The following is a 57483-nucleotide window of genomic DNA, read 5'->3' on the forward strand; positions in this document are numbered from 1 at the left end:
GCTGCCCTGGAACATCGAGCTCGTCGAACCGTAGACCTCTGCGCGCGCATCGATTCCGGCGCCGCGCGCAAGGGCGTGGTTTATTGAGCGCTTACTGGCTTGCTGCAGACAAAAGCAGAAAAAACGGGCTGTACTTCGCCAGCGATAGCCGCCTCACACTGTCTGCCCAGTCGTTTCGCGACGACTGCGTCAAGCTTTTCTGCCCATCACACTCCCCAGAGATATTTGGGATGCTTGGGCAAGTTGGCTTTCCCTGCGCAGCGCTGCCTGCAATCTGCGCGGAGATCGATCAAGGCCTGATCCCACCAGGTTTGGCGACGTCGATGTACGGAAGAATAGATTGGGTTTTGAACCGCCTGAAGGAAATGAAGGAAGCTCACTCCTTTAAAGGCGATTTCATGATTTTCCACGGATCTCGCAATTCACACGGCATGGGTTGCAGTTTCGCCCTTACTCGGCACCACTTTGTTGAGGAAAGCGGAATGTGGCTCCGCGCGGACTACGATCTGGAGCGCGGTCAATCTGAGGCCATCGCGTTTGATGGTTCAGGGCGTCAAGTTGTTTCTGAGGCGGTGGCGCCATTGACAAAATCGATTGCCGCAGTAAGTCGAGTCCACTTCGAAGGATTCTGCAATGCCTTGAACGCCCCTTGCCCTGATCTGTTCAGCGGTGGTCCGCCCCAACTACTTGGCCTCGGCAGCGCTGGAAATGGTCGTCATTATGGAATACAGACCACAGCCGGCTTGTTTTTCCAAAGTAAACCTGCATCGTTCGCCAGTGTTCCGAATGGAACGCAATGGAGGAACGAAAAATTTTTGCCAATTGGTCCCGACGGAATTCAAATCAAAAATCGTCGCCGAAAGCTGATTAAAGGGAAAAAGCGCCCGCCCAAGCAGGGATGATTTTCACGTTTTCTCGATGCCTGCCAACGCCCGCCCTCGTGAGAGCGCTGCGACTGCAAAGGGCCGAAAAGCGGAACTTGAGTCTTCCATAAAGCGGTCGTTCTCATGTTCAGAGCGCGGTGTTCTCGGGCAACTCGTCGGCGCCACGCCTAAACGAGCTTTACCCGCAGCCTTCGAGCTCGCTCTTGAAATGCACGGGTGCCCCCCTCCAGGATGGAGCAAACAGCTTCTCGAATCTCGCGGTTTTCAAGGCCGCCGCTCTGATACGTGATGGACGGCAGACCGTCCGGCCGATGCTGGCCGCAGCGCGCAACGACCACCTGATCCACGTCGGTGTTCACGACCAGGTTCGCGTTGTGCGTGACGACAATAATCTGCCGGCGCTTTTTTGCTTCGCAGAACGCCGGAACGAGCTCTTCAAAAACGGACTGCGGATCCAAGTTTTCCTCAGGCTGGTCGATGATCAACGGCCGTTCATCGTGAGCATCCAAAGCAAGGTAGAGAAGCAAAAGCACGATGCCACGGGTGCCAGGTGAAAGTCGCTCAATGTCGACCTCTTCGTATCGCAAACCATAACCAACCTGGATGTGGTCCGTGCTGTATAGCCATTGGCCGAAATCACGGGCCCACTGCAGAGGCGGCACGTCACTAAGCTGTTGCTGTCGGAAAGTCTGGCTGAAACTCGAGACGAACAGGCGCATTGCTTCGGCAGCGTCTTCAGCTGTGCCGTTACGCCAGACGCCACCGAGATGCTCCTCAGCTTCCTTGAGCAGGTCACCGGTTCGAAGGTTTCCTTTTCGAAGATCGAGAAGTCGCTCCCCTTGTTCTGCCCACGCCTTCAGATCAACTTGACGGCGCACCGAGAACGAGAGCTTCTTTACAGCACTCGGCCCCTGCGCGATTCGGTCGCCGAGAGGAGCATAGAGCTGCGTCAGTTCGGTCTCTTCGTCAATTACCGTTGTGAAAATGCCCTTGTAGGCCGCGATGCGGGCGGTACGAAGTTCCACCAGCATGTCCTCAGCTTTTTTCGCGCGTTCTATGTCGAGGTTCAATTTCGCGAGAGCGGTATCCGCGCGGGTGATCTTGTCCGTTAGAGCTCGATAACGTCTGCTGTTTTGAGCATCGATGCCTGCTAGCGTCTGGAGCCGATCTCGTTCGCGGATCAACAGGCTAAGGCTTTGAGACGACAGTAGGGCTCCGTCAGGGATAAGCGCCACGTCAGGCTGTGGGGCGGCACCTCCAACGCTCGGCGCGATCGACGGCCCCTGAAGCGTTGTTATCTCGGTCTGTACAGCTGCGAGACGCGTCTTCAAGAGCGAGTCGACATCGCCCGTAAAGTCCAGCCGAAACTTCTTCCATTCCTCGATGGACAGGCCCGCATCGTTTCTTCGTTCTTGGGCGTCGGCGATCCAGTCCGCAGCGTCCTGATCACGGAATGTTAAGACGTCGGATTGAAGTCCGGCCAGGGCTTGCGCGCGAGCCTGAACTCCAGCGATCGCCCGTTGCTTCGTTTCGACGGCGGCCGAGACGTCCTCGAGGCGTTTGGCTCTGGTTTCTTGGCCCTTCGGTACCAGCTGATTGCGATCGGCCCTGTCTTTGGCTAGCGCAGTCAAGACCTCGTTGCGATCTTTTTCAAGCTTTGGCAGCCCTGCTTTTCGGACGAGTTCGGCGTTGATGGCCTCAGTCGCACGCTTCAACGCGTGCCGGTGCCGATCACGAGCTCCCCGCGCCGCTTGCATGCGGGACGTCAGAAGCTCGCTGAAATCGGCGGTGTTGATACGAACGTCTTCCGGATGCGCCTCAAAAATCACCCGCTGGATCTCGTCAACCAGTGAGTCGTCCAGCCCTTCAGATGAACAGAGCTGCTCGACAAACTGCTGCGAAAGGTACTGGACATGAGGCGCATCCCAGCTGTCTTCATTCTCAACGCTCGCTACGTCGTTGCCTGTTGTCTCGCCGTTTTCCCACAGCAGCTCAGCACGAGTTGCCTTCAGGTACTTGCCCGCGCGACGCAGGAAAGAGTTTGGGCTGAGGCGATTCGAAATGCCGCAACCTCCAGTGGCCATGAAATCAGCTAGCGCGGTTTTGCCTGACCCACGAGCACCGATGATGGCGACCATTCCAGCGTTAACCGGGAGCGACGATGGCACCATCCATTGGGCGTTGGACACATGCACTTGTTTGATGGTGTTGCCCGGCAGAGCTCCCTTCGGCGGCTCCTCACCGATATGCACTCTGCCTTCAGGTTCGATGACCGCTTGGAAAAGCGTCTCAAACGTGACGTCTCCGTTGAGCCAGCAGCGCCGTGCCGCATCGGGCAACCCGACGCGATCAGCGGTATGGGCGTCAGATCCGTGAAGGCATGGCTTCTTGCCGGCCCATTTGGTTTCGAGATCTTTGATCGTTGCCGTGCCCTTGCCCAAATAGAAGGCAATCTGCTTGGGGTTGGCAGTGAACATGATGTCTGCGAAGCGCTCGATGTTCTTTCGTGTGGCTTCCCACTGCCCCCCATCGCCCTGGAGGCCGGAAGTGCCGTCCGAGCCACCTCCAGCAACAGCCACAAGGCAATTTTCCCGGAGCCAGCCGCGGGTAGAAAACTGGTCCTGCAAGGCTTCCAGCGACACCTTGAACCCAGTGACGCCGCGCCGGTACGCTGCCTTGTCATCGATGATCGAAGAGTCGATGGCTCGGCCTAGACGGGTCAGATCCGGCCTTACGCATCGAAAAGTTTCTCCCCCATGCCTGAACGTGAGGCCAGTTAGAAAGGCGTTGATGTGTTCGACATGATCTTCGTCATCAGGCGAGAACAACAAGTGCAGGTTGACGCCAGGCCCCTTCGTGGTCTCGATAGACAGCCGAAACTCGACGTTTGGGAAGATTAGACCCACCCCTTTGAAGCCGCCGCCCCTCTGCCGGGCTACTGCTTCAACGTAGCAATCGATCCCGCAGTAGTCGGTAATTCCAAGAGCTCTAATGGGAGGGTCGCTCTTTTCGACTTTCTCAATGAAGGCGGCCCAGGGGTCCGGCCCTCCGAAGCCGTCGTTCAACGCTGTCCCCGGTGCATGAATGTGAGGATCCCACCGCTGCCATATGGAGCCGCGAGGGTTGATTTTCTTGAAGGCTTGGTTCATACACGGAGCCGTTGTCGTTCAATATGCCCATGGCCAGAAAGCCGCCGGGAATCAAGCGATTTGTAACAGATGAGGTCAGTCATCCGACAGAACCCTGGTGTAGACGCAGCTGAGCGCCCACCTGGCTACCGCACGCACGCACCGCCACCCAATCGTTGTGCGCGCGCCGCGAGGTCCGCTAAAGCACAATTCTGGGGCGAAGCCGACGGACCGCTCTTGGGCCGTTAGCTCTTACGAAGCAACGCCCTGTCTGTCTCCGGCGTCGATGGTGTGAAGCACTGCGGCGTCCCGTCCCGCCCATCCAAATACAGCCTTCCGCAAGTTTCGCACTGCCACATCGACCGCAAGCCGTCCCCTCAGAAAATCTCTCGCGCCCTCATCGAAGCTTCATGCCTGGGTCGAACGCAATACCGCCCTTCTCGAGGACGAAATCCTCCAGCCGCTTGAGGTAGGGCCGTAGCTGGTCCATGGTCCGCGGCTTGTATCGCTCCGACATGCTTCCAGGCCGGTGGCCCATCACCTGGGCGATGGCGCCGGCCGGGCATCCAGCCTGCTCCCCCATCAGAGCGAAAGTGCGGCGCAGCCCGTGCAGAGTCACGTGGCCAATGCCGCCATGCGCCAGCACGCTCGCATGCGCCGCTCGAGGGTCGGCGATGCGGCCTGACTTGGCACCTGGAGAAGCGAACACGAACCCATTGCCCTCAATCCGCGGCAGGTCGCGCAGGATGGAGGACAGGTAGGGCGTGAGAGGCAGGGTCCGGGTGTCCCCAACCTTGTCGGCGATGGTGAGCTTCTTCCATCGGAAATCCACGTCGCTCCATTTGAGCGCGGCCAGTTCCTCACGACGCGCGCCAGTCATGAGAAGGCCCTGCAGGTAGACGGCCGCAGTGCGATTACGCAAAGTGCCGATGCCCTCAAACCACGCGAGAAGCTGCCCCTCTTCCAGGGCGTCTGTGCGCCGATTTCCGGAGGCTGACGGCAAATGATCTTGCACCCTCGGGTCACGAGCCGCCAGAGGATCGACAACGCCCTCGAAGGCATCCTCGGTGCTGCACCACCGCAGGAACCCGGAAACGATTTGCACGGCACGTGCGGCCTGGGCCGCACCGCGCATTGCCTCCTTGCCGTGCCAAGCCCGAAGGGTCCGGGGCGTGATGTCTTTCAGCCGCATGTCCAGCAGCGGCGCGATCGGGCCTGGCAGGGTTAGCCCCTTACCCCGCTTCTTGGCCTCGCCTCCGCGGGAAGCCATCTTCTGCATGTCGGCCAGATACCGGGGCTTCCAAGCAGCCTTCTTCTTTGGCTTGCCCCGGGCGATGTACTCGGTCCAGGCCTCGCCGAACGTCACCACCTCAGCCTTGGCCGTGGCCTCGCGGGCAGTGCGCTCATGCTCTTCCTGGCGTTCCAGTGCCCTCGGATCTTGCCCGGCATCGACCAGCACTCGTAAGCGGTTGGCCTCCACCCTGGCCCGCTCGATGGTCCAGGCCCGCACGTCGCCAATAGTGCGACGGATGGTCTGGCGTCGCAGTTTCGCCTCGAACACGAACGACTTGGCGCCGGCGGTGGCCCGCACCCGCAGGCCCGGGGCCTTTGCGTCACGAAGGAAGACCTGCTGCTTATCCACCGGACACACCAGCCGCTCAATAGCGCCGGCCGTCAAGTCCATGGCCTTGCCCAGTTCTACAGGTGCATCCCGCCTTGCTCGCGCCATCCTGGCCCCAATCCATGTAGCCACCATGTAGCCACTTTTTTCGAATTTTGTGGAATTCCAATCAACGAAGATCTGCGTCGAACCCCGGATTTCCCTCTGATGGATGGAGAGTTTACCAATGAAGATCAACACAAGCGAATGGTTTCACTCGCTCATTCGTAATGAGAAGGTCGGGTGTTCGATTCATCTCTCCGGCACCAATTAAAAGCCCCGTTGCTATCAAGCCGATAGCAACGGGGCTTTTTCGTTTGCGTTGTTTTCGGGCACTAGGGGAAATATCTCGACTGGGGAAACCCGAGCCTCTTTGAGCTCACCCAGGTGTTAGGTGGCTAACCATCAAACGTCGTGACTCGCGAACTGGCTGCGGACTCGGGCTGAAGATCTCAGCGCAAGCATCTAAAAAAAGCCCGCGGTGGTTCACGCTCTCCGACGGCACGGCAGCGCAGCTGGTCGAAACGTGTTGCCGACTTGACGTGTGCGGACAGCCTCCAATGAGTTGCTTGCAGCAAACTGCTCGAACCACCTAACCCTCCGGAGCCCGCATGGCCCCCTCCTCCTCCGCGCCCCATCCCCACTACGACCGCCTGATCGCCGCAGCCCGCGCCCTCCCACCGCTCCGCGTCGCGGTCGTCCACCCGGCCAGCGCCGTGTCGCTCGAAGCCGCCTTGGCTTCAGCCGCGCTGGGCCTCATTGCGCCGGTGCTGATCGGCCCGCGCGCAAAAATCGAAGCTGCAGCACGCGAGGCCAACGCAGACCTCTCGGCCATCCCCATCGTCGACGTCCCTCACAGCCACGCCGCAGCCGACGCCGCCGTCGCCATGGCCTTGCGCGGCGAAGTCGATGCGTTGATGAAGGGCAGCCTGCACACCGACGAGCTGATGGCCGCGGTAGTGCGGCGCGAAGGCGGGCTGCGCACGTCGCGCCGCATCAGTCACTGCTTCGTGATGGACATTCCGGGCCACGCGCAGCCGCTGATCATTTCGGACGCCGCGATCAACATCGCGCCCACGCTCGAAGAGAAGGTCGACATCGTGCAGAACGCGATCGACCTGGCGCATGCGCTGCAGATGCCGGCGGTGCGGGTGGCGATTCTCTCGGCCACGGAAACGGTCAACCCCAAGGTGCCTTCCACGCTGGACGCCGCCGCGCTGTGCAAGATGGCCGACCGCGGCCAGATCACGGGCGCGCAGCTCGACGGGCCGCTGGCCATGGACAACGCCATCGACGCCGAGGCGGCGCGCATCAAGGGCATCGCCTCGCCGGTGGCAGGCCGCGCCAACGTGCTGATCGTGCCCAGCCTGGACGCGGGGAACATGCTGGCGAAGAGCCTCAGCTTCCTGGGCGGAGCCTATGCGGCGGGCATCGTGCTGGGCACCAAGGTGCCGGTGATCCTGACGAGCCGGGCCGACTCGGAGCCGGCCCGCCTGGCCTCGTGCGCGGTGGCGTCGATGCTGGCCAAGGCGGGGCGCGAACGGCTCATCAAGGCGGTGGGCTGAGAAAGGCCACGCCTTGTTGCCATTAAAACAATCCAACTACACCTTGTATGCCAAGGCAGCGCTGATTCGCCATAGGTAGTTCTCCGGCGCCGAAGAACGCCGCGCACACGCGCCAAGCGGCCGCGGAAAGCGCATCATCGCGATGCACGAACCCGTGGTTCAGACTGTGTGCGAGGCAGCATGACAAGGTTCAAGAAGGTCTTGTGGATCGGTGGCGGATTCGCCGTGCTGGGTGCGCTTGCCGCCTACGCGGTGGTCGACGAGCTGAAGACTTCCCGATGGCAATCGGCCTTCTGGCGCGACTTTGCCGGCGGTGCCGGCTTCAGCGTCGGCGCCGGTGCCAGCGATGCCATTCGCTTCCCCCACACGGGGCCCTACGACGAGCGGCTGGGCTACCACGATCTTCCCGACTTCATCCAGCGCCTGGAGCCCCACGGCTACGCCATCACCCGCCAGGCCCGCCTGTCGCCGCGGATGATCGAACTGCAGGAGCGCGGGCTGTTCATGCCCTACCGCGAGAAGAACCAGGCCGGCCTGACCGTGCGCGACTGCCGCAATGCGGCGCTGCTGCACACTCGCGTGCCCCAGCGTGCGTACGAGCGCTTCGAGGACGTGCCACCACTGCTGGTGAGCGCCCTGCTGTTCGTCGAAGACCGCCACCTGCTCGACGCGGAGCCGGCGCAGCGCAACCCCGCGCTCGATCCGGAGCGCTTTGCCAAGGCCGCGGTCGAGCAGGGGTTGCGGGTGTTCAACCCGGGGGGGACGGCGACGGGCGGCAGCACGCTGGCCACCCAGATCGAAAAGTACCGCCATTCGCCGCAGGGCCGCACCGCGTCGGTGCGCGAAAAGCTGCGCCAGATGATGTCCGCCTCCGTGCGCGCCTACCAGGACGGCGAGGACACGCTGGCGCGGCGCCGCCAGATCGTCGTCGACTATCTCGACACCGTGCCCCTGGCCGCGCGCCCGGGCATGGGCGAGGTGCACGGCCTGGGCGATGGCCTGTGGGCCTGGTACGGGCGCGACTTCCGCGAGGTCAACCGCCTGCTCGCCGACAACGCGGAAGGGGCGGCGGCGCCCACGCCCGAGGCGCTGCGGCGCCAGGCCGAGGCCTTCAAGCAGGCGCTGTCGCTGATGATCGCGCAGCGCCGCCCGTCGCAGCACCTGCTCGGCGACGGCGCGGGCCTGGCCCGGCTGACCGACAGCTACCTGCGGCTGATGGCCGAGGCGGGCCTGATCGCGCCCTCGCTGCGCGATGCGGCACTGCCGCTGCCGCTGCACCTGCGGCCCGAACTGCCGGCCGCGCCGCGGACCGACTTCGTCCAGCGCAAGGCCACCATCGCGCTGCGCACCCACATCTCCACGCTGCTCGACGTGCCGCGCGCCTATGACCTGGAGCGGCTCGACCTCGAAGCTGAAACCAGCCTGGACGGCGAAGCGCAGGCGCTCGCGGCGCAGGTGCTGACCGGCCTGCGCACCCCCGCTGCAGCCAAGGCCGCAGGCCTGTTCGGGCCCCATCTGCTCGACCCGGGTGCGGACCCGACTCCGCTGATCTACAGCTTCACGCTGTTCGAGCGCGGCGCGCAGGCCAACCTGCTGCGCGTGCAGGCCGACAACATCAACCAGCCCTTCGACGTGAACCAGGGCGCGCGGCTGGACTTGGGCTCGACCGCCAAGCTGCGCACGCTGGTGAGCTACCTGGAGCTCGTGGCCGAACTGCACGCCCGCTGGGCCGGGCTGGGCCCCGCCCAGCTGGCGGCGCTGCCGAACAACCCGCGCGACCCGCTGGGCGCGTGGGCGCGGCAGTACCTGCTGCGCGCCAAGGACCGCCGCCTCACGCCGATGCTCGAGGCGGCCATGGAGCGCAAGTATTCGGCGAACCCGGGCGAATCGTTCTTCACGGGCGGCGGCCTGCACCAGTTCGAAAACTTCGAGCGCTCACGCAACAGCGAATCGATGACGGTGCGCGAAGGCTTCAAGCATTCGGTCAACCTGGTCTTCATCCGCCTGATGCGCGACGTGGTGCGCCACCGCATGTTCGGCGGCACGTCGGACGCCGAGCGCCTGCTGAATGACCCGGCCGACCCGGGCCGGCGCGAGATGCTCGCGCGCTTTGCCGACCGCGAGGGCTCGGCCTTCCTGATCCGCTTCTATCGCAAGTACCAGCACCAGTCGGCCGCGGGCGCCGAAGCGCTGCTGATGCGCAGCCTGAAGCCATCGGCGCCGCGGCTGGCGAGCGCGCTGTTCACGATCGAGCCCGAGGCCAGCGACGCACGGCTCGACGAGCTGCTCGCCCAGCGGCTGGGCAAGGGCGCCGGCTCGCCGCGCGCACTGCGGGCGCTGCGCACCACCTATGCCGGCCTGTCGCTCGGCGATCGCGGCTATGTCGCGCGGGTGCATCCGCTGGAGCTCTGGCTGGTGGGGTTCCTGCGGCGCCACCCTGGCGCAACCCTGGCCGAGGTGCTGGAGGCGAGCGCGAACGAACGCCAGGAGGTCTACGCCTGGCTTTTCAAGACGCGCCACAAGAGCGCGCAGGACAAGCGCCTGCGCGAGCTGGTCGAGCTCGATGCCTTCGCGCAGATTCACCGCTCGTGGCAGCGCCTGGGCTATCCGTTCGAATCGCTCACGCCCTCCTATGCGAGCGCGATCGGCGCCTCGGGCGACCGGCCGGCCGCGCTGGCGGAACTGATGGGCATCATCGCCAACGACGGCGTGCGGCGGCCGGTGCAACGGGTCGGCGCACTGCACTTCGCGCGCGACACGCCCTACGAGACGCGGCTCGAACCGCGCGACGCCGGCGCCGAACAGGTGCTGCCCCCCGAGGTGGCCGCCACGGTGCGCCGCGCACTGGTCCAGGTGGTGCAGGACGGCACGGCGCGGCGCCTGAAGGATGCGCTCGTGGACGCGAACGGCCGCGTGATCGAGATCGGCGGCAAGACCGGCACCGGCGACCATCGCTACGGGCACAACGGCCGCGGCGGACGGGCGGGCGCCGAGCGCAAGATCAGCCGCTCGGCCACCTTCGTGTTCACGATCGGCGACCGCTACTTCGGCACCATCATGGTCTATGCGAACGAACCGTACGCCGCGCGTTATCGGTTCACGAGCGCGCTGCCGACGCAGTTGCTGAAGTCGCTGGGGCCGCAGCTGCTGCCTGTACTGGAGCGCAGCGGGTGCGGGGGGGATTGAAAGGCATCACGCGCCGTAGATTGCCAGCATGACGACGAAAGTCGCCCACATTGCGGCCCATCCCAGGAGGAACATGACGCCCAGGAAGGCAGCAAGGTAGCCGACTCTGCGCCACATGCTTGGCGTGCTCGGGATGCAGCGCCAATAGATCACGCCGGCCCACAGTGAAAGCACGACTGCGGTCATCGGAGCAATGTGATCGGAGATAGAGAGAATCCTGTGGCTCTCGAGTGCCGCCGCAAAAACGAAAAGCACTGGCATGGCGAAGAACCAAGCGAACACGTTCAGCACAAGGCGCAAGGCGGCCTTCATCGAATCGCTTCGCATGCGGACGCGGCACTTGAATTCATTGACACATCTCCCCCCTGAATTCGCCCTTCCATGAGGCGATTCCGCCGAATCATATCGATTGAGGCGCATGGCCGAGCCCGAGTCCAACAGTGATTCGCGCCGGCGGGTGTCCGCATCCGCCGGCGTCCGCACCCCACGCGCATATCTCATGCGTAGACACCCGCCCGCGGCCTGACTACGATCCCTCGCCATGAACATCGAGAGACTCAAGGGCAAGCTCGCGTTCCTGCGCGAAGCGGAAAAACTCAAGGACGTGCTGCGCAGCGGCCACACCTCCTCCGGCCGCGCGGAGAGCACGGCCGAGCACAGCTGGCGGCTGTGCCTGATGGCGATGGCGTTCGAGGAAGAGCTGGCCGGGCTCGACCTGTCGAAGGTGCTCAAGCTGTGCGTGGTGCACGACCTGGGCGAGGCCATTCATGGCGACATTCCGGCGGTGAGCCAGCATGTGCATCCGGACAAGAGCGAGCGCGAACGCAACGACCTGCTCACGCTCATGGCGCCGCTCGACGACAAGCTGCGCACCGAACTGCTGTCGCTCTGGGACGAGTACGAAAACGCTACCTCCCCCGAGGCGAAAGCCGTGAAGGCACTCGACAAGCTCGAGACGATCCTGCAGCACAACCAGGGCGCGAACCCCGCGGACTTCGACTACGCCTTCAATCTCGGCTACGGCAGGAAGCACACGGACACCACGCCGCTGTTCAGCGCGTTGCGCGAACTGGTCGACGACGACACGCGGCGCAGGATGGCCTGAGCACCCCGCAGGTATAAAAAAAACCGATGCCTGCAACAAGTTATCGATGGCTAAGCTGAGGAATCGACGCCTCGAAAAAAAGCGCAAGGGCCACTGCCCGCGCGACGAGGTCCCTTCATCGATCGATCCCCAGTTGCCACACGATGACATCCCTCCTTCCCGATGAACGGCAGGCCGATGATTTGCCTGACGACGCCAACAGCCCTCTTCTCCCTGCACCCGCCGGCCAGTTGACCCGCCGCGCCTTCCTCGCGGAAAGCGGAACGACCGGCATCGCCGGCATCCTGGCGTCCGCGCCAATGGCCGCGTCGGTGGCATCGGCCGCGCAGGCGAATGCCGACGCAGCGCCACCCTCTTCTTCCATGGCCCTTGCCCTGCGCGTCAACGGCAAGCCGCATGCGCTGCAGGTCGATCCGCGCACGACGCTGCTCGACCTGCTGCGCGAGCAGATGGCGCTGCCAGGTACGAAGAAAGGCTGCGACCACGGCCAATGCGGCGCGTGCACGGTGCTCGTCAACGGCCGCCGCATCAACTCGTGCCTGGCACTCGCGCTCTCGCACGACGGGGCGGAGATCACCACCATCGAAGGCCTGGCGCGCGGCAGCGAGCTGCATCCGATGCAGGCGGCCTTCATCAAGCACGACGGGTTCCAGTGCGGCTATTGCACCTCTGGGCAGATCTGCTCGGCCGTGGGCATGCTGCGCGAGGCCGAGCAAGGCGCGCCGAGCCATGTCACGGCCGATGTGCGCCGCACCGGGCCGGTGGCGCAGCTGAGCGACGCCGAGATCCGCGAGCGCATGTCGGGCAACATCTGCCGCTGCGGCGCCTACCCCGGCATCGTGGCCGCGGTGCGCGAAGTGAGCCTGGCGATGCCGCGTGCGGCCAGCAGCCGAAGGAGCCGCGCATGAAGCCCTTCGCATTCACCCGCGCCACCGACGCGGACACGGCCGTTCAAGCAGCCACGCAGCCGGGGGCAAGATTCCTGGCCGGCGGCACCAACATCGTCGACCTGATGAAGGAAGGCGTGGAAGCGCCCGACCGGCTGGTGGACATCAACCGCCTGCCGCTGGCGGCCATCGAGGCGCAGCCCGCGGGCGGCCTTCGGCTGGGCGCGCTGGCGCGCAACAGCGACACGGCCAACCACCCAATGCTGCGCACGCGCTACCCGCTGGTGGCGCAGGCCATTCTTGCGGGCGCCTCGGGCCAGTTGCGCAACGCCGCCACCAACGGCGGCAACTTGCGCCAGCGCACGCGCTGCCCCTACTTCTACGACGTGACCCAGCCCTGCAACAAGCGCGCGCCGGGCACGGGCTGCAGCGCGCTGCAGGGCTTCAACCGCAACCACGCGGTGCTGGGCACCAGCGCGAAGTGCATCGCGAGCTACCCGGGCGACATGGCGCAGGCGCTGCACGCGCTCGATGCTGTGGTGCAGCTGCAGGGGCCCTCAGGCCGCAGGACGATTCCGATCGCGCAGTTCCACCGCCTGCCGGGCGAGACGCCCGAGCTCGATGCCAACCTGGCGCCGGGCGAACTGATCACCGCCATCAACCTGCCGGCCGAGAGCGCCCGCTTCGCGCAGCGCTCGCACTACCTGAAGGTGCGCGACCGTGCCAGCTATGCCTTTGCGCTGGTGTCGGTGGCGGCCGCACTCGACATGGAGGGCAGCCGCATCCGGCAGGCGCGCATCTGCCTGGGCGGCGTGGCCCACATGCCCTGGCGCGCGCGCGAGGCCGAGGCGCTGCTGCAGGGCGCCGAGCCCGGCCTGCCGCTGTTCCGACAGGCGGCGGATGCTGCGCTGGCGGGCGCCACGGGCTTCGAGCACAACCGCTTCAAGATCGAACTGGCCAAACGGAGCATCGTGCGCGCGCTGGAAACCACGAGCAGGAGCACGGCATGAACAGACAAGCTTCTCCCCTCATCGGGCAGCCGGTCGACCGCGTGGACGGCCGCCTCAAGGTGACCGGCCAGGCACGCTATGCGGCCGAGTTTTCCTACCCGGGGCTGGTGTACGGTGTTGCGCTGGGCAGCACCGTGGCGGCCGGGCGCGTGCGCGACATCGACACCGCGGCGGCGGAGCAATCGCCCGGCGTGCTGCTGGTGCTCACGCACAAGAACGTGCCCAGGATGGCGCCACCCGCGCCCGAGACGCCGCAGAACCGCTTCACGCGCGCCACGCCACTGCTGCAGGACACGGCCATTCACCACCATGGGCAGCTCATCGGCTTCGTGGTGGCCGAGACGCTCGAGCAGGCGCGCCATGCGGCCACGCTGGTGAAGGTGAGCTACGACGCGGCAAAGCCGCGCATCGGCTTCGATGCCAACGTCAAGGACGCCTACGCGCCGGCCGCCATCAACGCCGGCTACAAGACCGACACGCGGCGCGGCGACCTCGACCAGGGCCTGCGCACCGCGGCAGGCACCGTCGACGCGGTCTACAACACGCCCATCGAGCACCACCACCCGATGGAGATGCACGCCACTGTGGCCGCCTGGGAGGGCGACGACAAGGTCACGGTGCATCACTCGCTGCAGATGGTGAGCGATGCCGCGCCCGCCATTGCCGCCACCTTCGGCATTCCGCGCGAGAACGTGCGCGTGGTGTGCCCGTTCGTGGGCGGCGGCTTCGGCAGCAAGATCCTCACGCGCGACAACGCGATGCTGGCGGTGCTGGCCGCGCGCCTCGTGAAGCGGCCGGTCAAGCACGTGCTCACGCGGCAGCAGATGTTCATGGTGGTCGGACTGCGCCAGCACAACCGCCAGCACATGCGGCTCGGCGCCGACGCCAGCGGCCGGCTCACGGGGCTGGGCCACGACACCGTCACCCACACCTCGGTGCACGAGGAGTTCGTCGAGCAGACCGGCGTCATCTCGCGGATGATGTACGAGGTGCCCAACTCGCAGGTCACCCACCGCGCCTTCAGGCTCAACGTGCAGACGCCGAAGTGGACCCGCGCACCGGGCGAGGCGCCCGGCAGCTTTGCGCTCGAATCGGCGATGGACGAGCTTGCCGAGCAATTGAAGATCGACCCGGTGGAACTGCGCGTGAGAAACGACGCCAGGACCGACCTGGACACGGGCAAGCCCTTCGGCAGCCGATCGCTCATCGAATGCATGCGCATCGGCGCCGAGAAATTCGGCTGGAGCAACCGCAGCGCCATGCCGCGCAGCCGCAGGCAGGGCCACTGGCTGGTGGGCTACGGCATGAGCGCGGCATCGCGCGGCGCACCGCATCGCGGCGCCTCGGCCAACCTTGTGCTCACGCGCAGCGGCCGCGATGTGCGCGCGGTGGTGGAGATGTGCGCGACCGATCTCGGCACCGGCAGCTACACCGTCATTGCGCAGACCGCCGCCGAGACGCTGGGCCTGCCGCTCGACAAGGTCGAGGTGCGGCTCGGCGATTCGGCGCTTCCGCCCACGCCCGGTTCGGGCGGCTCCTGGGGCGCCAACACCTTCTGCACCGCGGCGCTCGCGGTCTGCGAAGCGGCCAAGCAGCAGCTGCGCGAGAAGGTGAGCTTGCGCTTCGTGCGCGAACCCAGCGTGGCGGAGCTGCTGCAGGCGGCCCAGCTGAACGAATGGCGCGCCAGCAACACGGCCACGCCGGGCGCGGACATCGCCGCCTGGTCGCACTACGCCTTCGGTGCCAACTTTGCCGAAGTGTGGGTCGACGAAGACCTGGGGCTGGTGCGCGTGCCGCGCTACCTGGCGGTGATTGCGGCGGGGCGCATCCTCAACCCCAAGACCGCGGCATCACAGATCATCGGCGGCATTGTCTGGGGCATCGGCAACGCGCTGATGGAAGAGTCGGTGCTCGACGAGCGCAGCGGCCACTTCGTCACGCGCACGCTGGCCGACTACCACGTGCCCGTGAATGCGGACATCGGCGACGTGCAGGTGCTTTTTGCGCCCGAAACCGACATCCGCGTCAACCGCATGGGCGTGAAGGGCGTGGGCGAAATCGGCATCACCAGCGTGGCCGCCGCCATTGCCAACGCGGTCTACAACGCCACCGGACGGCGCGTGCGCGACCTGCCCATCACGCCCGACAAACTGCTGATGCCGGTCCAGGCATGACGAAATAACCAGGAAGAAGCAAACTCGGAGCCCCTGCAAAGAAGAAAAGGGGCTCCCGATGCACATCCGCGAACTCGCCACCGGCCTGCAGTTTCCCGAAGGGCCTGTTGCCATGGACGACGGCTCCGTGCTGCTGGTCGAAATTGCGCGCGGCACGCTCACGCGCGTGCGGCACGACGGGCTGGTGCAGGTGGTGGCCGACCTTGGCGGCGGGCCGAACGGCGCGGCCATGGGGCCGGACGGTGCGGTATACGTGTGCAACAACGGCGGCTTTCGCTGGCACACCGAGGCCGACGGCTGCCACCGCCCGGTGGGCCAGGCCGAGGACTATTTGGGCGGACGCATCGAGCGCGTGAACCTGGCCACAGGCCGCGCCGAGAGGCTCTACGACACGGCCGACGGCGGCGCGCTCTGCGGGCCGAACGACATCGTGTTCGACGCGCAGGGCGGCTTCTACTTCACCGACCTGGGCAAGACGCGCGAACGCGACATGGACCGCGGCGGCCTGTTCTACGGCCACGGCGACGGCAGCGGCGCGCATGCGGTGGCGCGGCCGGTGATGACGCCCAACGGCATCGCGCTGTCGCCCGACGGCCGCACGCTCTACTACGCCGAAACCGAAGGCGCGCGGCTCTGGGCCTTCGACATCACGGCGCCGGGGCGTGTGCGCAAGGACGGCTGGCCGTCGCCGCACGGAGGGCGCATGCTGTGCGCATCGCCGGGCGGGCACTACCAGCGGTTCGACTCGATGGCCGCCGATGCGCTGGGCAACCTGTGCGTGGCCACGCTGCTGCATGGCGGCATCACCATCGTCGCGCCGGACGGCAGCAGCTGCGAACACATGCCGCTGCCCGACCGCTACACCACCAACATCTGCTTCGGCGGACGCGACATGCGCACGGCCTACGTCACGCTGTCGGGCAGCGGGCGGCTGATTGCCATCGACGACTGGCCGACGCCGGGGCTGAAGCTGAACTTCCAGGTCTGAACGAAGCCCTTGGTCCGGTCCTCAGGACACCACCTGGTAGTACAGGTTCTGCGGGTGCTTCGCCTGCGCGAAGAAGAACCAGCGCTCCGCGAGCAGCCCTGGCGCCTGCACCAGCACCGCCAGCAGCCACGGCCATACGGCCGCGCTGGCAACGCCCCACAGCAGCAACAGCGAAGGCAGCACGAAGGCCAGCAGCAGGAAACCGAGCTTCATGTTCCTGAGCGCGGCCAGCGTGGCGCCATGAAAGAACTCGCGCGTGTTGAACGAGCCGGCCGACATGCCCATCGACTTTTGCACGAGCTTCTCGGCGCGGATGCCGGTGGCCGATTGCAGCGTCGACTTGTGGCGGATCGCCGCGTTGCGCCTGAGCGCCCCGCCGCGTGCGGCCCATGCCGCGAGCGTGGCGGCGAGCGCCCAGGGGCCGAACAGCTGCACGAAACCTGTTTCACCCGACAGCGCAGCCATCGCACAGGCCAGCACCAGCCCCGACGACAGGCCGATGAGCGTGAAGTTGACGACGGTGAGCGGATGCGCCCATTCCTCGATGAAGCGCAGGCAGGCGTAGATCATGGCGGTGCAGTACCAGAGCGCGGCCGCGCCACACAGCACCAGCACCGGCAGCAGCCACGACCATGGCGCGCCGGCGCCGAATCGCAGCGACAGCCACCACAGCGCCACCAGCGCGATGAAGGCCGGCAGCACGATGACTTCACGCGACATCCACGAGGTGCGCCACATCAGCACGGCGCGCCATGCGCGGCTCTTGCGGCCCAGGTGCATGAATGACGCGGCCAAGCCAGCCACGAGCAGCACTTCGGCCACGCCGAGCGCCAGCGTGAGAAAGCCGGGCGCGAGGCCCAGGCCGAACAGCACTGCGAGCGCAAGCGCGACGACCAGGCCCTGCGCGGCGCCGGCCAGCGTGGTGAAGAAAAGAATGGAGAACGCGGGATGCATGCGGCTACTCCTGCGTTTCGATCGAGGGGGTGGTCTGCTGCGTGACGTGGCGCGGCAGGTACTGGTTGGCTGGGCTGGTCTCCCACTCAGGCATCAGCTGGTAGCCGCCGCGTTCGCGGATGGCCCTGGACACTTCGGAGTCCGGATCCTTCACGTCGCCGAACAGGCGCGCGCCGGTGGGGCAGGCCTTGACGCAGGCGGGCTTGCGGTCTTCCTTGGGCAGGTGCTCGTCGTAGATGCGGTCGACGCACAGCGTGCACTTGGTCATGACCTGGCGCTCCTCGTCGAGCTCGCGCGCGCCGTAGGGACAGGCCCACGCGCAGTACTTGCAGCCGATGCACTTGTCGTAGTCGACCAGCACGATGCCGTCTTCCTTGCGCTTGTAGCTGGCACCCGTGGGGCACACGGGCACGCAGGGCGGATCTTCGCAGTGCAGGCAGCTCTTGGGGAAGTGAACGGTCTGCGTGGCCGGAAAGGTGCCGGCCTCGTAGGTCTGCACGCGGTTGAAGAAAGTGCCGGTGGGATTGGCGCCATAGGGCTGCGCATCCGCGAGCGGGCCGGCGCTGCCGGAGGTGTTCCACTGCTTGCACGACGTGACGCAGGCATGGCAGCCGACGCAGACGTTGAGGTCGATGACGAGGGCGAGTTGCTTGGCGAGAGTTTCGCCCGGTTCGGCGCGTACGCAGGCATTTCTCCCTCCCCTTCCGGGGGAGGGCTGGGGTGGGGGCACAGCGGCCTTCATCACCGCATGGCTGCCAGTTCCAGCGCCGCTGCCCCCACCCCTGCCCTCCCCCGGAAGGGGAGGGAGCAGATCCGGGGCCATCAAATCCTTGAGCCACTGCATCATTTCTTCCCCCTCCCCGCAAAGTACGTCAACACGCTCGCCGCCTTCCCCAGCACCCCGGGTGCGCTCGGCATGCTCGCCATCTGCGGAAAGCTTTCTTCCGGCTCGCCCGGTTCCGCGGGCCGTATGCGCACGCGCACGTCGTACCAGCCCGCCTGGCCCGTGACCGGATCCGAATTGCTGATGCGCCCACTGGCGGTGCCCGCGCAGGGCAGCTCCTCGCTGATCAGGTGGTTGAGCAGAAAGCCCTTGCGCGCCTCGTCCGCGCCGGGCGCCAGCTGCCAGGCGCCATCGGCCTTGCCGATGGCGTTCCAGGTCCACACGGTGCCGGGCTCCACCGCCTCGCTGTAGCGCAGCATGCAGCGCACCTGGCCCCATTGGCTCTCGACCCAGCACCAGCCGCCGTCGGCAATGCCCGCGGCCTGCGCGGTGAGCGGGTTCACGTGAAGATAGTTGTGGCTGTGGATCTGCCGAAGCCACGCGTTCTGCGAATCCCACGAGTGGTACATCGCCATCGGCCGCTGGGTGATGGCGTTGAGCGGATAGGCATCGAGATCGGTCGAGGCCTCCTCGAGCGGCGGGTACCAGAAAGGCAGCGGATCGAAGTAGGTGTCGATGCGCCCCCGCAGCGCATCGGGCGGCTGCCGGCCCGCGCTCTTGCCCTGCGCGGCCAGGCGGAAGCTCTGCAGCGTGTCGGAATACAGCGCCAGCTGCACCGGGTCGTTGCGCTGGCGCCAGCCCTTGTCCTTTGCGAAGTCGAGGTACTCGCGGTTCCAGTTGCGCATGTAGTGCATGGTCTCGGGCATGTGGTACTGGAACACGCAGTTGTTCTGCGCATAGGCCTCCCACTGCTTGGGGTTGGGCTCGCCGCGCAGGTGCTCGGTGCCGTCCTTGCCGCGCCAGCCCATCAGAAAGCCGATGCCCGGCTGCGGCTGGAAGTTGACGACAAAGTCCGGATAGCCCGCGAACCTGCGCCCGCCTTCGGGCGTGGTGAAGGCCGGAAACTTCAGGCGCGAGGCCAGCTCGATCAGCACTTCCTGGAAAGGCTTGCACTGGCCGGTCGGCGGCACCACCGGAATGCGCACCGAATCGACCGGCCCGTCGAACTCCGAGATCGGCCGGTCGAGCATGCTCATCACGTCGTGCCGCTCGAGGTACGTGGTGTCGGGCAGCACCAGGTCGGCAAAGGCCACGGTCTCGCTCTGGAAGGCGTCGCACACCACCAGGAAGGGAATCATGTGCTCGCCCTTCTCGTCCTTTCGGTTGAGCATCTCGCGCACGGCCATGGTGTTCATGCTGGAGTTCCAGGCCATGTTGGCCATGAAGATCAGCAGCGTGTCGATGCGGTAGGGGTCGCCCTTGACCGCATTGGTGATCACGTTGTGCATGAGCCCATGGGCCGACAGCGGATGCTCCCACGAGAACGCATGGTCGATGCGGATCGGCGAGCCGTCGGGGTTGATGGCCAGCTCTTCCGGGTTGGCCGGAAAGCCCAGCGGCGCGGCATTGAGCGGCGTGTTGGGCTGGATCATGCCGGGGTCGTTGAAGGCGCGGTAGTTGGGCACGATGTGGCGCGGGTACGGCGCCTTGTGGCGGAAGCCGCCGGGCGCGTCGATGGTGCCGAGCACGCTCATCAGCACCGCCAGCGCGCGCACCGTCTGGAAGCCGTTCGAATGCGCCGCGAGCCCGCGCATGGCGTGGAAGGCCACGGGCCGCGCCTGTGTGGTCGCATGCTTCTTGCCCCAGGCATCGGTCCATGCAATGGGCAGTTCGAAGGCTTGCCTGAGCGCGGTCTCGCCCATCTCGCGCGCGAGCTTGCGGATGCGCTGCGCATCGATGCCGGTGATGGCCTCGGCCCACTCGGGCGTGCAGCTGGCCACGCGATCGCGCAGCAGCTGGAACGAGGGTGCGACGCGCGTGCCGTCGGCCAGCGTGTAGTGACCCTCGAGTGCCGGGTCGCAGCCGTCGGCAATGCCTTCGGGGTAGGCGTTCTTCACGCTGCCGCTGCTCTTGTCCCACACCAGCTTGTTGTGCGGATGGCGGCCGTCGCCGGGCGGCCCGCGCGTCGGGTCCGGGTCGAACGCGAACAGGCCCTGGCGCTCGCAGTCGTCCAGCACCACGAGCTGCGGCGCATTGGTGAAGCGCTTGAGAAAGGCGTGGTCGATCAGGTCGCTCGCGATCAGCTCGTGCAGCAGCGCCATGAACAAGGCGCCGTCGGTGCCGGGCTTGATCGGAATCCATTCGTCGGCAATGGCCGAGTAGCCCGTGCGCACCGGGTTGATCGAAATGAAGCGGCCGCCCGCGCGCTTGAACTTGCTGATGGCAATCTTCATCGGGTTGCTGTGATGGTCCTCGGCCGTGCCGATCATCACGAACAGCCTGGCGCGGTCGAGGTCGGGCCCGCCGAATTCCCAGAAGCTGCCGCCGACGGTGTAGATCATTCCCGCGGCCATGTTGACCGAGCAGAAGCCGCCGTGCGCCGCATAGTTGGGCGTGCCGAACTGGCGCGCGAACAGGCCGGTGAGCGCCTGCATCTGGTCGCGGCCTGTGAAGAGCGCGAACTTCTTCGGGTCGGTCGCACGGATCTTGCCGAGCCGCTCGGTGAGCATGTCGAAGGCGCGCTCCCAGCTGATGGGCTCGAACTCCCCGGCCCCGCGCTCACTGCCGGCCTTGCGCAGCAGCGGCTGCGTGAGGCGCGCGGGCGACACCTGCTTCATGATGCCCGACGAGCCCTTGGCGCAGATCACGCCCTGGTTCAGCGGATGCGCGGGGTTGCCGTCGATGTAGCGCACCTCAGGGCCGTGCTCGCCTTCGCGCAGGTGCACGCGGATGCCGCAGCGGCAGGCGCACATGTAGCAGGTGGTGGTCTTGACCTGGGTGTGGGCCGTGGGCGTGGGGGCGTCGAGCGGATCGTGGACGGGCTCTCGGGACAGGAAGCTGAACACTGGCGGTCCTTCTTTTTTTGCGGGGCTGCGCCGATGTTAGAGAGCCTCGATCAAACGAAAAAGCGGAGAATATCGCTCACGATGACCGGAAAAACAGATCAGCAGCACACCGCCCAGCGGCTTCGCCTCAACCTGCGCCAGCTCGAGGTGTTCGTGGCCACGGCCCGGGGCGGCAGCACGCGCGCCGCGGCCGACCGCGTCGCGCGCTCGCAGTCGGCCGCGAGCAGCGCACTGGCCGACCTGGAGTCTTCCGTCGGCGCCCTGCTGTTCGACCGGCTCGGCCGCCGCCTGGTGCTCAACGAGAACGGCCGCGCGCTGCTGCCCAGGGCCCAGGCCCTGCTCGACCAGGCCGGCGAAGTGGAGGCGCTGTTCAGCGGCGAGCATGCGGCGCCGCTGCGCGTGGCAGCCAGCTTCACCATCGGCGAATACCTGCTGCCCGAGCGCGTATCGCAATGGACGGCGCTGCATCCCCAGAGCCAGGTGCACCTGCACATTGCCAACACGCGCGACGTGATCGAGGCGGTGGCGGGCTTCGACGTGGATGTCGGCTTCATCGAGGGGCCGCAGACCCACCCCGACCTGGTGGTGCGCGCATGGCGCGAGGACGAGCTGGTGATCGTGGCCGCGCCGGGGCATCCGCTCGCCAGGCGCATCGCCACGCACTACCAGCTCTCGCAGGCCACCTGGGTGCTGCGCGAACACGGTTCGGGCACGCGCCAGGTCACCGATGCGTGGCTGATCCAGAACCTGGAGCAGGTGCGCGTGGGCTTCGAGCTCGGCAGCACCGAGGCCATCAAGCGCGTGGTGGCCTCGGGCACCGGGCTGGCCTGCCTCTCGCGCTACACGGTGGCGCAGGCACTGGAAGACGGCCACCTGATCGAACTGCGCACGCGGCTGCCGGCGGGCATGCGGCGGCTGGCCACGGTGATGCACCGCGACAAGCTGCTCGGCCGCGCCACCGCCGATTTCCTGCGGCACTGCGGGGCGACGGTGCCGCGCATGCCGGCCGCGCGCTAAGCCGCGCAGCGCCGCTCAGGCCGGCCGCGACAGCAGGTGCACGTACTCGTACTGCGCCGTGTTGATGGTCGAGACGCGGTACTCCACCGGCTTGTCGCCGAAGCTGAGCGCGGTGCGCCGCACCTCCATCACCGGCGCGCCCGGCGCCACGCCAAGGATGCGCACCACGCTGCGGTCGGCCGCGATCGCGCGTGCACGCTCGCGCGCCAGCGTCACCGTGATGCCGAACTCGGTCTGGTAGAGGTGGTAGATGGTGCTCGGCCGTTCGCGAAAGCGCTTCTCGGTCAGGCCCTTGAACAGCAGCGCCGGCAGCGTGAGCCGGTCGTGGATCACCGCCCGGCCCTGCAGCAGCAGCCGGTTGTCGATCTGGATGGCGGGCTCGCCGGTTCGCAGGCCCAGCGCCTGCGCGGGCTCCTCGTCCATGCGCACGCGCTCGAAGGCGACGAACTCCACCTGCGGCGCCTGCCGGAGACCGTCGCTGCGCTCCACATGGAAGAACTGGAACATGAAGCGATCGTCGTTGTGCACCGCAACGAAGGTGCCGCGCCCCTGCCGCCGCACGAGGATGTGCTCGGCCACCAGGTCGTCTGTTGCGTGGCGCAGCGTGCCGATCGACACGCCGAGCGCCGCAGCCAGCTCGCTCTCGCTCGGCAGCACGCTGCCGGCCGCGCAGCGTCCCGATTCGATGGCGCGCAGCAGCGAGCGCTTGACGAGGCGGTAGAGCGGCGCGCCCGCAGACTCGGCGGAAATCGGTTCGAACGCGGAGATGTCTGTCGAGCGGGGCATGGCGCATTGTGGCGGCCGCATCGCGATTCATCCAAGTCATCCATATGACCTGTTTGACACGCGGAGACGCGCACTCGGACACTGGCCCGGCTGCAAATTCTCAGCGAGTCAAACAGGAGACAACGATGATTCATTTCGTTCTGCACGACGCGAAGGACACGGTCGCGGTCGTGGTGGTGGAAGGCGTCAAGGCCGGCATGTCGCTCAGCGGCTGGATCATGGACGAGGACCGCATGACCAGCGTCGATGCGCGCCAGGACATCCCGATCGGCCACAAGGTCGCCCTCAAGGACATGGCGCCCGGCGACACGGTGTGGAAGTACGGCATCGACATGGGCAAGGTGGTGGCGCCGATCAAGGCCGGCGAGCACGCGCACGTCCAGAACATCAAGACCAAGCGCTGGTAAGACATCGCCTCCGCTTCGCCCACTTCCATTCCCCACGAATCAGAAAGCACAGCATGTCCATCATTTCCAAAGACACCACCTTCCTCGGCTACCGCCGCGAAAACGGCCGCGTCGGCGTGCGCAACCACGTCATCATCCTGCCGCTGGACGATCTCTCCAACGCGGCCGCCGAAGCGGTGGCCCACAACATCAAGGGCGCGCTCGCCATTCCGCATCCCTACGGCCGCCTGCAGTTCGGCGCCGACCTGGAACTGCACTTCCGCACGCTGATCGGCGCGGGCTGCAACCCGAACGTGGCGGCGGTCGTCGTCATCGGCATCGAGGACAGCTGGACGCAGAAGGTGGTCGACGGCATCGCCGCCACGGGCAAGCCGGTGGCCGGCTTCGGCATCGAGGGCCATGGCGACCACGACACCATCCTGCGCGCGAGCAAGGTGGCGCGCGAGTTCGTGCAGAACGCGAGCGAGAAGCGGCGCGAGCCCTGCGGCATCCACGAACTCTGGGTCTCGACCAAGTGCGGCGAGAGCGACACCACCTCGGGCTGCGGCTCCAACCCCACCGTGGGCAACGCCTTCGACAAGCTCTACGAGACCGGCAACACGCTGGTGTTCGGCGAAACCTCCGAGATCACCGGCGGCGAGCGCATCGTCGCGGAGCGCTGCCGCACGCCCGACGTGAAGGAGCGCTTCATGTTCATGTTCAACCGCTACCAGGACATGATCAACCGCCACAAGACCAGCGACCTGTCGGACTCGCAGCCCACCAAGGGCAACATCGCGGGCGGCCTGACGACCATCGAGGAAAAAGCGCTCGGCAACATCCAGAAGATCGGCAAGAAGTGCATGGTGGACGGCGTGCTCGACAAGGCCGAGATGCCCACCGGCCCGGGCCTGTGGTTCATGGACTCGTCCAGCGCGGCGGCCGAGATGGTGACGCTGTGCGCCGCCTCGGGCTACGCGGTGCACTTCTTCCCCACGGGCCAGGGCAACGTGATCGGCAACCCGATCCTGCCGGTCATCAAGATCTGCGCCAATCCGCGCACCGTGCGGCTCATGAGTGAACACGTCGACGTCGACACCTCGGGCCTGCTACAGCGCGAGATGACGCTCGACCAGGCCGGCGACCAGCTGCTCGAATGCATGCTGCGCACCGCCAACGGCCGGCTCACCGCGGCCGAAGCGCTGGGCCACCGCGAGTTCGTGCTGACGCGGCTGTACGAGTCGGCCTGACGGCGCCCGCGCAACGGAAAGCATCATGAAGCGAATAGTGATTGCGGAGTTCATGGACGCCGCCGCGGTTGCGCAACTGCGCGAGCGGCACGACGTGCTCCACGACGTGGCGCTGGTGGACGACGGCGCCCGGCTCTACCAGGAAGCGAAGTGGGCCCATGCGCTCATCGTGCGCAACCGCACGCAGGTGCGCGGCGAACTGCTGGATGCGCTCACGCAGTGCACGGTGGTGGGCCGCCTGGGCGTGGGCCTCGACAACATCGACGTGGCGGGCTGCGAAGCGCGCGGCATCCGGGTGATTCCGGCCACGGGCGCCAACGCGCTGAGCGTGGCCGAGTATGTGATTGCGAGCGCGATGATGCTGCTGCGCGGCGCCTACGGCTCCACCGCCGCGGTGGCCGCGGGGCGCTGGCCACGCAACGCGCTGTCGAACGGGCGCGAGCTGGCGGGCAAGACGCTCGGGCTGGTCGGCTTCGGCGCCATCGGCCAGCTGACGGCGCGGCTCGCGCGGGCGCTCGGCATGCGCACGGTGGCCTTCGACGCCATGATGGACGGCAGCCACCCGGCCTTCGCCGCAACGGGCACGCAGCCGCTGGGCCTCGACGCATTGGTGGCGCAAGCCGACGTGGTGAGCCTGCACCTGCCACTGGTGGACGGCACGCGCAACCTCTTCCACGCGCCGCGCATCGCGGCCATGAAGGGCGGCGCGGTGCTCGTCAACACCTCGCGCGGCGGCATCGTCGACGAAGCCGCCGTGGCGCTTGCGCTGCGCGAAGGCCGGCTCGGCGGTGCGGCGCTCGATGTGTTCGACGCCGAGCCGCTCGCGGCCAGCCCGCATTTCGAGGACTGCCCCAACCTGCTGCTGACACCGCACATCGCGGGCGTGACCGCCGAGTCGAACGAGCGCGTGAGCAGCCTGATTGCACAGAAGGTGCTGGAGGCACTGGAACCATGACGATGCTGAGTCTTCAGCAGGCGCGCGACGCCGTGGCCGCGGCACTGCGCGCGGCCGGCGCGAACGAGGCGATGGCGGCGGCCGCCGCGCGTGCACTGGTGCTGGCCGAGGCGCAGGGCCTGGGCTCGCACGGGCTCTCCCGCGTGGCCCAGTACGCCACGCACCTGCGCAACGGCCGGGTGAATGGCAGCGCGGTGCCGGCGCTGCGCCGCCAGAAAGGCGCGGCGGCGCTGATCGATGCGCACGAGGGCCTGGCCTTCGCGGCCTGCGAGATGGCCGTAGCCGAGGCCATCGGTCGTGCGCGCGACTTCGGCATTGCCATTGCGGGCGTCACGGGCAGCCACCACTGCGGCGTGGTGGTCGACCACCTGCGGCCGGTGGCGGAGGCCGGCATGGTCGGGCTCGGCTTTGCCAACTCGCCGGCCGCGATGCCGGCGGCCGGCGGGCGCCATCCCATCTTCGGGACCAACCCGGTGGCGGCGATCTTTCCGCGCCGCGGTGCGCTCCCCCTCGCCATCGACCTGAGCCTGTCGGAAGCGGCGCGCGGCAAGGTCATGGTGGCCGCGAAGCAGGGCAAGGCCATACCGGCCGGCTGGGCCGTCGACCGCAACGGCCTGCCGACCACCGACGCGCAGGCGGCGCTCGAAGGCTCGATGCTGCCCATCGGTGCGGCCACCAGCCCCAAGGGCGCGATGCTGGCGCTGGTGGTCGAGCTGCTCGTCACGGCGCTGATCGGTGCGCAGTTCGGTTTCGAGGCATCGAGCTTCTTCGAGGACGCCGGCAACCGTCCGCGCATCGGCCAGGCCTTCATCGTCATCGACCCCGGCGCGCTCGCGGGCTCTGCGGGCTACCTCGACCGCGTCGAGGTACTGGTGGCCGAGATGCTGCGCGACGACGGCGTGCGCCTGCCCGGCGCGCGGCGCGAGGAACTGCGGCTGCGCGCCGAGGCAGGGGGCATCGAGGTACCCGAGGCGTTGCTCGCGCAGTGGCGAAGGTAGACGCCGGCCAGCGTCAAGACCCCACACAACAACAGGAGACAACACGATGAAACGACGCGAATGGATGCAGGGGACCGCCGCCCTGGCGGCGACGGGATCGCTGGGCTCGCTCATGCCGATGCTTGCCAGGGCGCAAGGCGGCGACTACCCCCGACCGGACGCCACGCTGCGCTACGTGGTGCCCTTTCCGCCGGGCGGCCTGACGGACGTGATGGCGCGGCAGATCGGCCAGCAGCTGGGCGAGCGCTGGAAGGTCAACGTGCTGGTGGACAACCGGCCCGGCGGCAACGGTCAGATCGGCGCCGACCTCGTAGCCAAGGCGCCGCCCGACGGCAACACGCTGCTCGCGGTCACGCTGACGCACGCGGCCAACGTCACGCTGTTCCCGAAGTCGCCGTTCAGCTTCCAGAAGGACCTGCGGCCGGTGGCGCTGCTGGCCGGCAGCCCGATGCTGGTCGTGGTGCCCGTGGCCAGCCCCATCCAGGACCTGCAGGGCCTGGTCGCGGCCGCGAAGGAGCGCAAGCTCAACGCCGGCTCCAGCGGCAACGGCACGCCGCCCCACCTGACGCTCGCGCTCTTCAACGACCTCAACAAGTCGAGCATCCAGCACGTGCCCTACAAGGGCGGTGCGCCCTGCATCACCGATCTCATCGGCAGCCAGCTCGACGTGGTGTTCTCGAACCTCCCGGAGTCGATCGCGCACGTGAAGGGCGGCAAGCTGCGCGCGCTCGCCATCGCGAGCAAGACCCGCTATCCGCTGCTGCCCGAGGTGCCGACCACCGCCGAAGCCGGCATGCCCGCGCTGCAGGTCGAGAACTGGACCGGCATGATGGTGCCGGCCGGCATGCCCGATGCCGCGGTGCAGAAGCTGGGCGCGGAGGTGGTGAAGATCCTCGCGCAGCCCGGCCTCGACGAGCGCATGCGCCAGCAGGGCTTCGTGATCGATGCGCGCGGGCCGGACCGCTTCGCTGCGTTCCTGGCCGACGAGATCGCGCGCTGGGCGCACGTCATCAAGGCGGCGTCTATCCAGCCTGGCTGAGCTGCAGCAGCCGCGCCGTGTGGCGCGCGATCACGGCCTCTTCGTCGGTGCGCAGCACCCAGGCGCTGACGGGGCTTTCGGGCGTGGTGAGCCGCGCATGCCCTGCGCGGTTCGCCTCCGCGTCGACACGCAGGCCGAGCCAGCCGCATTCCTCGAGGATGCGCTCGCGCAGCGCGGCGGCGTTCTCGCCGATGCCGCCGGTGAACACGATGGCGTCCACGCCGCGCAGCGCCGCGGCCAGGCTGCCCATGTGCTGCACCACCTGCTCGGTGAAATGCGCGATGGCTTCGGCCGCGGCGGGCGCGGCCGAAGCCTCCAGCTCGCGCATGTCGCTGGAAATTCCCGACAGCCCCAGCAGGCCCGACTCGCGGAACAGCAGCTTCTCGACATCGTCCGCCGACATGCCCTGCGAGCGCATCAGGTACAGCACCACGGCCGCATCGAGGTGCCCGCAGCGCGTGCCCATGGTGAGGCCGTCGAGCGGCGAGAAGCTCATCGTCGTTGCCACCGACCGGCCCTCGGCCATGGCGCACATCGACGCGCCATTGCCCAGGTGCGCGACGATCACGCGCTGGCGTGCGAGCTGCGGCGCCAGCTGCGCGAACTGCGTCACGATCGACTCGTAGGACAGGCCGTGGAAGCCGTAGCGCCGCACGCCCGCCTCGTGCAGCGCGCGCGGCAGCGCGAAGCGGCGGTTCACATCGGGCTGGTTCGCATGGAAGGCGGTGTCGAAGCACGCCACCTGCGGCACGCCATCGAAAGCCTTCATGGCGGCACGCACGCCGGCAAGATTGTGCGGCTGGTGCAGCGGCGCGAGCGGTTCGAGTGCGGCCAGTTCGGCAAGCACCGCCTCGTCGATGCGCACCGGCTCTATGAAGTTGGCGCCGCCATGCACGATGCGATGGCCGACCGCTGCGATGCGGCCGCCCTCGCCCTGCTGCGCATGCCATGCGAGCAGCGCGGCCAAGGCGCCCTGGTGCGAGCGGCTGCCGCCTTCCAGCGCCGCATCGTGCAGCGTGCGGCCCTCTGCATCGCGCACGCGCAGCCGAGCCTTCAGCCCCGCGCCCAGGCCGTCTGCCTGGCCCGACCAGCGGGCGGCCGGCAGCGCACCGCCCTCGCCCGGCGCCTCGAACAGCGCCACCTTGATCGACGACGACCCGGCGTTCAGCGTGAACAGCGATTCGCTCAAACGTAGTCCTTGTACTTGTCGAGGAAGCGCACCGGCTTGGACAGCGCATCGCGGCGGAACGGATCGCCGAGCTCGCGGGTGCACATGATCTCGATCACGCAGGTCTTGCCCTGGTTCATCTGCATGTCGATGGCCTTCTTGAGGGCCGGGCCCACGTCTTCGAGCCTGTCGACCACAATGCCCTCGGCGCCCATGGCCTTGGCGATGCCCGCGAAGCTCTCGCTCTCGAGCTCGCCCGCGACGAAGCGGCGGTTGTAGAAGTCGACCTGGTTCTTCTTCTCGGCGCCCCACTGGCGGTTGTGAAAGACCACGGCCGTCACCGGAATGTCGTGCCGCACGGCGGTCATGATCTCGACCATGCTCATGCCCCAGGCGCCGTCGCCGGCGTAGGCCACGGCCGGGCGGTCGGGCGCCGCGCACTTGGCGCCGATCATGGTCGGCAGCGAGTAGCCGCAGTTGCCGAAGCTCATCGGCGCGAAGAAGCTCCTCGGCTCCTCGAAGCGCAGGTAGCTGTTGGCAATGGCGTTGATGTTGCCGATGTCGGTGGAGACCATCACGCGCGGCGGCATGGCCTTCTCGAGTTCGCGCAGCACCTGGCGCGGGTGCAGGTAAGTGCCGCCGGTGGGCGTCTTCTCGCCCTTGGCTTCCTCGATGGCGTCGAGGCTGAAGGGGTCGCGCTCGTGGGTCCACTCGTCGAGCTCTTTTTCCCACGCGGCCTTTTCGGCCTTGATCTTTTCAGCGCGCTGGGCCTTGGTGGCATCGCAGGCGAGCGTCTTGTCCTGCAGGCGCCTGAGCAGTTCCTTGGCCGTGGCCTTGGCGTCGCCGTGAATGCCGACGGTGATCTTCTTCACGAGGCCGAGGTTGGTGTGGTCGGCCTCCACCTGGATGATCTTCGCGTCCTTCGGCCAGTAGTCCATGCCGTGCTGCGGCAAGGTGCCGAAGGGGCCCATGCGCGAGCCGAGCGCAAGCACCACGTCGGCCTGCGCGATCAGCTTCATCGCGGCCTTGGACCCCTGGTAGCCCAGCGGGCCGGCCCACAGCGGATGGCTCGCGGGGAACGAGTCGTTGCGCAGATAGCCGTTGGCCACGGGTGCGCCCAGGCGCTCGGCCAGGGCCTTGCACTCTTCGACCGCATCGCCCATCACCACGCCGCCGCCCGAGAGAATGACCGGAAACTTGGCCGAGGCCAGCAGCTCGACGGCCGCGTTCAGGCTCATCTCGCCGCCTGCGCCGCGCTCCACGCGCATGGGCTTCGGGATCTCGGTGGTGATCTCGCCATAGAAATAGTCGCGCGGAATGTTGAGCTGCGTCGGGCCCATCTCGGAGATGGCGCGGTCGAAGCAGCGCGCCGTGTACTCGGCCATGCGCTTGGGGTTGTTCACATGGCCCTGGTACCTGGTGAACTCCTGGAACATCGGCAGCTGGTTGGCTTCCTGGAAGCCGCCCAGGCCCATGCCCATGGTGCCGGTCTCGGGCGTGATCATCACCACCGGGCTGTGCGCCCAGTAGGCGGCCGCGATGGCCGTCACGCAGTTGCTGATGCCGGGGCCGTTCTGGCCGATCACCACGCCGTGGCGGCCCGACACGCGCGCATAGCCGTCGGCCATGTGGGCGCCGCCCTGCTCGTGCACCACCGGGACCAGGCGGATGCCGGCGGGCGCGAAGATGTCCATCGCGTCCATGAAGGCCGAGCCCATGATGCCGAAGATGTCGGTCACGCCGTTGGCGACCATGGTCTCGACGAAGGCCTCGGAGGGCGTCATCTTCTGCACGCCGGCGACGGCTTCGCGGGTGGGTGCGGCGGGTTGCTTCTGGCTCATGGAAGGCGTCTCCTGAAGGGGATGGGGCGGTCTGCGGGTTTCAAAAGCCGGAACGGGTTGTTCCGAATTTCTTTCCGGCGGAATATAGGTCGGCAAGGCCTTGGCGTCAAACAATTTACAAAAATCGGTACGTCTTGTCTTGTTTTTTGTAAAAAGACTATGATCCAGCCCATGAAGATCGTCAAAGGGCTTGCGCCCGAAATCCCTGAGCCGGCGCCGGGTGACACGCCCACCATGCGCCTGTTCGGGCTGCTCGAAGTCATGGCCGCCAAGGACCAGCGCTACTCGCTGCAGGGCCTGGTGGAAGAGACCGGCATGCCCAAGCCCACCCTGCACCGCATGCTCCAGCAGCTCGAAGCCGCGGGCCTGCTGCAGCGCGAGGGCGACGGCCGCCACTACGGCATCGGCACGCGGCTGCGGCGGCTGGCCGAGAACCTGCTGCTCAACGACAGCCTCCACGGTGCGCGCCATACGGTGCTGCGTCAACTGGTGGAGGAAATCGGCGAGAGCTGCAACCTCACCGCGCTCTCGGGCAGCGAGGTGGTGTACCTCGACCGCGTGGAAACCGCCGCGCCGCTGCGCTTCTACCTGCACTCGGGCTCGCGCGTGCCGGTGCACTGTTCGGCCAGCGGCAAGATCTTTCTCGCGCAGATGAGCGCGGCGCAGCGCCGCCGCCTGCTCTCCAACGCGCCGCTGGAGCCCTACACGCCCCGCACGCTGACCAACCCCGACGCGCTCGAAAAGGAAGTGCAGCGCGTGCGCAAGGACGGCTTTGCCATCGACAACGAGGAGTTCCTGCCCGGCCTGCTGTGCATTGCCGCGCTGGTGCCTTCGGGCGACGACGGCCCCTCGAACCTGTGCATCGCGGTGCAGGCGCCGGTCATGCGGCTCGATGCCGCGAAGGCGAAGGCACTGCTGCCGGCGTTGCAGCGCGCCGCCCAGGCGCTGAGCCGCATCGATGCCGACGCGGGCACCACCAGCCGCGCGCAGGCCTGACCACTCCATCTCCTTCGAAAGCCCACCGTGACCGACATCGCAGACCTTCGGCCCGACCGCATGCTGAGCGTGCGCGAGGTGTTCGGCATCGACACCGAGCTGCAGGTGCCCGCCTTCAGCGAGCGCGACGACCACGTGCCCGAGGTGGATGCGGTCTACCGCTTCAACCCCGACGTGACGCTCGCCATCCTCGCGGGCTTCATGCGCGACCGGCGTGTGATGGTGCAGGGGCTGCACGGCACCGGCAAGTCGAGCCACATCGAGCAGGTGGCGGCGCGGCTGAACTGGCCCTGCGTGCGCCTGAACCTCGACGGCCACATCAGCCGGCTCGACCTTGTCGGCAAGGACGCGGTGGTGCTGCGCGAAGGAAAACAGGTCACCGAGTTCCAGGAAGGCATCGTGCCGTGGTCGCTGCAGCGGCCGGTGGCGCTGGTGTTCGACGAGTACGACGCAGGCCGGCCCGACGTGATGTTCGTCATCCAGCGCATCCTGGAGCGCGACGGCAAGTTCACGCTGATGGACCAGAACAAGGTGCTGCGCCCGCACCCCTTCTTTCGCCTCTTCGCCACCGCCAACACGGTGGGCCTGGGCAACCTCAACGGCCTGTACCACGGCGCGCAGCGGCTCAACCATGCGCAGATCGACCGCTGGAACATCGTCGCCTCGCTCAACTACCTGCCGGCCGATGAAGAGATCGCGATCGTGCAGGCGCGCGTGCCGTCGCTGGCGGGCGATGCGGGCCTCACGCTGGTCGCATCGATGGTGGCCGTGGCCGATCTCACGCGCAAGGGCTTCGCGGCCGGCGACCTCTCGACGCTGATGTCGCCGCGCACCGTGATCACCTGGGCCGAGAACGTCGAGATCTTCAGGGACCCGGCGCTCGCGTTCCGCCTGTCCTTCGTCAACAAATGCGACGACGCCGAGCGGCCGCTCGTGGCCGAGTATTTTCAGCGCTGCTTCGACCAGGAGCTGGAGGAGTCGCACCAGCTGTCGCCGGGACCGCGCGAATGACCGAGGCACCTGCCCCCGCTACCGCATCGGCCAGCGCCATGCAGCGCCGCGTGCGGCAGGAGGAGCAGGTCGCCGAACTCTGCGCGGGCGTGGTGCGCGCCTTCAGCGGCGAGCGCGAGCTGCACTTTCGCGGACGGCGACTGCATCGCGGCCGCGTGGCGCTGCCGTGGTTCGCGCCGCACCTGCATCCCTCGCCCGAGACCGACGACTTCGCCTCCTTCCGCGGCGTGGCCGACGGATTGGCGCTGCGGCTCACGGTGTCCGATGCCGCGCTGCACGAAAGCCTGCGGCCCGAAGAGCCGGTCGAGCGCATGCTGTTCGAGATGCTCGAGCAGTTCCGCGCCGAAGCGCTCGTACCCGAGGTCATGGCGGGCATGCGGCGCAACCTGCGGCACCGCCATGAACAGTGGTCGCTGGCCTTCCACCATTCGGGGCTGACCGATACCGCGCGCGGCCTGCTGCTCTACGCCGTGGCGCAGATCTGCCGCGCCCGCGTGAGCGGCCAGCAGGTGGTGGAAGAAACCGAGGACATGCTCGAGGCCACGCGCTTCGCGCTCGCGCCGCTGATCGGCCACCAGCTGGCAGGTTTGCGCCGCGACCGTGCCGACCAGGCTGCCTATGCCGTGCACGCACTCGCCATCGCGCGCACCGTCGCCGCGATGCTGCACGAAGCCGGCGAGGACAGCAGCGACGCACGCGACCCGCATGTGGACGACAAGCGCAGCGTGTTCATGCTCGTCGCCGACATGGACCGCGAGATCATCGAGCGCTTCACCACCGCCGAATCGGGCCGCAGCGCCGTGCTCGACAACGCGGGCGGCGCCTACCGCGTCTTCACCGCCGCCTACGACCGCGAGCACGACGCCGCCGCGCTGGCGCGCAAGGAAGTGCTCGCCGGCCACCGCGAGAAGCTCGACCGCCGGATCGCCGCGCAGGGCGTGAACATCGCCCGCCTTGCGCGCGAGCTGCGCGCGCTGCTGGCCGACCCGACACGCGACGGTTGGGACGGCGGCCAGGAAGAAGGCCTGGTCGACGGCCGCCGGCTCGCGCAGCTCGTGGCCTCGCCGACCGAGCGCCGCCTGTTCCGCACCGAGCGCATCGAGCCGGTCGCCGACTGCATCGTGACCTTCCTGATCGACTGCTCGGGTTCGATGAAGGAGCATGCCGAATCGGTCGCGATGATGGCCGACGTGTTCGCGCGCGCGCTCGAGCAGGCCGGCGCGGCCAGCGAGGTGCTGGGCTTTACCACCGGCGCCTGGAACGGCGGCCGTGCGCAGCGCGAGTGGGTGCGCGCCGGCAGGCCGCCTCACCCCGGCCGCCTCAACGAGCGCTGCCACATCGTCTTCAAGGCGGCCGCCACGCCCTGGCGCCGCGCGCGCCCCGCGATGGCCGCACTGCTGAAGGCCGACCTGTTCCGCGAAGGCATCGACGGCGAGGCGGTCGACTGGGGCTGCGCGCGCCTGCGCCAGCGACCCGAGGCGCGCAAGCTGCTGCTGGTGATTTCCGACGGCTCGCCGATGGACAGCGCCACGCACCTGGCCAACGACGCGCACTACCTCGACCACCACCTGCGCGACGTGGTGGCGCGGCAGGAACAGCGCGGCGACGTCGAGATCGCGGGGATCGGTGTCGGGCTCGACTTGAGCCCGTACTACAGCCACAGCCATGTGCTCGACCTTGCGACGTCTACCGGCAACACGATCTTTCGCGAGGTGACCGGTCTCATGGCGGGGCGGTATCGGCGCTGAAGCCTGCCTGGGGTCTATCGGGGGCGCTGCTGTTCAGGGCGCGCTCCCGCCGACGGGGTACACGGCGAAGCGAATGTCCCCCGCCCTTCGGGCTCCTCCTTTATTTCGCTGCGCAAGGCACCCCATCGACGTGAGTGTTATGCGCAGCGGTCGTTGATCAGCGGTTCACCAGCAGCGTGCCCTGTGCACAGGGCATCGGGTGCTCCCCGCAGCGAAATCAAGGAGGAGGCCGCAGGCCGGGGGACATTCGCGGAGGGGAGTACCCGGTGGCCTGTGCACACGCCCTGAAAGAAGCAAAACCTGAAACGTTTAGAACTACATCCAAGTCCCCGATTGACAAAGCGGACGATCAGTTCAAACATTGCGTCTCATATCCAGGAACAACGTTCCAATATTTGGAACATCCGGAGCCCCATGGATTCCACCCTCGCCAAAGGCCTTGCCGCCATCGAATGGATGACGCGGCAACAGCGCGACTGCCGCGTCACCGACCTGGCCCAGGCCTTCGGCATGGCGCGCAGCAATGCGCACCGCACGCTGCAAACGCTGGTCGATTGCGGCTGGGCCGTGCAGGACCCGGGCACCAGCGCCTACCGCCCGAGCCTGCGCCTGTTCGAGCTGGGCGCGCTGGTGTCCGAGGCCACCGACATGGGTTCGCTGCTGCGGCCGCACCTCGCGGCGCTGGCACAGCAGACCGGCGAGACCATCCACCTTGCAGTGCTCGACGGCGCCGAGATCGTCTACCTCGACAAGTTCGACAGCCCCCTGCCCGTGGCCGCCTACTCGCGCATCGGCGGCCGGGCGGCGGCGTATTGCGTGGCCTCGGGCAAGGCCCTGCTTGCCGCGGCCGCGCCGGACCTTTCCGCGCTGCACGAGCGCCTCGGCACGCTCGCGGCGCACACGAAGCACAGCATCACCAGCTTCGATGCACTTCTTTCGGAACTCGAACGCACGCGCGTTCGCGGCTATGCGGAAAACCGCGAGGAATGGCGCCTGGGCGTCTGCGGTCTCGGCGTGCCGGTGTTCAACGCGCGCGGCGAGGCGGTCGCGGCCGTCGGCATGAGCGTGCCCTCGATCCGCTTCGCGCGGACGCAGGCGCGCGGACTGGCCGACCGCCTCATGGCCTGCGCGCGCGACGCGAGCGTCACGCTCGGCTACCGGGCAAGCCCGGTGCCGGCCTCGGCGCCGCTGCCGGCATCCACCACAAGGAGAAGGAGACTCGAATGAAGCTGTTGTTCCCCGCCCCCTGGCTGCGCGCCGCGCTGCTGGCGGCCGCCACGCTGGCTGTGCCTTTTGCCGCGCAGGCGCAAAACGGCACCGACTATCCGAACAAGCCGATCCGGCTCGTCGTGCCCTACCCGCCCGGCGGCGGCACCGACGTGATCGCGCGCATCGTGCAGGAGCGCTTCTCGTCGCTGCTCGGCCAGCAGGTGCTGATCGACAACCGCGGCGGCGCGGCCGGCTCCATCGGCACCGAGATCGTGGCCAAGGCCGCGCCCGACGGCTACACGGTGCTGTTCACGCTGTCTTCGCACACCATCAACCCGGCGATCTACACCAAGCTCTCCTTCGACACCGCGAAAGACTTCGCGCCCGTGGGCCTGGTCGCCTCGCTGCCGCAGATCCTGGTGGCCAACACGCAGTTCGCACCCAATACCGTGGCCGAACTGGTGGCGCTCGCCAAGGCCAAGCCGGGATCGCTGTCCTTCGCCTCGGTGGGCAACGGCTCGCCCGGACACCTGGCGGGCGAGTTGCTGAAGCTGCGCACCGGCACCCAGATGACGCACATCCCCTACCGCGGCGGCGGCCCGGCCGTGACCGACGTGATGGGCGGGCAGGTGCCGCTGCTGTGGGTGTCGATTCCCGCGGCCGCGCAGTTCGTGAAGGCCGGCAAGCTCAAGGCGCTGGCGGTGTCGACCACCAGGCGCAGCGCGGCCTTTCCCGACGTGCCCACGATGCAGGAAGCGGGCATTGCCGATTTCGACGTCGATTCCTGGTACGCGGTGTTCGTGCCTGCGAAGACGCCGCAGCCCACCATCGACAAGCTCAACCGCGTCATCAACACGGTGGTCAAGGAACCGGAGATCCGCGACAAGCTGCTGGCGCAAGGCAGCGAAGGCGTCGGCGGCACGCCGGAGCAATTGGGCAAGGTGGTGGCGACGGAGCTCGTGCGCTGGCAGAAGCTCGCCAAGGAAGCCAGCATCAAGGTGGATTGACCCGCAACAGGCAGACCCATGGAAAACTCATCCGCACCCTCTTCCCCCATCGCCGAGCTCGTGGCGCGCGCCCGCGCTGCGCAACGCATCTACGAAACCTGGTCGCAAGAACAGGTCGACACCGCGGTGGTGGCCGCGGGCTGGGCCATCATCGAGCCCGCGCGCAACCGCGAGCTGGCCGAGCTGGCCGTGGCCGATACCGGCGTGGGCAATGTCGAGGACAAGGTGCGCAAGAACCACCGCAAGACCTTCGGCCTGCTGCGCGACCTGCGCGGCGCGCGCTCGGTGGGCGTGATCTCCGAAGATCCGGCGCGCGGCATCGTCGAGATCGCGCGGCCCGTGGGCGTGGTGTGCGCGGTCACACCGTCCACCAATCCCGGGGCAACGCCGGCCAACAAGATCATCAATGCGCTCAAGGGGCGCAACGCGGTGATCGTCGCGCCATCGCCCAAGGGCTGGTCGACGGCGGCGCGGCTGATCGAGTTCATCCATGCGCAGTTCGACCGCATCGGCGCGCCGCGCGACCTGGTGCAGCTGCTGCCCTCGCCGGTCAACAAGCAGTCGACCGCCGAGCTGATGCGCCTGTGCGACCTGGTGGTGGCCACCGGCTCGCAGGCCAACGTGCGTGCGGCCTACGCCAGCGGCACGCCGGCCTTCGGCGTGGGCGCGGGCAACGTGGCGGGCCTCGTCGACGAAACGGCCGACGTGAACGCGGCAGCCGATCGCATCCTGCTTTCCAAGACCTTCGACAACGCGACCAGCTGCTCGTCTGAGAACAGTCTGGTGATCGTGGACGCGGTGCGCGCGCAGATGCTCTCGGCGCTGAAGGACCGCGGCGCGTTCATGCTCGCGGCCGCGCAGAAGGCCACGCTGCAGGCGCTGATGTGGCCCGAAGGCAAGCTCTCGCCCGCGGTCATCGGCCAGTCGGCGCGCGTGATCGCCGAGCGCGCGGCCGCCCTCGACGGCGCCAACCGCGAAGGCTGGCTGGCCATTGCGGAAAGAGACCCGCGCATCCTCATGGTGGCCGAGGACGGCGTGGGCCACGCGCATCCGTTCTCGGGCGAGAAGCTGAGCCCGGTGCTGGCGATCTATTCCGCGCGCGATTTCGACGAAGCTGCCGCCACGGTCGCACGCATCTACGCCTACGAGGGCGCGGGCCATTCGGTCGGCCTGCACAGCACGGTGCCCGAGCGCGCGTTGACGCTGGGCCTCACGCTGCCGGTGTCGCGCGTGATCGTGGACCAGGCGCACTGCATCGCCACCGGCGGCAGCTTCGACAACGGCCTGCCGTTCTCGCTTTCGATGGGCTGCGGCACCTGGGGCAAGAACAACTTCTCGGACAACATGAATTACCGGCACTACCTGAACATCACGCGCGTTTCGCGGCCGATTCCGGAGCGGGTGCCCAGCGAGGACGAGATCTTCGGCGCGTTCTTCGCCGAATACGGTGCGGCATGAGCCGCTGGGCCGCTCCCAAGGCGAATACCGCAGTGCGTAGCACGGAGGTTGCCTTATGACCGTGACAGCCTCCACCGTTCATGAGCTGATCGAGCTGCAGGCGGCGGCGCAGCCGCAGGCGGTGTATGCGCTTGCCACCGAGGGTGCGTGCAGCATCGGCTTCGGCGAGCTCGCGCGCGGCTGCCGCACGGTGGCGGCGGTGCTGCACGCGCATGGCGCGCGGCCGGGCGACACGGTGTCGGTGGTCATGCCCAATGGGCTGCAGACGCTGCGCGTGCTGCTCGGCGCGATGCACGGCGGCCTGTGCGTGAATCCGGTCAACCTGCTGTCGCAGCCCGAGCAGATGCGCTACGTGCTCGCGCATTCGGATTGCCGCGTGGTGTGCGTCGCGCCCGAATGGGAAGCACCCGTGCGCGCGATGCTCGAAGGCATCGGCCGGCCGGTCGAGGTGCTGGTGGCCGGCCCCGATGCCGATGCCCTGCCGGGCGAGGCGCAGGCGGCGCCCTTGCATGAGGTTGCGCCCCCCGCCGCCGGCGACGTGGCCCTCCTGATGTACACCTCCGGTACCACCGGCATGCCCAAGGGCGTGATGCTCACGCAAGCCAACCTCGCGGCCAACGCGCATGCGATCAGCGCCGAGCACGCGCTGCAGCCCACCGACCGCGTGCTGGCCGTGCTGCCGCTCTATCACATCAACGCCTTCGCCGTGACCATGCTCGCGCCGCTCGCCCATGGCGGCAGCCTCGCGATGCCGCCGAAGTTCTCGGCCGGGCGCTTCTGGGCGCAGGCCTCGGGCACGGGGTGCAGCTGGATCAACGTGGTTCCCACCATGATCTCGTACCTGCTCGAAGGCGATGAGCCGCCGCGCGCGCAGACGACATCGATCCGCTTCTGCCGCTCGGCGTCGGCCGCGCTGCCGCCGGAGCACCACCGTGCCTTCGAACAGAAGTTCGGGATCGGCATCATCGAGACCATGGGGCTCACCGAGACCGCGGCGCCCGCTTTTTCCAACCCGCTCGACCCCGCGCTGCGCAAGCTGGGCTCGGTGGGCCGCGCTTCGGGCTGCGAGGCGCGCGTCATCGATGCCGCGCTGGCCGAGGTGCCCGACGGCAGCACCGGCGAGCTGGCCATCCGCGGCCCCAACGTGATGCGCGGCTACTACAAGAACGACGAAGCCACGCGCGCGGCCTTCACGCCCGACGGCTGGCTGCGCACCGGCGACCTCGGCCACCGCGATGCCGACGGCTTCTTCTTCGTGACCGGCCGCATCAAGGAGCTGATCATCAAGGGCGGCGAGAACATCGCGCCGCGCGAGATCGACGAGGCGCTGCTGCGGCATCCCGCGGTGCTCGAGGCCGCGGCGGTGGGCGTGCCCGACCGCCACTACGGCCAGGAGATCGGCGTGTGCATCGTGCTGCGCGACGGCTGCGCCTGCACCGAAGACGAGCTGCGCGCCTTCTGCGCCGAGGTGCTCGGCCGCTACAAGGCGCCGGGCCACTACCGCTTCGTGGCGGACCTGCCGCGCGGGCCTTCCGGAAAGGTGCAGCGCCTGAAGCTGCTGCCGCTGTTCGAAGCATGAGCCGCCGCCCGGCCGTTCCGAAGACGGCTCGCACCGCAGCGCGCAGCGCGGAGGTCATTCGGTGACGCCGGCGGAACTGCTGGTGCCGCCGCTGGCGCCGGCGCTGCTCGCCTACAGCCTGTGCGTGGTGTTCGCGGCCGGTGTGGTGCGCGGCTTCGCGGGCTTCGGCTTCTCGGCTGTCACGGTGGCGGGGCTCTCGCTGGTGGTGTCGCCCGCGCTCGTGGTGCCGGCCATCTTCATGCTCGAGATCCTTGCAAGCCTGAGCCAGCTGCGCGGCATTGCGCGCGACGTCGACCTGCCCTGGCTGGGCTGGCTGATGCTGGGCAACCTGCTGTTCATTCCGCTCGGCGTCGCGTTGCTGGCCTGGCTGCCCGAAACGCCGCTGCGCCTGCTGATCGGCGCGCTGCTGATGGCCGCCGCGCTGCTGCTGCGTGCGGGCACGCGGGCCACGCTCGTGCCCACGCGCGCGGTGCGCTTCGCGGCCGGGCTGGTCTCGGGCTTCATCAACGGCGTGGCGGCCATCGGCGGCATTGCCATTGCGGTGCTGCTGAGCACCACCGCCATGGCGCCGGCCGCCCTGCGCGCGACCATGATTGCGCTGCTGCTCTTCAGCGACGTGGTGTCGCTCGCCAGCGCCGCGCTCATGCCCGCGGCCGCGCAGGCCTCGGGCCATCTGCTCGGGGCCGGCACGCTGAAGTGGGCGCTGTGGCTCGCGCCCGCGATGCTGGCCGGCATCTGGTGGGGCCAGCGCTCGTTCAAGGGCGTGTCGCCCGCGCAGTTCCGCCGGCATGTGCTGAACCTGCTGGTGGCACTGGCGGCGGTGAGCGTGGCGCGCTCGGTGGTCTCGCTGGCAATGGCCTGACCGGCAAGGGCGCCCCGCCCTGGCTATGCTGCGCGCGACATGCCCACTTCTTCTTCGCGGGCAGCCGTGGCCGCCGCTGCTGCAGTGGCGCTGACGCGGCGCGCTGGCGGCCAACGGCCCGGGCTCAGAGCAGCGTGCCCATGCGCTGCGCGGCGGCCTTGAGCGCATCGATGCGCTTCACCGCCTCTTCCATCGACATGCGCGCCGTCGGCGCATGCACCGCGAGCGCCGCGCGCACCTGCCCGGCCGCGTCGCGCACCGGCACCGCCACGGCCACCAACCCCGCGATGAATTCCTCGCAGTCGCGCGAATAGCCGCGCCTGGCGATCGCATCGCACTCGGCGCGCAGCGCATCGGCCTTGACGAGCGTGTTGGCCGTCATGCGCGCGAGCGGCAGCCGGTCGATGAGCGCATCGCGCTCCTTCTTCGGCATCTGCGCCAGGAACAGCTTGCCGCTCGCGGTGCAGTGCAGCGGCACGTGCGAGCCCACGTCGAGCGTGAGCCGCAGCGGCCACTGCGCCTCCACGCGGTCGAGGTACAGCACCTGGGCGCCGTCGAGCGTGGTGAGGTTGCAGGTCTCGCCGACCTGCCGCACGAGTTCGGACAGCACCTCATGACGCAGGCCACGCACCGTGCCGTGGTTCAGGGTGTCGAAGGCCAGCTTGCGCAGCGCGGGGCCGACGCTGAACGAACGCTCGTCCACGTCGCGCGCCAGGAAGCCGGTGGCCAGCAGCTGGGTACAGATGCGGTGCGCCGTGCCCTTGGGCAGCCCCAGCTGCGCGGCCAGCTCGGCCAGCGTGAGCGCGCGGCCTTCGCTGGCCAGCAAGGCCAGCAGGCGAAGGCTGCGCTCGGCCGACGAGCCGGAGGCGGACTCCTCCGCGGCGGGCACGGAAAGCGAGGGCGAAGACACGGCGGCTGCGGGGCGCGCGGGACGTGGCATGCGGGTAAACCTTAAAAATGGAACATTGCGTTCCGAAAATCAATGACCTAGGATGCAAGCAAGCGAAGCGATTGTTCCACTCCCCGGGTGCCATGCATGCGTGATGAAGAGTTCGACTACATCGTCGTCGGCGCCGGTTCGGCCGGCTGCGTGCTGGCCGGCCGGCTGAGCGAAGACCCGGCCACGCGCGTGCTGCTGCTCGAGGCGGGGCCGGTGGACAGGTCGCTCTGGATCCACCTGCCCATCGGCTACGGCAAGACGATGTGGAGCTCCACCTACAACTGGCGCTTCGAGACCGACCCCGACCCGAACATGAACGGCCGGCGCATCTACTGGCCCCGGGGCAAGACGCTGGGCGGCTCGAGCTCGATCAACGGGCTGATCTACATCCGCGGCCAGCGCGAGGACTACGACCACTGGGCCGCGCTCGGCAATGCGGGCTGGAGCTACGACGAGGTGCTGCCCTACTTCATCCGCTCCGAGGGCAACCAGCGCGGTGCGAACGCCTTCCATGGCGGCAACGGGCCGCTGAAGGTGTCGGACATCGCGGCGAAGCACGAACTCATCGAGGCCTTCATCGACGGCGCGCAGCAGATCGGCGTGCCGCGCACCGACGACTTCAATGGCGCCGCGCAGGAAGGCGCGGGCTACTACCAGCTCACCACGCACAAGGGCTGGCGCTGCAGCACGGCCAAGGCCTACCTGGTGCCGGCGCGCCACCGGCCCAACCTGCGCATCGAGACGGACGCGCTGGCCAGTCGGCTGGTGTTCGACGGCCGGCGCGCCGTGGGCGTGAGCTACCGCCAGGGCGGCGAGATGAAGACCGCGCGCTGCCGCGCCGAGGTGCTGCTTTCGGCCGGCTCGATCCAGTCGCCGCAGCTGCTGCAGCTCTCGGGCATCGGCCCGCGCGCGCTGCTCGAACGCATGGGCATCCCGGCGGTTCACGAACTGCCCGGCGTGGGCGAAAACCTGCAGGACCACCTGCAGATCCGGCTCGGCTACGAGTGCAGCAAGCCCATCACCACCAACGACCAGCTCAACTCCTGGTTCGGCCAGGCGAGCATGGGCCTGGAATGGCTGATGCGCCGCACCGGCCCGCTCGCGGTGGGCATCAACCAGGGCGGCTGCTTCATGCGCGCGCTGAAGGACGACAGCGGCCGGCCGGTGGCCGCCACGCCCGACATCCAGTTCCACGTGGCCACGCTCTCGGCCGACATGGCGGGCGGCAAGGTGCATCCGTATTCGGGCTTCACGATGTCGGTGTGCCAGCTGCGGCCCGAGTCGCGCGGGCATGTGCGCATCCGTTCGCTCGACGCGGCCGAGCCACCCGAGATGCAGCCCAACTACCTGGCCACCGAGCTCGACCGCGCCACCACCGTGGCCGGCGTGAAGGCGGCGCGCGCCATTGCCGAGGCGCCCGCGATGCGGCCCTATGTGAAGCGCGAGGTCAAGCCCGGCCCCGAGGCCGCGAGCGACGCCGACCTGCTGGAGTTCTGCCGCAACAACGGCGCCACCATCTTCCACCCCACGGGCACCTGTCGCATGGGCAGCGACCCGCTCGCGGTGGTCGATGCGCGCCTGCGCGTGCATGGGGTGGCCGGGCTGCGCGTGATCGACTGCTCGGCCATGCCCACGCTGGTGTCGGGCAACACCAACGCACCGGCCGTGATGATGGCCGAGAAGGCCGTCGACATGATCAGGGAGGACGTGAGGGCGGCAGCCGCCGCGACAACCACATCGGAGACAACGACATGAGCAGCACAAGCGACGAGAAAGCGATTCGCAGGGTGGTGGCTTCGGCCCTGGTGGGCGCCACCATCGAGTGGTACGACTTCTTCCTGTACGGCGTGGTGGCCGGCATCGTGTTCAACAAGCTCTACTTCCCGGGCAGCGACCCGGTGGTGTCGACCTTGCTGGCCTACACCACCTTCGCGGTGGGCTTTGTCACGCGGCCGCTGGGCGGCGTGATCTTCGGCCACTTCGGCGACAAGATCGGCCGCAAGAGCATGCTGATCATCACGCTGATGATCATGGGCGTGGCCACCTTCCTGATCGGCCTGGTGCCCACCTATGCGCAGATCGGCATCGCGGCGCCCTTGCTGCTGCTTCTGCTTCGCGTGGCGCAGGGCATTGGCCTGGGTGGCGAATGGGGCGGCGCGGTGCTGATGGCCTACGAATACGCGCCGAAGGGCAAGCGCGGCTTCTATGCATCGCTGCCGCAGATCGGGCTGGCGATCGGCCTGTGCATGGCCTCGGGCGTGGTGGCGCTCCTGTCGTGGCTGCTGACCGACGAGCAGTTTCTCTCCTGGGGCTGGCGCATCGCATTCCTGATTTCCGGCGTGATGGTGGGCGTGGGCATGTACATCCGGCTCCACGTGCAGGAAACGCCGGAGTTCGCGGCCGTGAAGGCGCGCAACGCCGAGCTGCGCATTCCGTTCATGGACATGCTGCGGCGCTACCCCGGCAACGTGCTCAAGGGCATGGGCGCGCGCTACATCGACGGGGTGTTCTTCAACATCTTCGGCGTGTTCTCCATCAACTACCTGACCGGCACCCTCAAGATCAGCCGCACCGATGCGCTGCTGGGCGTGATGGCCGCGGCCGTGGTGATGATCTTCTTCATTCCCTTCTTCGGCCGCCTGTCCGACCGGATGGGGCGCGGCAAGGTCTACATGTGGGGTTCGCTGATCACCGCGGTGTCGGCGTTCCCGGGCTTCTGGCTCATGACGCACAGCGGCGGCAGCGTGCTGCTGGTGTGGCTCGCGATCATCATCCCGTTCGGCATCCTGTATGCCTCGGTGTACGGGCCGGAGGCGGCGCTGTTCTGCGACCTGTTCGACGCCAAGGTGCGCTACACCGGTATCTCCTTCGTCTACCAGTTCTCGGGCATCTTCGCCTCGGGCATCACGCCGATCATCGCGACCGCGCTGCTCAAGTCGGGCGGCGGCCAGCCGTGGCAGATCTGCATGTATGTGCTGTTCGCGGGCGTGGTGTCCGCCGCGTGCGCCTGGATGATCGGGCGGTCCGCGTCGCCGGCCGATGCACCGGTGGCGGTGGCCTCGCGCTGAGCTTGTCTTGATTCCTCAGGAGCTTCTGCCCATGGCGAGCGCGCGCACCACGGCCGCGGTGCGCGTCTCGACGCCCAGCTTCACGTAGACATGCTCCAGGTGCTTGTGGACGGTGCGCGGGCTGATCTCCAGCAGGGCGGCGATCTCGGCGTCGGTCTTGCCGCGCGAGAGCCAGTGCATGACATCGCCCTCGCGGGGCGTGAGGCCGGCCAGCGGCGGCTCGGGCAGCGGCGGCGCGGCGCCGCAGGCCAGCCGGTACAGGAAGGCCACCGCCACCGCATGCTCCAGCCCCATGCGCCGGTAGTAGTCGGCCTGCAGCGCGGCGCGGCGGAGCTCGCGCCGGCCCGGCGCTTTCGTTGCGATGCGGCGGGTTGCGCGCGGGCCATGGCTGCCGGCGCCGTGGTAACGCATGGGCGAGCACCCGGACTCCAATTGCTCCAGCAGGCGAAGCGCGCCTGCACGGTCGCTGTGTGTCAGATACGCCATGGCATGCCCCTTTCACGGTGCATACGCATTGCTGCGTATGGCGCCCGCACGCATCGAGACGCAGGATGCTTGCAGGCCCTTGGCCGCGACCCAGTATAGGCACGCAAGGGCGCGCAGATCGCCTGCCGGCGAAGGGGATACACATGGCCATCGATGAAACACCCCCTGACGCGTCCAGGGGTAGCCTCGAGCCAGCCCCCTTCCACCGGCCCGGTCTTCGAAACACGTCCGTAAGGACATTCCAGGAGCCACCATGTCACGCCAATACATCGACTGCCGCGAGTTTCCAAGCACGATGAACTGCAGTGTCGCGCTCTCTGCCGACACCGAGGGCGAGCTGCTCGAAGCCGCCGTCCAGCATGCCGTGGCCGTCCACGGCCATACCGACACGCCGGAGTTTCGCAAGCAACTGGCGGGCATGTTCAAGACCGGCACGCCGCCGCTGGAAGCTCCGGCCGCGCAGAAGGTGCCTGCCTGACGCCCCTGCGGGGTCTCGGCCGCCGTTTCCGCGCGGCGATGAATACCTTCGGGTGCTTTCGATGAGCACCCGTCGATGAAGTCCGGGCCACCCGGTCGAGCGTTGCGCTGCCTGCCAAGCGCGCTTTCCGAAGTCGCGCTATGGTTCGCTGCCACCCACGGCGAACCAGAAGAAAGGCGGGGCCCATGATCGATCTCAACATCAACGGCCAGTCCGTTGCCCTCGACGCGCCGGAAGACATGCCCCTGCTCTGGGCATTGCGCGACATCGTCGGCCTCACCGGCACCAAGTTCGGTTGCGGCATTGCGCAGTGCGGCGCCTGCACCGTGCACCTCGACGGCCAGCCCGTGCGTTCATGCGTGCTGCCGGTCGGCTCGATCGGCAAGAAGGCCGTCACCACCATCGAGGCCGTCTCGCAGACCCCCGCGGGCAAGAGCATCCAGAAGGCCTGGCTCGACGTCGATGTCGTGCAATGCGGCTACTGCCAATCGGGACAGATCATGTCGGCGGCCGCGCTGATCCAGCGCACGCCCCACCCGAGCGACGCCGACATCGACCTGGCCATGGCGGGCAACGTCTGCCGGTGCTGTACCTACTCGCGGATCCGCGCGGCCATCAAGCAGGCCGCCACCGGCAAGGCCGAAGTGCTGCAGTCGGTAGTCGCGATGCCGGCAAGGAGCGCATCGTGAAGCCCGCCGCAGGCATCAGCCGGCGCAGCGCCCTGCAGGCCGGTGGCCTGGCGCTGGCCTTCACCTGGGTCGGCGGCAGCAAGGTCTTCGCGGCGATCAGCCCCCGGCAGCAAGCTGCCGATGCGGCCGCCGCGCTCGCGGACGGCAACCCCGCGTTCGCGCCGAATGCCTTCATCCGCATCGATGCCGACGGCGCCGTGCGCCTCGTGATGCCGATGGCCGAGATGGGCCAGGCGATCTACACCGGCTCGGCAATGCTGCTGGCCGAGGAACTCGGCGTCGAGCTCGACCAGGTGCGCGTGGAGCATTCGCCGCCGAACGAGGCGCTCTACGGCATGCCGCTGCTCGGCGGCCAGATCACCGGCGGCTCGACCAGCACGCGCGGCACCTACGGCGTGCTGCGCGAGGCGGGCGCCGTGGCGCGCACGCTGCTGGTGAGCGCCGCTGCAGAGCAGTGGAAGGTCGACCCTGCGAGCTGTGCGGTCGCGCGCGGCGTGGTGAGCCATGCGACATCCAACCGGCAGCTCGGCTTCGGCGCGCTGGCCGGCGCCGCCGCCAAATTGCCGATGCCGGCGAAGGTGACGCTGAAGGAGCCGAAGGATTTCAAGCTGATCGGCCAGCCGCTGCGGCGGGTCGATTCGGCCGGCAAGGTCGACGGCACGACGCAGTTCGGCATCGACGTGCGCCTGCCGGGCATGAAGGTGGCGACGGTCAGGGCCTGCCCCACGCTCGGAGGCGTGCTGGCCTCGGTGGACGACAAGGCAGCGCGGGCGATTCCCGGCGTGATCGACGTGCTGCGCATCAAGGACGCGGTGGCCGTGGTGGGCGAGCATTTCTGGGCCGCGAAGCGCGGCCTCGATGCATTGAACATCCAGTGGACGCCGGGCCAGAACGCCGCGCTCACCACGCAGCAGCTGCGCGCGGCGCTGGCCAATGCGCTGGCGAAGGACAAGGCCATCGTCGGCAAGGAAACCGGCAAGCGGCCCGAGGGCACGCTGGTGCAGGCCACCTACGACCTGCCGATGCTGGCCCACGCGACCATGGAGCCGCTCAACACCACGGTGCACGTGCGGCCCGACCAGTGCGAGATCTGGGTCGGCACGCAGGTGCCGACGCGCTGCGTGAGCGCCGCGGCCAAGATCGCCGGCATTGCCGAAGACAAGGTCGTGCTGCACAACCAGTACCTGGGCGGCGGCTTCGGCCGCCGGCTCGAGACCGATTCGGTCGAGCAGGCCGTGGCCTTCGCGAAACAGGTGCCCTACCCGCTCAAGGTGGTGTGGACGCGCGAGGAAGACATCCGCCACGACATCGTGCGCCCGATGTACCACGACGACATCTCGGCCGTGGTCGATGGCGACGGCCAGATTCTCTGGTTCGGCGACCGCATCGCGGGCGGCACGGTGCTGGGCCGCTGGGCCCCCGCCTTCATGGGCAAGGACGGCATGGACAGCGATTTGATCGAATGCGTCGCCGAACCCTGCTACGACCTGCCGAACCTCAAGGTGGAGTGGGTGCGGCACGACATGCCGGCCGGACTCAACGTCGGCTGGTGGCGCGGCGTGGGTCCGACGCACAACCTCTTCGTGATGGAGAGCTTCATCGACGAGCTGGCGCAACGCGCGAAGAAGGACCCCGTGGCCTACCGGCGCGCCATGCTGAAGAAGAACCCGCGCACGCTCGCGGTGCTCGACCTGGCAGCCAGCAAGATCGGCTGGGGGGCGGGTACGCTGCCGGCGCGCGTCGGGCGTGGGGTGGCCGTGGGCGATGCCTTCGGCAGCCGCGTGTGCGCGATTGTTGAGGCCGAGGTCACGCCGCAGGGCGAGGTTCGCATGCGGCGCGCGGTGGTCGCGGTCGATTGCGGCATTGCAGTGAATGCGGGTTCCATCGAGGCGCAGATCCAGGGCGGGCTGCTGTTCGGGCTGAGCGCGGCGCTCTTCAGCGAGATCACGCTGCGCGAGGGGGCCATCGAGCAGAGCAACTTCCACGACTACCGGATGCTGCGCATCAACGAAGCGCCGCCGGTCGAGGTCCACACCGTCAAGAGCGGCGAAGCGCCCGGCGGGATCGGCGAAGTCGGCACCGCCATCGCCGCGCCGGCGCTGGCCAACGCGATCTTCGCGGCGACGGGCGTGCGACTGCGCGCGCTGCCGGTGAACCGCGCACTGCTGGCGCAGGACAAGGAGGCGCTGAAGAAGAAAATTGCCGGTGCCAAGCCCGCCGGGCCCGGCGCAAGGAGCGCAGCATGAAGCGGCTACTCAACGTGCTGGTGGCGGTGTTCGTCGTGGGCGTGGCGCTGTATTTCTTCCTGAACCGCACCGACAAGTCCGAAGGCGAAGCGCCGGTGCTGGCCGGTGCGCCCGGCAATGCGGCGCTGCTCGTGCGCGGCGAATACCTCACCAAGGCGGCCGACTGCGTCGCGTGCCACACGGTGCCCGGCAAGGGACAGCCCTTCGCCGGCGGCCTGCCCTTCGTGCTGCCTTTCGGCACGATCTACTCGTCGAACATCACCGCGGACCCCGAAACGGGCATCGGCAAATGGAGCGACGACGACTTCGTGCGCGCGCTGCACGACGGCGTGCGCGCGGACGGAAAGCGCCTGTACCCGGCGTTCCCGTACACCTCGTACACCGCGCTGAGCCGCAATGACGTGCTCGCGATCAAGGCCTACCTGTTCAGCCTGCCCAAGGTGAGCCAGCCGAACCGGGAGGCCGACCTGGGCTTCCCGTTCAACCAGCGCTGGGCGATGGGCTTCTGGAACGCGGCCTTCTTCAAGAGCAGCCGCTTCGAGGCCGATGCGTCGAAGCCGCCCGCGTGGAACCAGGGCAAGTACCTCGCCACGGCGCTCGGCCACTGCGCGGAATGCCATACGCCGCGCAACTTCGCCTTCGCGATGGATGCGGGCAACAACCTTGCGGGCGAATCGATCCAGGGCTGGCGCGCCTACAACATCACCTCGGATGCGAAGCACGGCATCGGCGCCTGGAGCGATGCCGAGATTGCCTCGTACCTGACGACCGGCCACGCGGAGGGCCGCGGCTCGGCCTCGGGGCCGATGGGCGAGGCGGTGGAGCACAGCCTGCAGTACCTGAAGCCGGAAGACGCCTCGGCGCTCGTGAGCTATCTGCGCACGGTGCCCGCGAAGGCCGGAAAGAATCCGATCGAAGTCGATGCGAAGGCGCCGTGGGCCCTGGCCGCGAGCGCGGCAGCGCCCGCCGCCAACACGGCCGAAGGCCACGAGCAGGGGCTCAGGCTCTTCGCGGCGGCGTGCGCGAGCTGCCACCAGTGGAACGGACAAGGCCAGCAGAGCGCCAACGCGTCGCTGCTGGGGGCGCGCGGCGTGAACGACCCGGACGGCTCCAACGTCACGCAGATGATCCTGCAGGGCGTGAAGATGCGCGTGCGCGGCGACGAGGTCTACATGCCGGCGTTCGGCAAGGCCTACACGGACACCGAGGTCGCGGCGCTCGCCAACTACGTCATTGCGCAGTTCGGGAACAAGCAGGGCACGGTGACCCCGGAGTTCGTGGCGAAACAGCGCGCACGCTGAAGAGGCGAAACGGGGGGATGCCCCTACGGCCTGCGGCCCCTCCCCCGATGCTGGAACAATGCGTCCACCATGGACGGCCTCGATCTCATCAAAACATTCCGTGAAGTCGCGTTCCGGCGCAGCTTCTCCCGCGCGGCGATTTCGCTGGGCATGTCGAAAGCCACGGTCAGCCGTTACGTGGCGGAGCTCGAAACCCGCAGCGGCGTGCGCCTGCTGAACCGCTCCACGCGTTCGCTGAGCCTGACGGATGCCGGGCAGGTGCTGCTCGACCGCAGCACCGAGCTGGTGGCCATGGCCGAGAACACGCTGAACGACCTGCAGGCCCATGGCTCGCACCCGCAGGGGCGGCTGCGCATGAGCGCACCGCACGGGCTGATCTGCGGCTGGCTCTCGGACGTGATCGCCGATTTCATCAAGCGCTACCCGGACGTGTACGTGAGCCTGGTGTTCACCAACGACGACCTTGACCTGATCGAGGAAGGCATCGACATCCACCTGACCGGCGGGCGCATCGACGACATGAACCTGATCGTGCGCCGGCTGGTGCAGTTCGACATGGTGGTCTGCGCCACGCCGGCCTACTGGGCCCAGCGCGGCATGCCGCAGACGCCCGAGGAGCTGGGCCGGCACGATGTGCTGAGCTACTCGGCGAAGCCGACCACCCACCTGCCCTTCGAGACCGACGGCAAGCCGTACGACGTGCCCGTGCACAGCCGCATGGAAGCCAACGACGCCGTGGCCCTGATCGAGCTGGCGCTGCGCGGCGTGGGCGTGGCCTACGTGCCCGAGCCGCTGGCGCAGTCGCACCTGGAGCGCGGCGCGCTGGTGCCGGTGCTGCGCGAGCACATGCCGCGCGAGCACTGGCTGTACGCGGCATATTCGCAGCGCCGCCACAACAGCGCCGCAATGCGCGCGATGCTGGACTTCCTGGAGCAGTCGATGGGCGCCGCGGGCGAGCTGCCCGTCATGCCGGCGATGCCGCCGCTGCCGCGCGTGGTGCCGCCTACATTCGCCCTTTCCAGGGAACAAGACGCCGCTCGAGCCACCGCATCAGCAGGTCGAACAGATAGGCCACCACCCCGATGACGATGATGCCCATGATGACGATGTCGGTGCGCAGGAAGTTCGACGCGTTCAGCACCATCTGGCCCAGGCCCATGTTGGCCGCCACCATCTCGGCCGCCACCAGCGTGGTCCAGCCGAAGCCGATGGCGATGCGCATGCCCACCAGAATGTCGGGCAGGGCCGAGGGCAATATGACGTGCCGGATCACCTGCATATAGCTCGCGCCCATCGAATACGCGGCATTGATCTGCTCCTGCGACGCGCTGCGCATGCCCGAGCGCGCGGCCAGCGCCAGCGGCGCGAAGCAGCTCAGGAAGATCAGCAGCACCTTCGGCAGCTCGTCGATGCCGAACCAGATGATGATCAGCGGCAGGTAGGCCAGCGGCGGCAGCGGTCGGTAGAACTCCAGCGGCGGATCGAAGATGCCGCGCCAGAAGCGGCTCATGCCCATCGCAATGCCCACCGGAATGGCCGTGATGCAGGCCAGCAGGAAGGCCGAGAAGACCCGGAACATGCTCGCGAGGAAGTGCTGCCATAGCGGCTTGTCGTTGGCCTGGCCCGTGAGGTATTCGTAGAACTGCTGGAACACCGCCTGCGGCGTCGGCAGGAACAGCGGCTTGACCCAGCCCATGTTGGTCACGAGGAACCACAGCGCGACCAGCGCCACCACCGTGACCACGCTGATGGTCAGGCTCGAGCCCTCGCCCGGCACCTTGAAGGCGCTGGTCTTGAGCTTGGCGCCGGCCGCCACCGGCGGCGGCGCGGCGGGCTTGGAAGGAGGTGTCATGGCGACAGGCGTTGCAATGGTGGCCTCAGGCATGGGCAGCCTCGCGATGATGGATGATCGAAAGAACCTCTTCGCGCATGCGGATGAATTCGGGTTCCGACTTCACCTTGCGCGAGTCGCCATGCGACAGGAACTGGCGCGAGAACGGAACCTCGTCGTACACGTGCGAAATGCGCCCCGGGCTCGGGCTCATCACGATCAGCCGCGTGGCCAGGAACAGTGCCTCCTCGACCGAGTGGGTGATGAAGAACACCATCTTGTTCGACTTGGACCAGGCCTTGAGCAGGATCTCCTGCACCTGCTCGCGCGTGAACGCGTCGAGCGCGCCCATGGGCTCGTCCATGAGCAGCACGGCCGGGTCGCTGGCCAGCGCGCGTGCAATGCCCACGCGCTGCTGCATGCCGCCCGAGAGTTCGTACACCGCGCGGTCCGCGTACTGCTGCAGGCCAACGAGCCCAAGCTTCTCTTCCGCGATGCGGTCGCGCTCGGCCTTGCCTGTGCCGGCCAGGCGCAGGCCCAGCGCCACGTTGTCGCGCACGTTGAGCCAGGGCATCAGCGCATGCTTCTGGAACACCACGCCGCGGTCGGCGCCGGGGCCGACCACGGGCTTGCCGTCGAGCAGGATGTCGCCGGTGGAAGGCGGCAGGAAGCCGGCAATGCTGTTGAGCAGCGTGGTCTTGCCGCAGCCCGAGGCGCCGAGCGCCACCACGAAGTCGCCGTCGCGCATCGTGAGGTTCACCGGGGCCAGCGCCTGCAGCGTGCCGCCCTTGACGGCGTAGTTGACCGTGAGGTCGCGGATGTCGAGCGTGGGCATGCGGCCTACTTCCCCATGGCTTTCTCGACATAGGCCGTGGTCACGAAGGCGCTGTAGTCGGGCTTGACCTCCTGCACCCGGCCCTGCTCCTTCAGGAACGCCGCCGTGCCCGCCATCGCCTTGGCCGCGCCGCCGCCCAGCCACGTGGGCGAGACCTGCTCGGCCATGGTCGGGAAGGTGTAGAGCGCCATTGCGGCCGACACGTCCTTCGGATCGGCCTTGGTCCACTTGGCCATGGCCTTGGTCTGCGGCGAATCGGGCGTCCAGCTCTTGCCGGTGGCCTTGTATTCCTCGTTCGCGCGGTTGAGCGCCTTCACGAAGGCGATCATGAACGGCTCGTTGGCGGCAGCCCACTTGGCATTGACCACGATGCCCTCGAACGTGGGCGCACCCCGCTTGCCGATACTGCCCGAGGTGGCGATGGTCTTGCCCGTGCCCTTGATCCTGGAAAGCACCGGGTCCCAGATGAAGGTGGCGTCGATGTCGCCGCGCTCCCAGGCCGCCGCGATCTCGGGCGGGCGCATGTTCATCACGTTGACGCTCTTGGGGTCGACGCCGTCCATCTTCATGCCGGCCATGAGCTGGTAGTGCGCGGTCGAGACGAAGGGCGTGGCCACCTTCTTGCCGGCCAGGTCCTTCATGCTGTTGATGCCCGACGCGTTGCGCGCAACCAGCGCCTCGGCGTTGGCGATGTCGGCCGAGATCCAGAACAGCTTGATGTCCTGCCCCTGGCTGGCCGCGGCCGTGAGCGGGCTGGACCCGGTTTCGCCCATCTGCACGTCGCCCGACGCCATGGCCCGGATCACGTCGCCGCCGCCGGAAAACATGCGCCAGTTGATCTTGTAGCCCGTGGCTTTTTCGACCTCGCCGGATTCCATGACGAGGCGCAGGGGGACCAGCATGTCCTGGTGGGCGAAGGTGAGTTCCTTGGCTTGCTGTGCGAGCGCGGCGCCGCTGCTCATCATCAGCATCGCGGCGGCTGCGAGCGCTGCGCGTTTCAGGGAAAGACGTCGGGGCATGGTCATCTGTTTTCTCCTGGTGGTGAGTCTGGGCGGACTTTGCACCTGTTGGGTCTTTGCAGAAAGTACCAGCGCTGTGGGGGGTATGGAGCCAGCTTGTCGGTGAATACCCTTGTTCTGGTGCGATGCCTGTTGGGTGTGCACGGGGGCGGTGCGTTTTTTGGGGGCGAGACCCGGCCCCCGGAACACAAAAAAACTCAATGCGCCCTCACCTCCCCCCGAGCCAACGCCAATTCCCCGACAGCCATCCCCAAAGCCTGAATCCCCAAAGGAATCTGCGAAGCCGCAATGGACGACAACCGCAGCCGGAAGAACGGACACGGATAGGGCGGTTTCGCAAAGAACACATCCCCCGCTTCGATCAGCACCCCATGGCTGCGCGCCATCAGCGACAGCTCGCCCGCGTCGACCCACGCCGGCGCCCGCACCCAGATCGACGCCCCGCCCTGCGGCAGCGTGAACTCGAACTCGGGAAGATGCTCGCGCAGCGCCTGGGCCGCCAGCGCCAGCCGCTCCTGCATCGCATGGTTCACGCGCCGCGCATGCGACTCGTGGTGCCCCAGCGAAAGGAACAGCGCATACGCATGCTGCAGGAAGGCGCTCGGATGCCGGACCATCGCATGCCGTATGCCGCGCAGCTCCCTGATCAGCGCGCGCGGCGCCACGATGAAGCCCAGCCGCAGCGCGGGCGACAGGCTCTTCGACACCGAGCCCACGTAGATCACGCGCCCGGTCTTGTCCAGGCTCTTGAGCGCCGGCATCGGCGTGCCTTCGTACAGGTTCTCGGCCTCGTAGTCGTCCTCGATGATCACGAAGTCCTGGAGCTCGGCCTTGCGCAGCAGCCACTGCCTGCGCTCCAGGCTCAGCGTGGCGGTGGTCGGGCTCTGGTGCGAAGGCGTCACGAAGAGGTAGTCGGCCGCGGGCAGCGCATCGACCACCAGGCCCTCCTCGTCCACGGCCACCTCGACCCACTTGGGGTTGCGCATCGAGAAGCTGTTGCGCGCATGCGGATGGCCGGGCTCTTCCAGGCCGACGCGGGTGCGCTCGTCGAACAGCGCATCGGCCAGCAGGTAGTACGCGTGCTGCGCGCCGAGCGTCACCAGGATCTCTTCCTTCAGCGCGAACACACCGCGCTTGGGCAGCAGGCGGGTGCGGATCTGCTCGATCAGGTCGGGCACGTCGTCGGTTTCGAAGTCGGGCGTCCAGTGCGGCAGCTGCGATCGCGCCAGGCTGCGCGCGCAGCACTCGCGAAAATCCTCGGTCGGAAAAAGCTGCGGGTCGTAGTTGCCGTAGACAAACGGGAACGGATAGTCGCGCCAGCGGTCGGGCTTCGCAAGCGTGGGCTTGCCCTCCAGTGAACGCAGCACGCGCCCCGACCAGTCGGGCGGCTGGCTGGCCTGGCCGCTGCGGCCCACCAGCGGCTCGGCAAGCGCAGCGGACAGTGGCCGCGCGTTGCGCGCCACGAACACGCCGCTGCGCGGGCGCGCCTCCAGAAAGCCCTCGTCGATCAATTGCAGATAGGCCGAAGTCACCGTGTTGCGGCTCAGCCCCAGCAGCGCCGCAAGCTCGCGCGACGAGGGCATCGAGGCGCCGGGGCTCAGGTGGTCTTCGAGGATGGCCTGCACCACGGCGGCGCGCAGACGGGCCTGCAGCGGCAGGGCGGGCTGGTCGGGTAGCGCGAAGAGCTGCGCCCATTGGGTGGCTCTGGGGTTGGCCATGGTGCGCCGCAGTTTAGGGCAAGCACGGCGTTCTGGCTCGGTCGAATTCCCGCATCTGGCCCTATCGCGCGGGCGGCGGGCTGCCTACGCTTGCGGCATTCAATCCCGGAGCCCCCGCGTGACCGCACAGCCTTCTTCCTCCTCTTCTTCCGTCACCACCGACACCCTGGCCGCGTTCAGCGATGCCTGGAACCGCCACGACATCGACGCGCTGATGGGCTTCATGACCGAGGACTGCATCTTCCAGACCGCCGCCGGCCCCGACGCCTGCGGCACCCGCCACGTGGGCTCCGAGGCGGTGCGCAAGGCCTTCGCGGCGGCATGGCAGGCCGTGCCCGATGCGCAGTGGATCAATGGCCGGCATTTCGTGCACGGCGATTTCGGCACCTCGCAGTGGACCTTCACGGGCACCGCGGCCGACGGCAGCCGCATCGAGACCGACGGCATCGACGTCTTCACCTTCAGGGGCGGAAAGATCCACCTGAAGAACGTGTTCCGCAAGGCCCGCCCCAATCTGCCGGCGGCCCGCTAGGCCCGCCGTTCCGGGAGCCCCGCATCATGACCCTGTCCGGCACCGCTTCTTTCTCCGCCTCGCAACCGCAGCAGCAGCCCGCGAGCCGTCCCTATGACCCGCGCTACGACCCGCTGGTCGCGCCCGACCCCGGCGCTGGCCGCGCCTACGCGCCCACCTGGTGGGTGGCCAGCGCCGGCACGCCGCCCGAGGACGACGGCCCGCTGCTGCGCGACATCGATGTCGACGTGGCCATCATCGGCTCGGGCGCCACCGGCATGTCGACCGCGCTCTACCTGGCACAGGAGCACGGCATCCAGGCCACGGTGCTCGAAGCCAACCAGGCGTCGTGGGGCTGCTCCAGCCGCAGCGGCGGCCAGGGGCAGAACGCCAGCGGCCGGCTCAAGCGCTCGCAGTGGATCCAGCGCTGGGGCCTGGACACCGCCAGACGCCTCGACGCCGAGATCCGCGGCGGCTTCGAGAACTTCAAGCACTTGACGACGCAGATCGACTGCGATGCCTTCGACGGCGGCCATCTCTATCTGGCGCACCGGCCCGAAAAACTCGCGGTGCTCGACGCCGAGGCGCGCGTGATGCGCGAGCAGTTCGGCTACGCCACGCGCATGCTGACGGCCGAAGAGGTGCGGCGCGACTACTGCGACGAGCGCGAGGCGGCCGGCGCCATGTTCGAGCCCGAAGGCGTGGGCATCCATCCGCTGAAGTTCACCTTCGGCCTGATGCGCAAGGCTCGTGCGCTGGGCGTGAAGGTGCACACCTCGAGCCCCGTGCAGGGCTGGCAGACCATCGACGGCGTGCACCATCTGCAGACCCCCGGCGGCGTGGTGCGCGCGCGCCGCGTGGCCGTGTGCACCGGCGGCTACACCGGGCAGGCGCTGAGCCCGCTGCTGAAAAACCGCATCATGCCGATCCTCTCCAACTCGGTGGTCACGCGCCCGCTCACCGAGGCCGAGCTGCAGGCCACCAACTTCAGGTCGCTGACCTTCCTGACCGACACGCGCACGCTGCGCTTCTACTACCGGCTGCTCAAGGGCAACCGGCTGCAGATCGGCAGCCGCAGCTCGGTGAGCGGCGCCGACGCCGAGCACCCGGTGCACCTGAAGCTGCTCACCGATGCCATCGCGCGCAAGTTCCCGCCGCTCGCGGGCATCCGCATCGACTACTCGTGGTGGGGCTGGGTCGACATGAGCCACGACATGATGCCGCGCATCACGCAGCCCGAGCCGGACAGGAAGATCTGGTATGCGGTGGGCTATGGCGGCAACGGCGTGTCCTTCTCGACCTGGGCCGGCAAGCGGCTGGCCGAGCGCGTGGCCGGCAAGGACACGGGCAAGGAGGTGTTCGAGCTTCCCATCTACAAGTCTGCGCTGCCCTTTCCCAATGTGCTGGGACTGGTGGAATCGCCCGCCTTCGCGCCGTTCCGGCGCATCGGCCAGCGCATGCTCTACAAGTGGTATTGGCTGCGCGACGAGAAGTAGCGGCGCGTGCGGTGCGCATTCACCGAAGTGGCGCATCGCAACGCTGCACAACGGGGCAAACCCGCGGCTTCTGGCCCTGCAGGTCGCGCACGGCTGGCTCTTCGCGTGCACGGGGCAAGCGCCTATCTTCGAGCACAAGGCCCACGGGCCGAATCCGTCCGCCCGACTTGTGTCGAACTTCCAGAGGTCCCGCCATGCCCCTTCTCCGCCTTGCGCGCCGCGCCA

The 57483-nt window shown here is 67.9% G+C and carries 47 protein-coding genes (1 of these 47 only partly in view); 32 read left to right on the top strand and 15 right to left on the bottom strand.

What is annotated here, in order from left to right:
- Positions 1 to 902: hypothetical protein (locus FB547_RS31140; RefSeq protein ID WP_222431260.1), on the top strand; the 902-nt coding region annotated here is incomplete at its 5' end.
- A gap of 149 nt (positions 903 to 1051) precedes the next feature.
- Here FB547_RS31140 and FB547_RS31145 read toward each other — a convergent pair.
- Both FB547_RS31145 and FB547_RS31150 read right to left on the bottom strand, forming a co-directional pair.
- Positions 1052 to 4033: a TrlF family AAA-like ATPase gene (locus FB547_RS31145; protein WP_145747480.1), complete on the bottom strand. Its 2982-nt coding sequence runs from the start codon at positions 4031 to 4033 to the stop codon at positions 1052 to 1054.
- A gap of 376 nt (positions 4034 to 4409) precedes the next feature.
- Positions 4410 to 5873, bottom strand: coding sequence for a tyrosine-type recombinase/integrase (locus FB547_RS31150; RefSeq protein ID WP_261380462.1), 1464 nt, complete (start codon positions 5871 to 5873; stop codon positions 4410 to 4412).
- Between the two features lie 410 nt (positions 5874 to 6283).
- Between FB547_RS31150 and FB547_RS31155 the strand changes: the two genes are divergently transcribed.
- Together FB547_RS31155 and FB547_RS31160 are read left to right on the top strand one after the other, a co-directional pair.
- Positions 6284 to 7237 (top strand): bifunctional enoyl-CoA hydratase/phosphate acetyltransferase, encoded by a 954-nt coding sequence (locus FB547_RS31155; RefSeq protein ID WP_145747481.1) that lies wholly within the window; start codon positions 6284 to 6286, stop codon positions 7235 to 7237.
- Between the two features lie 180 nt (positions 7238 to 7417).
- Positions 7418 to 10423 (top strand): transglycosylase domain-containing protein, encoded by a 3006-nt coding sequence (locus tag FB547_RS31160; protein ID WP_145747482.1) that lies wholly within the window; start codon positions 7418 to 7420, stop codon positions 10421 to 10423.
- Positions 10424 to 10429: 6 nt separating this feature from the next.
- Here the strand turns inward: FB547_RS31160 and FB547_RS31165 are convergent, their stop codons facing one another.
- Positions 10430 to 10735 (bottom strand): hypothetical protein, encoded by a 306-nt coding sequence (locus FB547_RS31165; protein WP_145747483.1) that lies wholly within the window; start codon positions 10733 to 10735, stop codon positions 10430 to 10432.
- 229 nt (positions 10736 to 10964) lie between these two features.
- On the opposite strand from FB547_RS31165, the gene FB547_RS31170 reads away from it, so the two are divergent.
- From FB547_RS31170 to FB547_RS31190, 5 genes are all read left to right on the top strand, one after another.
- The gene (locus FB547_RS31170) at positions 10965 to 11528 is read left to right on the top strand and encodes an HD domain-containing protein (RefSeq protein ID WP_145747484.1); all 564 of its coding nucleotides are present in this window, start codon (positions 10965 to 10967) and stop codon (positions 11526 to 11528) included.
- A 143-nt stretch (positions 11529 to 11671) separates the two neighbouring features.
- Positions 11672 to 12436 (top strand): 2Fe-2S iron-sulfur cluster-binding protein, encoded by a 765-nt coding sequence (locus tag FB547_RS31175; protein WP_145747485.1) that lies wholly within the window; start codon positions 11672 to 11674, stop codon positions 12434 to 12436.
- Positions 12433 to 13425 (top strand): FAD binding domain-containing protein, encoded by a 993-nt coding sequence (locus tag FB547_RS31180; protein WP_145747486.1) that lies wholly within the window; start codon positions 12433 to 12435, stop codon positions 13423 to 13425. The genes FB547_RS31175 and FB547_RS31180 overlap by 4 nt, the downstream gene beginning before the upstream one ends.
- Positions 13422 to 15599: a xanthine dehydrogenase family protein molybdopterin-binding subunit gene (locus tag FB547_RS31185; RefSeq protein WP_145747487.1), complete on the top strand. Its 2178-nt coding sequence runs from the start codon at positions 13422 to 13424 to the stop codon at positions 15597 to 15599. Before FB547_RS31180 ends, FB547_RS31185 begins: the two co-directional genes overlap by 4 nt.
- A 58-nt stretch (positions 15600 to 15657) precedes the next feature.
- The gene (locus tag FB547_RS31190) at positions 15658 to 16587 is read left to right on the top strand and encodes an SMP-30/gluconolactonase/LRE family protein (protein ID WP_145747488.1); all 930 of its coding nucleotides are present in this window, start codon (positions 15658 to 15660) and stop codon (positions 16585 to 16587) included.
- A gap of 21 nt (positions 16588 to 16608) precedes the next feature.
- Here FB547_RS31190 and FB547_RS31195 read toward each other — a convergent pair whose 3' ends face one another.
- The 3 genes from FB547_RS31195 to FB547_RS31210 are packed head-to-tail and all read right to left on the bottom strand — an operon-like array spanning position 16609 to position 21330.
- Entirely contained in the window at positions 16609 to 17541 is a 933-nt protein-coding gene (locus FB547_RS31195) for a dimethyl sulfoxide reductase anchor subunit family protein (protein ID WP_145747489.1), read from the bottom strand.
- Between the two features lie 4 nt (positions 17542 to 17545).
- Complete coding sequence (locus tag FB547_RS31200; protein ID WP_410000824.1) at positions 17546 to 18388, bottom strand: 4Fe-4S dicluster domain-containing protein; 843 nt, start codon at positions 18386 to 18388, stop codon at positions 17546 to 17548.
- A complete protein-coding gene (locus tag FB547_RS31210; protein ID WP_145747490.1) occupies positions 18385 to 21330 on the bottom strand; it encodes a molybdopterin oxidoreductase family protein in 2946 nt (981 codons plus the stop codon). Before FB547_RS31210 ends, FB547_RS31200 begins: the two co-directional genes overlap by 4 nt.
- An 81-nt stretch (positions 21331 to 21411) precedes the next feature.
- Between FB547_RS31210 and FB547_RS31215 the strand changes: the two genes are divergently transcribed.
- Positions 21412 to 22347, top strand: coding sequence for a LysR family transcriptional regulator (locus tag FB547_RS31215; protein WP_145747491.1), 936 nt, complete (start codon positions 21412 to 21414; stop codon positions 22345 to 22347).
- 15 nt (positions 22348 to 22362) lie between these two features.
- On the opposite strand, the gene FB547_RS31220 is transcribed toward FB547_RS31215, so the two are convergent.
- The gene (locus FB547_RS31220; protein ID WP_145747492.1) at positions 22363 to 23133 is read right to left on the bottom strand and encodes a GntR family transcriptional regulator; all 771 of its coding nucleotides are present in this window, start codon (positions 23131 to 23133) and stop codon (positions 22363 to 22365) included.
- Between the two features lie 125 nt (positions 23134 to 23258).
- Between FB547_RS31220 and FB547_RS31225 the strand changes: the two genes are divergently transcribed.
- The 5 genes from FB547_RS31225 to FB547_RS31245 are packed head-to-tail and all read left to right on the top strand — an operon-like array spanning position 23259 to position 27761.
- The gene (locus FB547_RS31225) at positions 23259 to 23540 is read left to right on the top strand and encodes a UxaA family hydrolase (protein WP_015866594.1); all 282 of its coding nucleotides are present in this window, start codon (positions 23259 to 23261) and stop codon (positions 23538 to 23540) included.
- 53 nt (positions 23541 to 23593) lie between these two features.
- The gene (locus tag FB547_RS31230; protein ID WP_145747493.1) at positions 23594 to 24769 is read left to right on the top strand and encodes a UxaA family hydrolase; all 1176 of its coding nucleotides are present in this window, start codon (positions 23594 to 23596) and stop codon (positions 24767 to 24769) included.
- A gap of 25 nt (positions 24770 to 24794) precedes the next feature.
- Positions 24795 to 25724, top strand: a complete 930-nt coding sequence (locus tag FB547_RS31235; protein WP_145747494.1) for a hydroxyacid dehydrogenase — start codon at positions 24795 to 24797, stop codon at positions 25722 to 25724.
- A complete protein-coding gene (locus FB547_RS31240) occupies positions 25721 to 26722 on the top strand; it encodes an Ldh family oxidoreductase (protein WP_145747495.1) in 1002 nt (333 codons plus the stop codon). The genes FB547_RS31235 and FB547_RS31240 overlap by 4 nt, the downstream gene beginning before the upstream one ends.
- Before the next feature lie 46 nt (positions 26723 to 26768).
- Positions 26769 to 27761, top strand: coding sequence for a Bug family tripartite tricarboxylate transporter substrate binding protein (locus tag FB547_RS31245; protein WP_145747496.1), 993 nt, complete (start codon positions 26769 to 26771; stop codon positions 27759 to 27761).
- Here FB547_RS31245 and FB547_RS31250 read toward each other — a convergent pair.
- Together FB547_RS31250 and xsc are read right to left on the bottom strand one after the other, a co-directional pair.
- Positions 27745 to 28950 (bottom strand): acetate/propionate family kinase, encoded by a 1206-nt coding sequence (locus FB547_RS31250; protein WP_186454311.1) that lies wholly within the window; start codon positions 28948 to 28950, stop codon positions 27745 to 27747. The two genes, FB547_RS31245 and FB547_RS31250, sit on opposite strands and share 17 nt — an antisense overlap.
- A complete protein-coding gene (gene xsc, locus FB547_RS31255; RefSeq protein WP_145747497.1) occupies positions 28947 to 30770 on the bottom strand; it encodes a sulfoacetaldehyde acetyltransferase in 1824 nt (607 codons plus the stop codon). Before xsc ends, FB547_RS31250 begins: the two co-directional genes overlap by 4 nt.
- 159 nt (positions 30771 to 30929) lie before the next feature.
- On the opposite strand from xsc, the gene FB547_RS31260 reads away from it, so the two are divergent.
- The 8 genes from FB547_RS31260 (at position 30930) to FB547_RS31295 (ending at position 40640) form a co-directional block, all read left to right on the top strand.
- A complete protein-coding gene (locus tag FB547_RS31260) occupies positions 30930 to 31766 on the top strand; it encodes an IclR family transcriptional regulator (RefSeq protein ID WP_145747498.1) in 837 nt (278 codons plus the stop codon).
- 27 nt (positions 31767 to 31793) lie between these two features.
- The gene (locus FB547_RS31265; RefSeq protein ID WP_145747499.1) at positions 31794 to 32777 is read left to right on the top strand and encodes an AAA family ATPase; all 984 of its coding nucleotides are present in this window, start codon (positions 31794 to 31796) and stop codon (positions 32775 to 32777) included.
- Positions 32774 to 34525 (top strand): cobaltochelatase CobT-related protein, encoded by a 1752-nt coding sequence (locus tag FB547_RS31270; protein ID WP_145747500.1) that lies wholly within the window; start codon positions 32774 to 32776, stop codon positions 34523 to 34525. Before FB547_RS31265 ends, FB547_RS31270 begins: the two co-directional genes overlap by 4 nt.
- A 414-nt stretch (positions 34526 to 34939) precedes the next feature.
- Positions 34940 to 35752 (top strand): IclR family transcriptional regulator, encoded by an 813-nt coding sequence (locus FB547_RS31275; protein ID WP_145747501.1) that lies wholly within the window; start codon positions 34940 to 34942, stop codon positions 35750 to 35752.
- Positions 35749 to 36741, top strand: a complete 993-nt coding sequence (locus FB547_RS31280; protein WP_145747502.1) for a tripartite tricarboxylate transporter substrate binding protein — start codon at positions 35749 to 35751, stop codon at positions 36739 to 36741. The genes FB547_RS31275 and FB547_RS31280 overlap by 4 nt, the downstream gene beginning before the upstream one ends.
- Before the next feature lie 18 nt (positions 36742 to 36759).
- Positions 36760 to 38199 carry an acylating sulfoacetaldehyde dehydrogenase gene (sauS, locus tag FB547_RS31285; protein WP_145747503.1) on the top strand — a complete coding sequence of 480 codons (1440 nt, stop codon included), beginning with the start codon at positions 36760 to 36762 and terminating at the stop codon, positions 38197 to 38199.
- Positions 38200 to 38254: 55 nt separating this feature from the next.
- Entirely contained in the window at positions 38255 to 39778 is a 1524-nt protein-coding gene (locus FB547_RS31290; RefSeq protein WP_186454313.1) for an AMP-binding protein, read from the top strand.
- Positions 39779 to 39839: 61 nt separating this feature from the next.
- The gene (locus FB547_RS31295; protein ID WP_145747504.1) at positions 39840 to 40640 is read left to right on the top strand and encodes a sulfite exporter TauE/SafE family protein; all 801 of its coding nucleotides are present in this window, start codon (positions 39840 to 39842) and stop codon (positions 40638 to 40640) included.
- Between the two features lie 124 nt (positions 40641 to 40764).
- Here the strand turns inward: FB547_RS31295 and FB547_RS31300 are convergent, their stop codons facing one another.
- On the bottom strand, positions 40765 to 41580 hold the full coding sequence (locus tag FB547_RS31300) for an IclR family transcriptional regulator (RefSeq protein WP_145747505.1): 816 nt from the start codon (positions 41578 to 41580) through the stop codon (positions 40765 to 40767).
- A gap of 96 nt (positions 41581 to 41676) precedes the next feature.
- Here FB547_RS31300 and FB547_RS31305 point away from each other — a divergent pair, with 96 nt between their 5' ends.
- On the top strand, positions 41677 to 43335 hold the full coding sequence (locus tag FB547_RS31305) for a GMC family oxidoreductase (protein WP_145747506.1): 1659 nt from the start codon (positions 41677 to 41679) through the stop codon (positions 43333 to 43335).
- Complete coding sequence (locus FB547_RS31310) at positions 43332 to 44648, top strand: MFS transporter (RefSeq protein ID WP_145747507.1); 1317 nt, start codon at positions 43332 to 43334, stop codon at positions 44646 to 44648. The genes FB547_RS31305 and FB547_RS31310 overlap by 4 nt, the downstream gene beginning before the upstream one ends.
- Positions 44649 to 44663: 15 nt before the next feature.
- On the opposite strand, the gene FB547_RS33815 is transcribed toward FB547_RS31310, so the two are convergent.
- The gene (locus tag FB547_RS33815; protein ID WP_145747508.1) at positions 44664 to 45134 is read right to left on the bottom strand and encodes a helix-turn-helix transcriptional regulator; all 471 of its coding nucleotides are present in this window, start codon (positions 45132 to 45134) and stop codon (positions 44664 to 44666) included.
- Between the two features lie 253 nt (positions 45135 to 45387).
- Between FB547_RS33815 and FB547_RS31320 the strand changes: the two genes are divergently transcribed.
- From FB547_RS31320 to FB547_RS31340, 5 genes are all read left to right on the top strand, one after another.
- The gene (locus tag FB547_RS31320; RefSeq protein WP_145747509.1) at positions 45388 to 45612 is read left to right on the top strand and encodes a DUF1059 domain-containing protein; all 225 of its coding nucleotides are present in this window, start codon (positions 45388 to 45390) and stop codon (positions 45610 to 45612) included.
- 185 nt (positions 45613 to 45797) lie between these two features.
- Positions 45798 to 46301: a (2Fe-2S)-binding protein gene (locus tag FB547_RS31325; protein ID WP_145747510.1), complete on the top strand. Its 504-nt coding sequence runs from the start codon at positions 45798 to 45800 to the stop codon at positions 46299 to 46301.
- A complete protein-coding gene (locus FB547_RS31330; protein WP_145747511.1) occupies positions 46298 to 48547 on the top strand; it encodes a xanthine dehydrogenase family protein molybdopterin-binding subunit in 2250 nt (749 codons plus the stop codon). The genes FB547_RS31325 and FB547_RS31330 overlap by 4 nt, the downstream gene beginning before the upstream one ends.
- The gene (locus tag FB547_RS31335) at positions 48544 to 49848 is read left to right on the top strand and encodes a c-type cytochrome (RefSeq protein WP_145747512.1); all 1305 of its coding nucleotides are present in this window, start codon (positions 48544 to 48546) and stop codon (positions 49846 to 49848) included. The genes FB547_RS31330 and FB547_RS31335 overlap by 4 nt, the downstream gene beginning before the upstream one ends.
- Before the next feature lie 69 nt (positions 49849 to 49917).
- Positions 49918 to 50934, top strand: a complete 1017-nt coding sequence (locus FB547_RS31340) for a LysR family transcriptional regulator (protein ID WP_145747513.1) — start codon at positions 49918 to 49920, stop codon at positions 50932 to 50934.
- Here the strand turns inward: FB547_RS31340 and FB547_RS31345 are convergent.
- The 4 genes from FB547_RS31345 to FB547_RS31360 form a co-directional block, all read right to left on the bottom strand.
- Positions 50852 to 51733, bottom strand: coding sequence for an ABC transporter permease subunit (locus FB547_RS31345; protein ID WP_145747514.1), 882 nt, complete (start codon positions 51731 to 51733; stop codon positions 50852 to 50854). The genes FB547_RS31340 and FB547_RS31345 overlap by 83 nt on opposite strands.
- A complete protein-coding gene (locus FB547_RS31350) occupies positions 51726 to 52514 on the bottom strand; it encodes a taurine ABC transporter ATP-binding protein (RefSeq protein WP_145747515.1) in 789 nt (262 codons plus the stop codon). Before FB547_RS31350 ends, FB547_RS31345 begins: the two co-directional genes overlap by 8 nt.
- A gap of 5 nt (positions 52515 to 52519) precedes the next feature.
- The gene (tauA, locus tag FB547_RS31355) at positions 52520 to 53539 is read right to left on the bottom strand and encodes a taurine ABC transporter substrate-binding protein (protein ID WP_145747516.1); all 1020 of its coding nucleotides are present in this window, start codon (positions 53537 to 53539) and stop codon (positions 52520 to 52522) included.
- Between the two features lie 191 nt (positions 53540 to 53730).
- A complete protein-coding gene (locus tag FB547_RS31360; protein WP_145747517.1) occupies positions 53731 to 55251 on the bottom strand; it encodes a PLP-dependent aminotransferase family protein in 1521 nt (506 codons plus the stop codon).
- Positions 55252 to 55369: 118 nt separating this feature from the next.
- On the opposite strand from FB547_RS31360, the gene FB547_RS31365 reads away from it, so the two are divergent.
- From FB547_RS31365 to FB547_RS31375, 3 genes are all read left to right on the top strand, one after another.
- Positions 55370 to 55783, top strand: a complete 414-nt coding sequence (locus FB547_RS31365; RefSeq protein WP_145747518.1) for a nuclear transport factor 2 family protein — start codon at positions 55370 to 55372, stop codon at positions 55781 to 55783.
- A gap of 26 nt (positions 55784 to 55809) precedes the next feature.
- A complete protein-coding gene (locus tag FB547_RS31370) occupies positions 55810 to 57258 on the top strand; it encodes an NAD(P)/FAD-dependent oxidoreductase (protein WP_145747519.1) in 1449 nt (482 codons plus the stop codon).
- A 194-nt stretch (positions 57259 to 57452) separates the two neighbouring features.
- Positions 57453 to 57483, top strand: the beginning of a protein-coding gene (locus tag FB547_RS31375; protein WP_145747520.1) for an ABC transporter substrate-binding protein. It continues 1571 nt past the right edge of the window; only the first 31 of its 1602 coding nucleotides appear in the window; it begins with the start codon at positions 57453 to 57455; its stop codon lies beyond the right edge, outside the window.

The organism is Variovorax beijingensis, from assembly GCF_007828835.1.
Taxonomy (GTDB): domain Bacteria; phylum Pseudomonadota; class Gammaproteobacteria; order Burkholderiales; family Burkholderiaceae_C; genus Variovorax; species Variovorax beijingensis_A.

Excerpts from the sequence above, each read along its gene's own strand:
- FB547_RS31240 (WP_145747495.1), top strand. The coding sequence starts at position 25,721 with ATGACGATGCTGAGTCTTCAGCAGGCGCGCGACGCCGTGGCCGCGGCA.
- FB547_RS31185 (WP_145747487.1), top strand. The coding sequence starts at position 13,422 with ATGAACAGACAAGCTTCTCCCCTCATCGGGCAGCCGGTCGACCGCGTG.
- xsc (WP_145747497.1), bottom strand. The coding sequence starts at position 30,770 with ATGAGCCAGAAGCAACCCGCCGCACCCACCCGCGAAGCCGTCGCCGGC.
- FB547_RS31310 (WP_145747507.1), top strand. The coding sequence starts at position 43,332 with ATGAGCAGCACAAGCGACGAGAAAGCGATTCGCAGGGTGGTGGCTTCG.
- FB547_RS31235 (WP_145747494.1), top strand. The coding sequence starts at position 24,795 with ATGAAGCGAATAGTGATTGCGGAGTTCATGGACGCCGCCGCGGTTGCG.
- FB547_RS31370 (WP_145747519.1), top strand. The coding sequence starts at position 55,810 with ATGACCCTGTCCGGCACCGCTTCTTTCTCCGCCTCGCAACCGCAGCAG.
- FB547_RS31300 (WP_145747505.1), bottom strand. The coding sequence starts at position 41,580 with ATGCCACGTCCCGCGCGCCCCGCAGCCGCCGTGTCTTCGCCCTCGCTT.
- FB547_RS31180 (WP_145747486.1), top strand. The coding sequence starts at position 12,433 with ATGAAGCCCTTCGCATTCACCCGCGCCACCGACGCGGACACGGCCGTT.
- FB547_RS31200 (WP_410000824.1), bottom strand. The coding sequence starts at position 18,388 with ATGATGCAGTGGCTCAAGGATTTGATGGCCCCGGATCTGCTCCCTCCC.
- FB547_RS31245 (WP_145747496.1), top strand. The coding sequence starts at position 26,769 with ATGAAACGACGCGAATGGATGCAGGGGACCGCCGCCCTGGCGGCGACG.
- FB547_RS31170 (WP_145747484.1), top strand. The coding sequence starts at position 10,965 with ATGAACATCGAGAGACTCAAGGGCAAGCTCGCGTTCCTGCGCGAAGCG.
- FB547_RS31230 (WP_145747493.1), top strand. The coding sequence starts at position 23,594 with ATGTCCATCATTTCCAAAGACACCACCTTCCTCGGCTACCGCCGCGAA.
- FB547_RS31275 (WP_145747501.1), top strand. The coding sequence starts at position 34,940 with ATGGATTCCACCCTCGCCAAAGGCCTTGCCGCCATCGAATGGATGACG.
- FB547_RS31270 (WP_145747500.1), top strand. The coding sequence starts at position 32,774 with ATGACCGAGGCACCTGCCCCCGCTACCGCATCGGCCAGCGCCATGCAG.
- FB547_RS31155 (WP_145747481.1), top strand. The coding sequence starts at position 6,284 with ATGGCCCCCTCCTCCTCCGCGCCCCATCCCCACTACGACCGCCTGATC.
- FB547_RS31340 (WP_145747513.1), top strand. The coding sequence starts at position 49,918 with ATGGACGGCCTCGATCTCATCAAAACATTCCGTGAAGTCGCGTTCCGG.
- tauA (WP_145747516.1), bottom strand. The coding sequence starts at position 53,539 with ATGACCATGCCCCGACGTCTTTCCCTGAAACGCGCAGCGCTCGCAGCC.
- FB547_RS31190 (WP_145747488.1), top strand. The coding sequence starts at position 15,658 with ATGCACATCCGCGAACTCGCCACCGGCCTGCAGTTTCCCGAAGGGCCT.
- FB547_RS31160 (WP_145747482.1), top strand. The coding sequence starts at position 7,418 with ATGACAAGGTTCAAGAAGGTCTTGTGGATCGGTGGCGGATTCGCCGTG.
- FB547_RS31165 (WP_145747483.1), bottom strand. The coding sequence starts at position 10,735 with ATGAAGGCCGCCTTGCGCCTTGTGCTGAACGTGTTCGCTTGGTTCTTC.
- FB547_RS31225 (WP_015866594.1), top strand. The coding sequence starts at position 23,259 with ATGATTCATTTCGTTCTGCACGACGCGAAGGACACGGTCGCGGTCGTG.
- FB547_RS31175 (WP_145747485.1), top strand. The coding sequence starts at position 11,672 with ATGACATCCCTCCTTCCCGATGAACGGCAGGCCGATGATTTGCCTGAC.
- FB547_RS31305 (WP_145747506.1), top strand. The coding sequence starts at position 41,677 with ATGCGTGATGAAGAGTTCGACTACATCGTCGTCGGCGCCGGTTCGGCC.
- FB547_RS31195 (WP_145747489.1), bottom strand. The coding sequence starts at position 17,541 with ATGCATCCCGCGTTCTCCATTCTTTTCTTCACCACGCTGGCCGGCGCC.
- FB547_RS31345 (WP_145747514.1), bottom strand. The coding sequence starts at position 51,733 with ATGCCTGAGGCCACCATTGCAACGCCTGTCGCCATGACACCTCCTTCC.
- FB547_RS31325 (WP_145747510.1), top strand. The coding sequence starts at position 45,798 with ATGATCGATCTCAACATCAACGGCCAGTCCGTTGCCCTCGACGCGCCG.
- FB547_RS31280 (WP_145747502.1), top strand. The coding sequence starts at position 35,749 with ATGAAGCTGTTGTTCCCCGCCCCCTGGCTGCGCGCCGCGCTGCTGGCG.
- FB547_RS33815 (WP_145747508.1), bottom strand. The coding sequence starts at position 45,134 with ATGGCGTATCTGACACACAGCGACCGTGCAGGCGCGCTTCGCCTGCTG.
- FB547_RS31260 (WP_145747498.1), top strand. The coding sequence starts at position 30,930 with ATGATCCAGCCCATGAAGATCGTCAAAGGGCTTGCGCCCGAAATCCCT.
- FB547_RS31290 (WP_186454313.1), top strand. The coding sequence starts at position 38,255 with ATGACCGTGACAGCCTCCACCGTTCATGAGCTGATCGAGCTGCAGGCG.
- FB547_RS31320 (WP_145747509.1), top strand. The coding sequence starts at position 45,388 with ATGTCACGCCAATACATCGACTGCCGCGAGTTTCCAAGCACGATGAAC.
- FB547_RS31350 (WP_145747515.1), bottom strand. The coding sequence starts at position 52,514 with ATGCCCACGCTCGACATCCGCGACCTCACGGTCAACTACGCCGTCAAG.
- FB547_RS31215 (WP_145747491.1), top strand. The coding sequence starts at position 21,412 with ATGACCGGAAAAACAGATCAGCAGCACACCGCCCAGCGGCTTCGCCTC.
- sauS (WP_145747503.1), top strand. The coding sequence starts at position 36,760 with ATGGAAAACTCATCCGCACCCTCTTCCCCCATCGCCGAGCTCGTGGCG.
- FB547_RS31360 (WP_145747517.1), bottom strand. The coding sequence starts at position 55,251 with ATGGCCAACCCCAGAGCCACCCAATGGGCGCAGCTCTTCGCGCTACCC.
- FB547_RS31145 (WP_145747480.1), bottom strand. The coding sequence starts at position 4,033 with ATGAACCAAGCCTTCAAGAAAATCAACCCTCGCGGCTCCATATGGCAG.
- FB547_RS31220 (WP_145747492.1), bottom strand. The coding sequence starts at position 23,133 with ATGCCCCGCTCGACAGACATCTCCGCGTTCGAACCGATTTCCGCCGAG.
- FB547_RS31335 (WP_145747512.1), top strand. The coding sequence starts at position 48,544 with ATGAAGCGGCTACTCAACGTGCTGGTGGCGGTGTTCGTCGTGGGCGTG.